Source organism: Chitinophaga sp. MM2321 (assembly GCF_964033635.1).
Taxonomy (GTDB): domain Bacteria; phylum Bacteroidota; class Bacteroidia; order Chitinophagales; family Chitinophagaceae; genus Chitinophaga.
This window is the reverse complement of the sequence record NZ_OZ035533.1, coordinates 1,326,440-1,384,110: the sequence shown is the minus strand read 5'-3', so window position 1 is coordinate 1,384,110 and position 57,671 is coordinate 1,326,440. Positions and strand designations below refer to the sequence as shown.

Below are 57,671 nucleotides of genomic sequence, written 5' to 3'. Positions count from 1 at the left end.
TAGAGGAAGATATACAGGATATTCAATGGATTAAACCGGAAAATGCGGATAAGTACCTGAAGTACTCTTATGAGAACATCCGGGAAGTATTCAAAGCGGAAAATATTTTGTGACCGGTTACCGTTTCGCCAGGATGGCTACTGTGAGCCTGCTTACGCAAACCAGGCGGTGCTGGTCGTCTGTAATACGGATATCCCACACATGGCTGGTAGCACCAATGTGAAGCGGCTTTGCACAGGCATGTACATAGCCGTTTTTTACACCACGAACGTGGTTGGCATTGATCTCCATTCCTACACAGATCTGTTTTTCAGCATCAATAACCAGTCCTGATGCCATACTACCCACTGTTTCCGCCAGGGCAACAGAAGCGCCACCATGTAATAACCCGTACGGCTGTACGGTTCTGTGATCAACCGGCATCATCATCTTCAGGTAATCAGGCCCAATTTCGGTAAACTCCATTCCCAGGTGTGTAGCCATGGTGGGGCCACCAATTTCATTCAACTGATCGAGGGAAATATTCAATGAGTGCCAGATCGCTTTCATATTAACGGTTTAAAATATTATAGCTTGTGCTTTTTGATGCCTTCCAGCACTGCTTCCGGCAGGAAGGGCTTTACATCTCCCCCATACTTATATATATCCCTTACCAATGTAGAGGCAATACTGGAATACTGGGGTATACATGTCAGGAAAATGGTTTCTATCTCCGGGGCAATGGTGCGGTTCACATCTGCGATAGCCTTTTCATATTCGAAATCGCTCACATAGCGGATACCGCGAAGGATAAAACGGGCATCTATCTTCTTACAAAAATCAATGGTCAATCCCTGGTAAGCACTTACTTCTACCCGTGGATCGTTTTTATAAACCTCCCTGATCCATGCTGTCCGCTCTTCAAGTGTGAACATCGGCGTTTTGCTGCTGTTGGTACCGATACCTATCACGATGCGGTCAAACAGATCCAGTCCACGGCCAATTACATCGGTATGGCCCAGGGTAATGGGATCGAAGGTTCCCGGAAATAAACAGATCCTCATGGAAGTTTATTGGTTTAGTAATTTATTGATCAGCGTTTCAATTCTTCCCTGTTAATAAAGATAGTGAATACTGTGCCGCCATAACTCCGTTCCGAACGGAAATAAGATGCTTCCCTGAAATCGTGCTGCCGTGTATGTTCCAGCACCAGCCATCCTTCGGGGTTTAGCAGTTGTTGTGTGAAAATAATGCCGGGCAACTGATGCAGCGTATCCATTCCGTATGGCGGGTCTGCAAAGATAAAATCAAATTTCTCCGTACACTGTTGCAGGTATTTAAAGACGTCCATCTTCACGATTTTCAGGGTGCTGATGTCCAGCAACTTCGCTGTTTTGCTGATAAATTCCGCCATAGCAGGATCTTTTTCAACAATGGTCAGGTTTGTAGCCCCCCTGGAAGCCAGTTCGTAGGTGATACTGCCGGTGCCGCCAAAAATATCCAGTGCTTTTAATGATGGTATGTCCAGGTTGTTCTCAATAATATTAAACAATCCCCCTTTTGCAATATCTGTAGTTGGCCTGGTATTAGGCATTTTTGCAGGTGGTTGAATCTTTCTGCCCCCACTCTCTCCTCCGATTATACGCATAACGCTAACGCATACAAATTGTGAAAATAATAACCCGGTATTTCCTGCATCTTGGTAATATAGCTGAAACCCGGTAGTCTTTGTATCCATTCCAGCTGCGGAATAAATTTATACATTTCCTGGTATACCCCGGAATCTGTACCGATGGCGCCGCCCAGTTTTACCTTTACGCGTTGCTCGTCCAGCCCCAGTTGCCGCAAGGTATTCACCAGCAGGTATACCATATCAAGTCCGCCTTCATATTCATGTTGCTGCTGAATCAACAATTTACCCCCCTTGTATACGGTGATGGTAACGCTGTGTTTTTGTACTTCCAGGAAAGCAATTCCTTCTTCGCTGTTGAAATCAAAATCCAGTGGATATGATTGCAGCAAAGCCGAGTTGGCATGAATGGCCAGGTCAGTCGAAAACTCTTTCCGTAAAAATCCCAGCAGGTCTTTGTCTACGCTGTAAATGTTCACCATCGGCAATGCAGGGATCAGATCAGACAGCACTGCTTCCTGGATCTTTTCAGGCTGTACCACGTGCAGGTAGTCCTTCTTCAGGGAAGGCAGGTAGTAGAGCTGCGGCACCAATACACCGGTGCCGGTATCAAATGCCAGCAGGATAGATTTAAAGGCGGTAAACAGCAGCTTGTCCATATCAAACACCTCTTCAATCATTTCCAGGTCGGCTATAGCCAGCTTCTGTGCCTGAAAATGATACGACTTCAATGCCAGAAATTTTTTGGCAACCGGTTCATACACTACATAACTGAAGGTACCGCTTCCTACCAGCACCAATAAATGGCAGGCTGTCAGATCCGTCTCCAGTAAGGTTTCATCATCTACTGTAAACGCGGGATGGATGTTGTAAGCCACAGGCAATGTTTAACATTTCAAATGAATTACAATAATAACCTTTTTAGTTTATTGGTAAGGCTGTTTTGTTGTTTTATATAAGGCAGATGATAAACATATAACTATATCTTTGTTTTTTATGACCAACAGATAAGCACTTCATGCAACTGGAAGCAACAAACCGGCAGATCTTTAAATTAGCTGCACCTATATGCCTGGCACTGATCATACCCCAGTTCAACCATATGACCAACACCGCTTTCCTGGGGCGTTTGGGCGAACTGGAACTCGCAGCCAATGGCATCGCCGGCATCTATTACCTGGTCATGTACATGATTGCCTACGGATTGAATAACGGCTTACAGGTACTGATAGCCAGGCGCGCAGGGCAACAACAGCTTGCCGGCATCGGACAGCTTTTTTCCAACGGCCTGCAGGTAGGTATCGTTTTTACGCTGTTGGGGATCCTGCTTACCCTCCTGGTAGCTCCCTGGTTCTTTTCCAAAAGTTTACATAACCACGAGATTTATGAAGCGGCTGTTTCGTTTATCCGTATCCGTATATGGGGGCTGCCTTTCCTTATGATACTGAGCATGACCAATGCATTTTATATTGGGAGCGGTCATTCCAAAGTACTGGCGATCACCTCTCTCTGCCAGGAAGTGGTTAACATCTTTTTTGATTACACCCTTATCTTCGGCAAACTGGGATTTGCGCCCATGGGGCTCAACGGCGCCGCTGTAGCCTCTATCATCGCAGAGGTAACCGGTTGCTCGGTAGCTTTCAGCATTCTCTTTATCAACCGTTATCACCTCAAATACAGTCTTTTTAGTTTCTGGCGCCCAAGTTGGGATGTAATCAAAAACATACTGAATGTATCGGCGCCACTGATTATACAGTTCTTATTCAGTATCGGTAGCTGGTTTGTCTTCTTTATTTTTATAGAACACCTGGGAGAGCGCCCGCTGGCTATATCCAATATGTTGCGGAGCATCTTCGGTTTCTTTGGCATCTTCACCTGGGCGCTGGCAGCGGCTTGCAATACCATGGTCAGTAATCTCATCGGACAGGGGCGGCAGGACCAGGTTTTTACTATCATTAAAAAGATTTCGCTGATCAGTGTTGCCTGCGCTACGTTTGTATGTGTGCTGGTAAACATCTTTCCTTACACCTTATTACATATCTACACCAGCGATGCTACATTAATCGAAGCGGCAATTCCATCCATCCGTGTTATTACACTGAGCACCATCCTGATGGCTATTGCAGCTGTTGTACTGAGTGGTGTAACAGGTACGGGCAATACACGCATGAACCTACTTACGGAATGCACGGCGGTGGTGGGATATTTGATTTATTGTGATGTAGTGGTAGAGCGGATGCGCAGTCCCCTTCACCTGGCGTGGGGAGCCGATTTTATTTACTGGATCCTCATTTTTAGTATGAGCGCCCTGTATCTGAGAAGCGGGAAATGGAAAGGAAAGGTTATCTAGTTCATCATTCTAGTTACTGCAAATCGTCCAGCATCTTTTTACAATCTGCTTTGATACTGGCGTCGTCCTGGTAAATATTACGGAGTGTCAGTGCTTTTTTGAGTACTTCAATTGCTTTCTCCTGTTGGTCGTTTTCTTTGTAGGACCTGGCCAGTTCATAATAGTTGAGGATAAAGCCAGGGTCGAGCTGCCGGCATTTTTCGTAGTTGTTGATGGCTTCTTGCAGGGAGCCTTCGGGGAGGCCACCGAAAAGCATTTTGGCAGCACCGCGTTCAAAGGCATTGAGGTTGGCTACTTCAAAGTTCCATTTCCCCAGTACATGGTATGCCTGTGCTAAAGCGGGATTGAATTTAATAGCCAGTTCCGCATACTTCTTCACTTCTTTGGATGCAGCTACTTTATCCTTTGCGCCGGATATCAGTGCCATACGGCCCATCGCTACTGCCATGGCATTGTTGGCATCCGCGTTATTGGGATCTACCTTTAATGCTTGTTGGGCATAGCTTTTAGCCTGATTAAAATAATTTGTTTTATCGTCTTTGCTTTTCTGCCGGTTGCCGATGCGGGAACAGAGCTGGCTGGCCTGTGTTAAAGCCCTGATATCGTCGGGTTGTATTTTCAGGATTTCCTTATCTTTTTCAAAGGCATCCGGTTCTTTCATCTGCAATTCCAGTTGCTTCGCCTGTTCCACCATTTCGTCCACACTTTGTGCCTTTGCAATAAAGACAGCAAACACCAGGAAAGTAACTGCCATGATCCGTTTAAACATAGGAATGGTTTTTACAGCGTGAGAATTTGTTGATTAACTTATAGATATAAATCTACGAAAATTACAAATTAAAAACACCCCCTGCCATTCAAAATTGCTTTGACATCAATATTCTTTCTCCAGCGACACCATTGAATTGCGGATGCTGGCGCCCATTGGCGGATTCATTTTGCGGAGGGTAACAGTGCTTTGCTGTATAGCGGGATACCTTTCTTTCAGAAGGTCTGACAATGCATATACCACTTCTTCCAGCAGCGGCTTAGGTACGGCCATCACTGCTTTTGCAATTTCATAAAGTCCCTGATAATTAACAGTTTCCGAAAGATCATCCACCGGCACGGTGCCGGGTATACGAACAGCAATGTCCAGGATAAAATCATTACCGATAATGGTTTCTTCCGGGAAATAACCGTGATAAGCATGAAAGGAAGCCTGTTCCAGGGCAATAGTCAGCATAAAGTATTTTCGGATTTACGAATTTTGAGATTTTGGAATTTTGTTTGAGGAAATAAAATATTCAAATAGTTAAATCTCAAAATTCCAAAATCCCAAAATAATTATTGTTGGTGCTCTTTTGCCGAAAGATATCTTTCCGCATCCAGGGCGGCCATACAACCGCTACCGGCGGCAGTTACAGCCTGGCGGTATATTTTATCCTGTACATCACCGCAGGCAAATACACCTTCGATGCTGGTACGGCTGGTACCAGGTACGGTGACGATATACTCCTGCTCATCGAGGGTAAGATAATCTTTGAAGATGCCGGAATTAGGTTGGTGACCGATAGCCACAAAGAATGCGCTGACAGGAACATCTTTCTTTTCCTGGGTTTTATTATTGTAGATTCTTACGCCTTCTACTTTTTTATCGCCGAGTACTTCATCTGTTTCCGAGTTCCAGTAAACGATGATGTTGGAAGTTTTCAATACACGGTCCTGCATTACTTTGGAAGCACGCATTTCATGTTTACGCACCAGCATATGTACGGTGCTGCACATTTTAGACAGGTACAGAGCTTCTTCGGCAGCGGTATCACCGGCGCCTACGATAGCTACTTCTTTACCACGGAAGAAAAATCCGTCACAAACGGCGCAGGCAGAAACGCCGCTACCATTGAGGCGTTGTTCGGAAGGAATGCCTAACCATTTGGCAGAAGCACCTGTAGCAATGATGATAGCGTCGGCGGTAATTTCTTTTTCTTCATCAATGGTCACTTTATAAGGTTGTTTGCTAAAATCTACGGAACTGGCCATACCATAGCGGATATCAGCACCCATGCGGGTAGCTTGTTTTTCAAAGTCTACCATCATTTCAGGGCCCTGGATACCTTCGGGGTAGCCGGGATAATTTTCTACTTCTGTAGTGATGGTGAGTTGTCCGCCGGGTTGGATGCCCTGGTATAATACTGGTTTAAGGTTGGCTCTGGCAGCATATATAGCAGCGGTATAACCGGCAGGGCCGGAACCGATGATCAGTAAATGTACATGTTCTTGTTGCTTGTTTTCCATACTTGTTAGCTCTATAATTATTTGCTGATAATAATTGTTCTGTAGGTTACAGCATATCCACCCCAGTAGCCCAGTGCTCCGGGAACATTCCCCAATATCTTTATGGGAGATGCGAAAGGATTGCCATTACTGTTATAAGCAAAATCGATGGTACGCCAGAAATCATAGGTGGCTTTATCAATATTACTAAACTTCAGCGTAACCGTGTCTCCTCTGTTAAAATAGCCGACAGACTCCAGGTCAATTGGTTTGTTTCTGTCTACGCCGGCGTCTACAGGAATTTCAAATGTTGTGCCGTTCACTATCTGGTCATCTACAACGGAGTTCAGACCGGGTAAAAACAGCTCACTATTTCGCCTGGTCAGGTAGCGGGCGTAGTTGCCTGGTTCCGGCGAATCCGTTATCCGCACCCATAAGCGGGCTTTATTGGTATCGCTTTTCACCTTCACCCGTTGCGCCCACATAGAATCCAGTTTGAGTGCCACCAACGGAATGGTTGTCATACTTTCATATGACTTATTGTCAGCATTGATATTCAGTTTATACTTTAGTCCTGCTTTTCCCCTGAAGGCGTTGGCCATTTGTGAGGTGTCTGGCAGATAAACATACAGTTTTGCGCCGTTGATATTGATCACCTGTTCTTTGAGTGCCATTGTTCTGTTGCCGTCGGATACGGAGACGGTGGCACCGTGTACAAATGAGTTGAGTAATACAGCAGGATCTATTTTCGAAAAATAATCAAGGCTGTGGCTGAGTACCACAAAGGGAAACGCGTCGTTTTCAAACTGTCCTTCCACAACGAGTTGCGGCTCCTGCTGTTGCAGGTTGACGCTGATATCTTTTTCGCAGGCGGAAAAGAAGATCACAATAATCAGTATGAAAGGAAAGCTTCGCATGGCCCTGCAAAAATACGGGGTGTTTATTAAATAAGAACACCGGCAATGTATTACAAAGCCGGTGTTTTAAAGAGGATATATAGATTTCCGTATTATTTGATAGCAGGATTCCGGGACCTAAAGACCAGTATCGCGGATCAAAACCGGAAATTAATTACCCGAGATAGGATTTCAATGCGCCACTATAGCGGGCTTTCTGAAGCCTTTTGATAGCGCGTTCCTTGATTTGCCTGATTCTTTCTTTGGTCAGATCGTATTTCTGCCCAATTTGTTCGATTGTTGCTCCATTTTCACCATCCAGACCAAAATAAGCATTCACTATTTCTGCTTCGCGAGGGCTGAGTGATTTCAACACCCGGCGTATTTCTTCACGAAGTGAATCTCTCATAACATCATCGTCGGTAATATCTCCACCTTCGAGCAAATCCCCCATAGCAACGTCTTCTGCTTCGTGCACGGGTGCATCCAGAGACATGTGGCGGGTATTGCTTTGGAAAATATTGTTTATTTCCGATTCAGACATCTCCAGGATTTCTGCGAGTTCCTCGGTAGAAGGTTCACGCTCGTTTTCCTGTTCAAATGCCATGTAAGCTTTGTTAGCTTTATTATAAGTGCCAATTTTGTTTTGCGGAAGACGAACAAGACGACCCTGTTCAGCTAACGCCTGCAAAATGGACTGGCGAATCCACCATACAGCATAAGAAATAAATTTGAAACCTTTAGTTTCATCGAAACGTTGTGCCGCCTTGATCAAGCCAAGATTACCCTCGTTAATAAGGTCACTGAGGCTGAGCCCCTGGTGCTGATACTGCTTCGCAACTGAAACAACGAAACGTAAGTTTCCTGTAGTCAATCTTTCAAGAGCCTTCTGATCGCCCATTTTAATGCGTTGCGCCAAAACGGTCTCTTCCTCAGGTGTTAACAAAGGGATCTTCGAGATTTCCTGCAGGTACTTTTCTACCGCCTGCGAATCACGATTGGTGATCTGGGTGGCAATTTTAAGTTGCCTCATATGAAAAATTGTATTGGTTTATAAATTAAATAACAGCGAAAGAATTATTTTGTTTGCAATTTGAAAATTAATTAACTTACAAAGTTTCCCGCGCTTTTATTCTTTTGTTTAAAATAGCCTGCAAAGATCGTGCTAACCAATCATTCTACCAAATCCTTCTTCATTTGTCAGGTTCTAACAAAGTACAGTATTATAACGAAATTTTATAGTGCCTTAGTCCCTGTTAGGACATGCTTTATGCAAATTTTAACAATTGATAAATAATCATTATTAAATTAGCATCTTAACTAATTTATCATCAAAGCCATTGCAAATTTTTCAATAATATGATTGACTTTCGTAGCGACACTTTTACTCGTCCCGGTCCTGGAATGCTACAGGCCATGTTGCAGGCGGAAACCGGAGACGATGTATTCGGTGAAGATCCCAGCATCAATAAATTGGAAGCCATGATGGCAGCATACTTTGGCAAAGAGGCAGCCCTTTACTGCCCTTCCGGCACAATGAGTAACCAGGTTGCCATTAAAGTACATACGATACCAGGGGATGAAGTGGTTTGCAGTAATCTTGCACATGTATATATTTATGAAGGTGGCGGCATTGCTTTTAATTCCGGCGCACAGGTACACGCCATCCATGGCGACAGGGGCATGATCAACGCTGCACAGGTAACCGCAGCCATCAACCCCGATGATGTACACAAAGCACGCACCAGCCTCGTATGCCTTGAAAATACTTCCAACCGCGGTGGCGGATGCTGTTACAACTGGGACGAAATACTCCTGATCCAGGCAGTATGCCGTGAACACGGACTGGCACTACATCTCGACGGCGCCCGCCTGTTCAACGCACTGGTAGCCACCGGACAAGATCCCAAAACATACGGACAGGTATTTGACAGTATTTCTGTGTGTCTTAATAAAGGAATGGGCTGTCCCATGGGTTCCGTACTGATGGGCAGTAAATCATTTATAAAATCCGCCAGGGGTATCCGCAAAAAGTTCGGCGGCGGATTAAGGCAAGCCGGCTACATGGCTGCCACCGGTATCTATGCCATGGAAAATAATATCCAGCGCCTCGAAGAAGATCACCTGCACGCCAAACAAATAGCACAGGCACTGCTGGAAAAAAGCTTCACCGGCCATATGCTGCCGGTAGAAACAAACATCCTCATCTTTGAAGTAACCGGCAACTGGACACCCAAACTGCTCACTGACTATCTCAAAAAAGAAGACATCCTCGTTACCGCCATCTCCCCAACACAAGTCCGGATGGTAACCCATCTCGATATCACACCGGAAATGGTAGAAAAAACATGTGAGGTCATTGCGGCAATGGGATAAATATTTTGGGATTTTTTGATTTACTTATTTAAATAAGTAAATCAAAAAATCCCAAAATATTATCTAGTCCGCCAGGTTATAATACTTCCTTACGGCTTCGTAATCGTTATAATCTACAGGAGGTGCAGCCTGACGGGCAGCAGGGGTTCCTGCTATGATCACATATTTATATTGATAGTCAGGAATAACTGCATCAGACACATTAACAAAAGTAGCCGCAGCATCTGTTTTCACAAACATATAATAGATCCGCAGCTTCCCTGCTTCATAATTATATTTGAAACTGGTAAGATACCCTGTTGTAAACTGTCCGATATCAAATGGCAGCGATGCCCAAACGGTGCTCGTTGTACCCAGACTTACCGGCGTTTTTAAATATACCAGCACCGTACCGTTGTTAAAGATATCCGCGGTTATTCCCGGAATATTCCTGGTGGCAGCCCTTGCGTTAATTCCTAGTGCACCACCTCCCCCGGTAGAAATCGTCCAGTAATCAGCTACATAATCCGTATTCACCAGTGTAAAAGTACCTGATACTACATTCGCATTACCCGGAGGGCCTTGTGGACCGGCCGGACCTTGCGGACCACGCAGATTCAGCGCAACACCCCATCCGGATGCCGTTTTGGGGCCATAAAAATCATAATTGGTTTTATTCAGGTAATAATCACCCACTTTGCCGGTACCGGCTGCCGGAACGGTAGCACCACTCAGGATAGTAGCACCCGCTGCACCGGTTGCACCCGTGGCGCCATTGGTACCGTTAGTGCCATTAGTACCATTAGTCCCATTAGCGCCTTTCAAAGACACCGGTGTTCCCCAGCCAGCTGTTACTTTAGGCCCGTAAAGATCACTGTTCGTTTTATTCAGATAGAAATCGCCCACTTTGCCGAGATTTGCAGCCGGTGCGCCAGCCCCGCTTAATATCACACTGCCATTAGCGCCGGCGGGTCCAACAGGCCCCTGTACACCGGCAGCCCCTTGGGCTCCCTGTGCACCAGCAGGTCCCGGATCACCTTTTTTGGCACAACCGGAAATTATAAATAGAAATGGAAGAAACACAATGATGGCTTGTTTCAATGGATGCATACGCACTTTGGGATAGACTCTTCTCATGGTATTTGGTAGTTAATGAATAATTTTCAAATGCTATTTGAGGCAAAATATAGTAAGTACTACCGGAAGGGCTTTCCATGGAATGATATCTGGCAGCAAATAATTATTATCTGGTATTTTTTGCCGGATAACTGTTTATCCAGCTTTACAGCAACTATTCTTGTCCTTTAAATTTCCATCTATGCCTAATCTCCGTTATTTTTGCAGACTTATATTATTATGAATAGCATGGAACTTTCGAAAAACTACCTACCTGCAACGGTTGAAGAAAAATGGTACAAGCATTGGATGGACAATGGTTATTTCCGTTCTGAACCGGATGGCCGCCCACCTTTTACAGTGGTTATTCCCCCGCCAAATGTTACCGGTGTATTACATCTGGGCCATACGCTCAATGAAACTGTTCAGGACATATTGGTGCGCCGCGCCCGCATGAGCGGATTCAACGCCTGCTGGGTACCGGGCTCCGATCACGCCTCCATTGCTACTGAAGCGAAAGTGGTAGATATGCTGAAAAGGGAAAAAGGTATTGAGAAATCATCCCTCTCCCGTGAAGAGTTCCTGAAATATGCTTTTGAATGGAAAGATAAATATGGTGGCATTATCTATCACCAGATCAAAAAACTCGGCTGCTCCTGCGATTGGGACCGGGTTACCTTCACCATGGATGACCACTATTACCAGGCTGTCATCAAAGTATTTATCGATCTGTATAATAAAGGACTGATTTATCGCGGCGCCCGCATGATCAACTGGGACCCCAAGGCTAAAACAGCCCTGAGCGATGAGGAAGTGGAATACAAAGACCTGCAGGGTAAACTGTATCATGTAAAGTATGCGGTTACTGACAGTGAAGGCAAAGCTACCGGTGAGTTCATCACCATTGCCACCCAACGCCCCGAAACGATCATGGGCGATACTGCCATCTGCGTAAATCCTGAAGATGAAAGATATGCGCACCTGAAAGGACACTATGCCATCGTACCACTGGTAAACCGCCGCGTACCGGTCATATTTGATACCTATGTAGATAAGGAGTTTGGTACCGGCGCCCTGAAAGTAACACCGGCGCATGATATCAATGACTACAACCTGGGGCTGAAACATAACCTGGAAATAGTAGACACGCTCAACGATGATGGTACGCTCAGTGCCGCCGCCATTATATTTGTGGGTGAAGACCGCTTTACCGCACGTAAGAAAGTAATAGCTGCCCTGGCAGCTGCAGATCTGCTGGTAAAAGAGCAGGAATATACTACCCGCCTGGGTTACAGTCAACGTAACCCCGACACTGTGGTAGAACCGCGCATCTCTACCCAATGGTTCGTGAAGATGGCCGACATGGCGAAACCCGCACTGGACGCAGTGATGGAAGGTGATGTAAAAATACATCCCGGCGACCGCTTCCTGGCCACCTACAAATACTGGATGGAGAATGTAAAGGACTGGTGTATCTCCCGTCAACTTTGGTGGGGACAACAAATACCTGCATGGTATACCCCTGACGGCTCCTTTGAAGTAGCTGCCACCGCTGCTGAAGCGGTACAGCAGTTTGCAAAAAGGAACATTATCATTACTACGGCCGAACTAATACAGGATGAAGATTGCCTGGACACCTGGTTTTCTTCCTGGCTGTGGCCCATGGAAGTGTTCAACGGCATCTCCAGTCCCGGCAATAAAGACATCAATTACTACTACCCTACCTCTGTACTCGTAACAGGACAGGATATCATTTTCTTCTGGGTGGCCCGCATGATCATGGCCGGCCTGGAATTTAAAGAAGTGAAACCTTTCAGCGACGTGTATTTCACCGGTATGGTGCGTGATAAACAAGGCCGCAAGATGAGCAAGCAGCTGGGCAATTCCCCCGATCTGCTGGAACTGATCCACAGCTTTGGCGCTGACGCCGTACGCTTTGGTATCATGATCTCCTCTCCTGCCGGCAACGATCTGTTATATGATGATGCCAGCTGTGAGCAGGGCCGTAACTTCTGTAATAAAATATGGAATGCCCTGAAACTGCTGAAGATGTGGGAACAGCGCCAGTCGGCAGATACAGCCGATGTTGCTGCAACAGATTTTGCAGTAAGATGGTTTGAAAGCAGGCTGCAGGAAGTACAGACAGAAGTAGCAGCATTACACAAAGACTTCCGCCTGAGTGAAGGGCTGAAAGCTATCTACAGCCTTATATGGGATGATTTCTGCAGCTGGTACCTGGAGTGGGTGAAACCTGGTTTTGAACAACCCATACCAGCAGCTGTATACCATAAAACAATCGGGTTCTTTGAACAACTGATGCAGCTGTTGCATCCGTATATGCCTTTTATTACAGAAGAAATATACCAGCAACTGAAAGTACGTACAGCTGATGATATCCTGATGATCAAGCAATTCAGCAGCCCGGCAGCACCGGTACATGCTACCCTGCTGGAAGGTACGCTGGCAAAGGAAGTGATCAGCAGCATCCGTGATGCACGCAACAAAAATCAGATCAAACCAAAAGATCCGATTGTACTGCATATAGAAACCAAACACGATAATGCTTTCAAACAAATTGAAGGCATGATTGCCAAACAGGTGAATGCAACAGCTGTAAACTATGTACAGGAGCCGGTTCCAGGCTGTATCACCCTGGTGATACAGAAAGATAAATTTTACCTGGGTACCGAAACCGTACTGGATACAGCGGCACAAAAAGAAAGCCTGTTAAAGGATCTTGCCTATCAGCAAGGCTTCCTGAAGTCGGTAGAAAATAAATTGGCCAACGAGCGTTTTGTACAAAATGCCAAACCGGAAGTAGTAGAAGCAGAACGACAGAAGAGGGCAGATGCAGAAGCAAAGATCCTCGTGATATCGGAAAGTTTAAAATCATTATAATTTTTTCAACCGCCCGGTCGTTACTATACCGGGCGGTTTTTTTCCCGGTAACTATCATGCAGAAACACCTGTTAATTTATCTTTTCTTTTTTGGGACAGCCATTTCGCCGGTATTGGCACAATCCGGCAAAAAGAGCACGCCACCGGTAAAAGCCCAGGCAACCGATAAAAGACCCATGAAGCTGCGCAGCAGCTGGGGCCTCTTTCTCAGCGATACCCTTCCTAAAAGCGAGGTGATCAAACTGCTGGATTCTACATTGGCAGTACGCGACGAAAAAAATATCACTTACCCGGTGATATCTTTTGCTTTCACCTATGAACAGCATCAGCCTTACCTGAATGACACCACCGGCCAACCAGGTGTCTATAAAGATTTTACCGGAGATAATTTTAAATCGCCCGGCCTCTCCCCCTTATGGAGTAACCGTTTGAAAGAAACCATACAAACAGGCGATATACTTTACTTTGATGAAATTATCATCCGGTATACCGGAGATAAGCTCTACAAAGCGCCCCCGCTCAAAATAGCAGTCAAATAATTTTAGTAGTTGAATAATTGCTGGATCGGAATGATAAAGTCTACCCGGTTTTGCGCATTATCTACCGGATCTCTGTCAAATAGATGGCTGAAACGCATGCCAAAGGTGAATGGCAACGTATTTCCTATCCTGGTATCGAAGAACAATTCCGTACCGGCGGAAGCATAGCGGTTATCCCTGTTTACCGTAAAGTCATGCGCTACACTATAATCATAAAACAGGTTGGCCCTGATACGACTGAAGTATAACAATTGTGCGAAGCCCCAGTCAGGATACGCCAGTGGTAAATGGTAGTTGGCAGCCAGCTTGTAAATACGGTTATAAAAAGGTGTATTATACCCTCTCGCATATACGAAATTGTCGGTGAAGCTGTAATTAAACAGCTTATCCTTTTCCTGGTAAGCCGCCTGTAATACCAGGCTATGGTTTGGCCACAGCCCCGGCAGGTACTGATCCAGTCTTCCGTAAAACTGTTCTGCATAAGGGTTCCCAAGGGAATGATTATACTGCAAGGCCAGGTACTGACCAAAATGCGTAAAGATGTGTTGCTTTGCTTTGATTCGCTGGTTGCTGAAAATGATCCTGTTGCTGAGGTATTGCAGGTCGTTGTTAACAAATTTAAAGTTCCCGTTCGGATACCGGTGCAGCAGATTATAATTAGTTCCAAATGTAAGCCCACGGCTATATAGCCCGGAAGACAAGTTCAATGGAATACTATAGCCGATATGCCATGCCAGCTCGTTCCAGTAAATACGTGCAGAGTCTTTGATCAGCGCATTCCTGTTTATCGTATAGTCCACACCGGTAGTGAGGTATGGAAACCAGCCACCGAATGTAAAAGACGCATTCAGGTCAGAACTTCCCTCATTGTTGTTGTACGTATAGCCGATACTGGTAGACGTTGTATTCAGAATATTTTCTCCGATAAGCGAGATGCCATAATCCGGGTCATTAAAGGAAGGCACCCAACTGTGGAAGTTAAACGGCCGGGTAAACTGTGCGTACTTCTTTACAGGCAGCGAATCCTGTGATACTTTGCCCAGGATGTTGCCGCCATCAGCTTCCTGTGGCTGCAACCATGCGCTGTGAGCCGGTTTATCAACAGTTACCTGCTGCCAGCCGATAGGATGCAGTGCTGCATGATACAGCTTATATCCTTTAATGGTAAACTCGCTGAAAACGAGGCTGTCACGCTGCGGGTCCACTGCCATGTGCAGGGCACTGTTGCCGCGGTCTGTTACCTCATAGGTTTTTCCGTCAGCTAACGTGATCGCATATACGTTATTAACATCTTTATAACCGGATGTAAAATAAACAGTGTCTCCACTCACAGCCGGTGTACCCAGCACGGTAAAGCTGAAAGGTGTGAGGGTGGCCGTTTCACCGGTTGTCAGGGATTGTTTGATCATTGCCATCTCACCCTGTTGGTTGCGGACGGCGCTGATAATAAACTGATCGTCCGCAGTAAAGCGCGGATAGGTATAATACCAGTTCTCCGGGTTGGGTAATACTTTTTCTATCTTCCCGGTTGCGGTGTTGATCAGTTGCAGACTATACTGCAAATCCGGTGTGGTAGCCGCTACGATCACCTGTTGCCCGTTGCTGCTGATATCAGGAGAAAAGAATTTTCCCCGTGGCGACACTGTTTTCGTAGTGCCGGTAGCGTTATCAAAAACGCGGATGACGGAAAAATCTTTCCAGCTCCAGCGCACATCAAAGCGTGCTGCCGCCCATACTACGCGGCCATTTTTATAGCTGAAGAAGTCGTCGTAAACAATGCCGGGTCTGACCAGCAATTCTTCCCGGCCGTTTGCATGCAACCGGAAAATACCGGGTACTTTATTATAGGCATCTTTCAACACAATCCATTCATTTTCACCGGCGGCGTATACATATTTATAGTTGGTCACGGGTCTGGCAACAGCCGTCAAAGGCACTGCCGGCGTGGTATCCGACCGGGATGCGTATTTATTCCACAACGGCTGGTATTCCTGCAACATGGCCTGATAAAAGGCGGTTACATTTTTACCCGTTCTTTTTTTCAGGCTTTGGGAGAAAGGATAAAAAATGCCGCGGTAACGGACTGCATCGCTGGTTACATCTTTCCAGAAATCATTGCCAAAATGTGTGCGGCCATAAGTAGTCATCAGGTAGCCCAGCGGATAATGATCCGGGATAAAATCAATGTAGGAACCGTTCCGGATTTTCATATAGCCGTACTGTTTACCTGCCAGTGATAGTCCGCGGAAGCCATCAAAAAATGCCGGGAGCCTGCCCCTGCCCTGCGGACTGAAGATCGTTTCGTTTATAACGGCATCTCCTTCCCAGAACCAGTTAGGTACTGCAATGTTGGTGACGGCTGCCTGTCCCAGCTCTCCACCGAGATAGGAAAACACTTTTGACACGCCCTGCCGGAAGTTCATGTTCTGCAATACATGGCGGTATTCATGCAGCGATAATTGCTCTATCCAGTTAAGCGAGCCAAGATCGTAGGAAGAAGGAGAAGGAGTAAGATAAAATTCCGACCGGAAAGGGCCTAACTGTACGTAGCCATTGGATTGCATGGTTTGATTCTGCAATACAATGTTTACTTTTTTTTCAAGATTACCAATAGAAGCGCGGGTATAACGATTCAGGTATCCTACAATATTAGCCACCCGCTCACCCTGTAAGGTCATCCCTTTGGGGAAGATCACCCGAACGGTATCTGTGTTTATCTGTTGCCATTTCAGCGAAGGCGGGTTTCCACCAAATTGCTGTGCTGACAAGAAAAAAGGTGACAACAGGAGGAACCCGAGAAGAAAACGCATAAAAAGGATTACGGATTACAAATTGCGAATCGAAGTGTATAGCAACGAAAATATAGTTCTTTCTTTATATAATCATATTTAAAATCTCCCTCACAACACCGTCATCCGTCATGTCTACATCAGCATTCACTCAGGCTGATAGGGATATTCACTGCCAGTCCGCCATCGGAGGTTTCCTTGTATTTTGAATTCATATCCAGAGCTGTTTCCCACATCGTTTTCACCACAGCATCCAATGAAACTTTTGCCAGTTCCGGATTGCTTTGCAATGCCAGCTGCGAGGCCGTGATAGCCTTGATGGCACCCATTGTATTCCTTTCTATGCAGGGGATCTGTACCAGTCCGCCTATAGGATCGCAGGTAAGACCCAGGTGATGTTCCATGGCTATTTCTGCTGCCATGAGTACCTGGCGTTGTGAGCCACCCAGGCATTCTGTCAAGGCGGCAGCAGCCATCGCGGAAGACACTCCTATTTCAGCCTGACAGCCGCCCATGGCGGCAGAGATAGTGGAACGTTTTTTGAAAATGCTGCCTATTTCTGAAGCCGTCAGGAGGAATTGCAGGATCTTGTCTTCCTCAAATCCATCGCAGAAAGCAATGAAGTATTGTAATACGGCGGGTATTACGCCGGCAGCACCGTTAGTTGGTGCAGTCACTACACGTCCGAAGGAGGCGTTTTCTTCATTAACGGCCAGCGCAAAACAGCTGACCCAGTCCAGCGTATAGGAGAAGTGTTGACCACCTTCACGGATGGCATTGATCCAGGAAGTATAGTCAGTATAGGCACGGCCTTTCAGTAATTTTTTATTGAGTGCAGCAGCGCGGCGCGCTACTTTTAATCCGCCGGGAAGCTCGCCGGTGGTATGGCATCCACGAAAAGTGCATTCCTGCATAACGCGCCAGATATCCAGCACCCCGCTGCGGGTTTCCGCTTCCGTGCGCCAGGCCTGTTCATTTTCCATAACCAGTTCAGAAATACTGTAGCCGGTTTTAATACACCATTGCAGGAGTTGCCTGGCTGTATCAATAGGAAATGGCAGGTCTACATCTGATGCGCCGCCGTTTATCTCACCTTCCTGCACCACAAAGCCGCCACCAATAGAATAGTAGGTAGATGCGCGTGTATCGCCATCGGCAAAGGTGACCAGGAAAACGAGTGCATTGGGATGGAAAGGCAAAGATTCTTCAAAGAGAAAGTCAATATCTTCTACCGGATCAAAATCGATCTCATATTTCCCTCCCAGCAACATTTTACGTGTGCGGCGGAGGGTATCTATTTTAGGGGTAATCTGATTTACATCAAAGGTAACGGGGTCGTCGCCGCAAAGCCCCAGCTGTACGGCAATATCAGTACCGTGACCATGGCCTGTTTTGGCAAGTGAACCGTATAAAAGCACCTGCACTTTCGTAACGGTTTCCAGTTTTCCGGCAGTTTCCAATCCCTGTAAAAAACGCAGGGCTGCCCGCCAGGGGCCTAAAGTGTGAGAACTCGAAGGGCCAACGCCAATCTTAAAGATATCGAATACGGAAATACATTCGTGTGCCACTACCTGATTGATTTGCCTGTAAAATTAGGCCATTAATCATTTAGTCATTTAATTATTTAGAGATTTGATTATTTAGTCTCAGAACAAGATCTCTCCTGAAACTAAATAATCAAATCTCTAAATAATTAAATGACTAAATAAAGCTATTTATTGATAAAGTCTATCAGCTTAATATCAAATACAAGCGGCGTATTAGGGGCTATAGCTCCTTGTCCGTACTGCTGGTAGGCGAAATAAGATGGCAGGTAAAGCTGGATATGACCGCCTTTACCAATCAGGGGAATCCCGATCTGCCAGCCGGTTACTAATCTGTTCAGATCAAAATTAGCTGATTTGCTGGAGTCAAATCCGCTCCCGTCCAGCCGGGTTCCCAGGTAAGCGATGGTAATATTGCTGGTACGTGTAGGTTTCAGGTTAACATCTCCACTATCTATGATCCTGTAAAAAATACTGTTTGCTTCGTGGGTAGCGGTGATATTGTTAGCAGTAAGGTAGGTGCTAATTTTTGCGCTATCTAAAAGAAACTGGGCATATTCATCAAAAGCGGGTGCAGAATCCTTCTTTGAACAGGCGGCAAGAAAAATCAGAAATAATCCTCCCAACAAAAATACTCTCTTCATACGGTTACTGTTACGGTTACTATTTTGTTTGATAATATAATGATGATGAAAATAAACAATCCTATTTAATATCTACCAGTTCCACTTCTGAAATCAGGATGGCATCGGGAGGCACCACGTTAGGGACGCCGATAGATCCGAATGCCAGGGCAGGCGGAATATACAACCTTATTTTACCTCCTTTGGAAATTTTTTGCAGCCCAATCTGCCAGCCGGGTATATGGTTTTTTAGTTGGCGGTTATTGAAGTTGGTCACATCGAAAGAGGTGGCCACTATGGCACCAGTGGTAAGCTGATAGGAATACTTTACATATACAACAGAAGTAGGTTTAGGGAAGTGAATGCTGTCTCCCGGGGTCAGGATCCTGTAGTAAACACCCGATGGATCACGTTCTGCCACTTCATTATGTGCGAAGAGATAGGCCTGGATACTTGTTTCTGACTTCACGCTTTCCATGGCATCGGCTCCAAGGGGCATATCATTGCTTTTGGAACAGGCGAAGCAGCATATAAGCAGGCAGGCAGCAGTTATTTTAAAAATCATGTTCATCTGCAATATTTTATGGTCGGTCACGGCTGTACCGTTTATTTAACGGAGGGTGGCCTGTAAAGTTACAGTTGTACAGATATTTCTGTATAAAAAAACTCCTGACAGGCATAAGCCTGCAGGAGTTTTCTATGATAATAATATAGATGACTAGTAATCCATACCCATACCGTGACCACCACCACCTGGCATAGCAGGAGCAGATTTAGGTTCTGGTCTGTCAGCGATCACACATTCGGTAGTCAGCAGCATACCAGCGATGGATGCAGCGTTTTCGAGTGCAATACGGCTTACTTTAGTTGGATCGATAACACCGGCAGCGAGTAATTTTTCGTATACTTCTGTGCGAGCGTTAAAACCGTAATCGGCTTTACCTTCTTTCACTTTCTGTACTACGATAGAACCTTCGATACCTGCGTTAGCAGTGATCTGGCGCAGTGGCTCTTCCAGGGCGCGTCTAACGATCACGATACCAGTTTGTTCGTCTTCGTTATCACCTTTCAGTTTTTCCAGGGATTCGATAGCGCGGATGTAAGCAACACCACCACCAGGAACGATACCTTCTTCAACGGCAGCGCGGGTAGCGTGTAAAGCATCGTCTACGCGATCTTTCTTCTCTTTCATTTCAACCTCAGTGGCAGCACCTACGTACAGTACAGCTACACCACCGCTTAATTTAGCCAGGCGTTCCTGTAATTTTTCGCGATCGTAATCGGAAGTAGTTACTTCGATCTGCGCTTTGATTTGTCCGATACGGGACTTGATATCTTTTTTCTCACCTTTACCATCAACAACGGTGGTATTATCTTTATCGATTGTGATGGATTCTGCTCTACCGAGGTAAGTCAGGTCAGCATTTTCCAGTTTGTAACCTTGTTCTTCGCTGATAACGATACCACCTGTGAGGGTAGCGATATCCTGCAGCATATCTTTTCTTCTGTCGCCAAAGCCAGGAGCTTTAACAGCAGCTACTTTCAGGGTACCACGGAGTTTGTTTACCACCAGGGTAGCCAGTGCTTCACCTTCCAGATCTTCGGAGATGATTACCAGCGGAGCGCCTTGCTGGGCAACTTTTTCCAGGATGTGCAGGATGTCCTTCATGGTGCTGATCTTTTTATCGTAGATCAGGATGTAAGGATTCTGCAGTTCAGCCTGCATTTTTTCGCTGTTGGTGATGAAGTAAGGAGACAGGTAACCACGGTCAAACTGCATACCTTCTACTACTTCTACAGTAGTATCAGTACCTTTAGCTTCTTCTACAGTGATAACACCATCTTTGGTAACTTTCTTCATCGCTTCAGCGATCAGTTTACCGATTTCAGCGTCATTGTTAGCAGAGATAGAAGCAACCTGTTCGATCTTCTTGTTATCGTTACCAACTTTTTCAGACTGTTTTTTCAGGTTTTCAACAATTACTCTAACGGCTTTGTCGATACCACGTTTCAGATCCATCGGGTTTGCACCGGCGGCCACGTTTTTCAGTCCTTCGCCAATGATCACCTGTGCCAGAACAGTAGCAGTGGTAGTACCATCACCTGCCAGGTCAGCAGTTTTGGAAGCTACTTCTTTCACCATCTGAGCGCCCATGTTTTCGATAGCGTCTTCCAGTTCGATTTCTTTTGCAACGGTAACGCCATCTTTAGTGATACTAGGAGCGCCGAATTTCTTTTCAATAACAACGTTACGACCTTTAGGTCCTAAGGTTACTTTAACAGCATCTGCCAGGGTGTCAACACCCTTTTTCATTTTGTTACGGGCATCTATGCTGAAGAATATTTGTTTTGCCATGATAGTTTGAAAAATTTAAATGTTCGTCAATTGAGTATTATCCCAACCGGATATTTTTGATTAAAATAAATGTGTTATCCTGTATTGCGTTGTGCTTAAACGATCGCCAGGATATCAGATTCCCGCATGATCAGGAAATCTTCTCCATCGATAGGCAGTTCCTGACCGGAGTATTTACCGTACAGTACGGTATCGCCTACTTTAACCGTGATGGGCTCATCTTTTTTACCAGGACCGGCGGCCACTACGGTGCCCTTAACAGGTTTTTCTTTTGCAGTATCCGGAATAATGATACCGCCAGCTGTTTTCTCTTCTGCTGCTGCAGGTTTCACGATTACCCTGTCAGCTAAAGGTTTAATACTTAATTTCTTAGCCATAGTAGTTTTTATTTAAGACGTAGTTGATTTTATGTTTGCTCCTTCCCGTCCACGAGAATTATGCCAATGGCCTTTTCTAGCCAAATTTGCAGATTGCAAATGCAATGTATGCTTTTGTAACTGACAAATTATGACAAGCAACAGGAAAAAATGACAGGAAATCATTTTTTGATTTAGATATTTAGATATTTTACTATTTGTTTTTGGCGGCAATCAGTTGTTACCGAAGTCATGATAAATACAAAAGTGGGTAGGGCATCGCGTCAAAATATCAAAATAACCAAATCATCAAATCTCAAAATTTTTGTCTAGTTTTGCGCCCTTATACCAGTTCTTTTTTATACGATGATCAGTAGAAGAAATATCCGGGTGAAAGTGATGCAAACACTTTATGCCCTGGAAACGATGGAGCAAAGCAATATTAAGCCAGGCACGGCCACCAGACTTTTAAATGAAAAGCTGGACCAAACCTGCCAGATCTTTACTTACTTACTTTATTCAGTAGTACAGGTGGCGCAATATGCAGAAATTGACGCCCAGGCCCGCGCATCCAAACACTTACCTTCCGCTGCGGACCTACAGGTGAATACGAAAATTGCAGGCAATGAGTTCATCTACCAGATTAAAAGCGATAAAGGCTTCCAGGTAAATCTTGAACAGTGGAAAATGCGCCCGCTGGCAGACAACGACCTGGTAAGAAAGCTTTACAACATGCTGACAGCTACAGAAGTCTATAAGACATATATAGCCGATGAAAGCCGCTCTAAATCCGGAGAAAAAGAATTACTGGAATTTATCTATAAAGAAATACTGGCAAAAAATGAGCTGTTCCTCCAGCATATGGAAGATGCTTTCCTTCACTGGAACGATGATGAAGAAATGATGGCGATCCTGGTCGGTAATTATTTCAACAAACCTCATCTCTTCAATTTCCTGCAACTGATCAGCAAAGAAAAGCTGGATTACGCCAGGGAACTGCTGCTGACAGTTATTGATAAAAAGGAATATTGCCTGGAACTCATCACGCCCAAACTGCAGAACTGGGATCCGGAACGTATTGCGGCGGTAGATATGTTACTGATGGAAATGGGGGTTTGCGAATTTCTCTACTTCCCTACCATCCCTACCAAAGTAACCATCAATGAATATATAGACCTGGCAAAAGCTTACAGCACGCCACAAAGCGGTCAATTCATCAATGGTATCCTGGATAACATCCTGAAAGACCTGGAGAAAGAAGCATTGATACAGAAACAGGAACGTCCAAAAAAATAAAGAAAAAAATTATTTTTACGACAAAATAGCTTGTCACGCATGAAAACTCTGTTATGTCTCCTTACCTGTGGTACCCTTTTCTTCGCAGCCTGCAATAACCAGGCAGCCACGGAAAAGGTTTCTTCAGCCAGTCAGCCGGCTCCCGGCGCCAATAGTGATCCCGGTCAAAAACCCGTGATGACTTTTGAAGAAAAGGTGCATAACTTTGGTGAAATTGCGCAAGGCGAAAAAGTGGAGTATTCTTTTAAATTCACCAACACCGGTACAAAAGAACTGCTCATTGAAGATGCCGTTTCCAGCTGTGGATGCACCGTACCGGAATGGCCCAAAGCACCGCTCAAACCCGGAGAATCCGGCTATATGAAGGTGATCTTTGACAGTCATGGTAAATCGGGCTATACCGAAAAAGAAATCTCCATCAAAACAAATGATGGCGGTGGCTATATCATAGGCCCGAAAATACAATGCAATATCATTACTAAATAAGATTCAATTATTAAACAAACGCTTAAATCAAGTATAGATGAACATGCTGAACATTTTATTGATGGGACCTTCTGGTGGTCAAGGGAGTAACCCAACCGTCTCCATCCTGTTTTTTGGTGGTATGATCGTGGTAATGTGGCTCTTTATGATCCGCCCACAGACTAAAAAAGCTAAATTACAGAAGCAATTTATCGATAACCTGAAAGAAGGTGATAAAATTGTTACCATCGCTGGTATTCACGGTAAAGTGAAAAAAATGAATGATAACAATACTGTTCTGATGGAAGTTAGCCCAGGCACAAACTTCACCATCGAACGTTCTTCTATCAGCATGGAATACACTACTGCACAACAGAAAGCAGCTGAAACCAAATAAATGATTTTAAAGTTTATAAAAAAGATCCCGGGCCTTGCAGTCCGGGATTTTTTTATATATTTTGAACCGGTTACCTTCATCCAGATCGTAATTTTATTTAAATCAGGTCATGATGTTAAAGATTGGAATCACAGGCGGTATCGGCTCCGGAAAAACCACAGTCAGCAAAGTATTTGAATTATTGGGGATCCCCGTATATTATGCAGATGACAGGGCCAAGGATATCCTGGTAAGAGATGCTGCACTGGCGGCTGAAGTAAAAAAACATTTCGGCGCGGAGGTATATGACAGCCAGGGTACTTTAAACCGTAAGTACCTGGGAAATATCGTTTTCAACGACAAGGATAAACTGGCTTTGCTTAACTCCCTGGTACATCCGGCTACGATCCGTGATTCCGATGCCTGGGCCAGTCAGCAAACCACCCCCTATGTACTCAAAGAAGCCGCCCTCCTCTTTGAAACCGAATCTTTCCATCATCTCGACAAAGTAATCGGTGTATATGCACCGCAACCCCTGCGGGTACACCGGGTAATGAAACGTGACAACATATCACGTAATGACGTACTGGCACGCATTTATAAGCAAATAGACGAAAAAATAAAAATGCGTTTATGCGACTACGTTATTCAGAATGATGAGCAGGAAATGGTGATCCCGCAAGTCCTCGCACTCCACGAAAAGCTACTGCAACTTGCAGCCGGCACCTGAATATCTACTCCCCCGCCGGGTTACCTCCCGGATAGCAGCCAGCCTTTTCCGCACCGTTTTGCCTAACTTTGGTGAAACTTAAGGATTATGGATACTGGCGTCATTGCTCCTGTACAACTTACCGCCAACGCCGTTGCTGAACTAACAAAGCTCTTACAGGGCACTACGGAAGCGCCCTACCTGCGGGTAGGCGTTAAAGGAGGCGGTTGCGCAGGCGTAGCCTACATGCTGGGCTTTGATGCACGCATGGAAGACGATGACCTGTTCGAGGTTTCCGGCATACCGGTCATTATGAAAAAAGCACATGGCATATACCTCATGGGAATGGAAATAGACTACCAGGAAACACCCGATGCGCGCGGGTTTGTATTCAACAACCGGGGATGATTGAACTGATTATCAAAAAAATATTATAGAAATAAAAAACCTCCCGGATAATCCGGGAGGTTTTTTTTATCAAACATTATTTCAGTTATCTCACTTATTTGGTAGCCGGAGTTGTTTTCTGCGGTGTAACTGCTACTGCATCGCTTTCATTAGACAGCTGGTTCTTTTTGTCAAAGTCAACCAGTACCGGTGCTGCCACAAAGATAGAGGAGTAAGTACCTGTAACCACACCTATCAGCATTGCGAAGGCGAAACCACGGGTTACTTCACCACCAAAGATAAACAGTACCAGGATGGTCAGGAATACGGTGAGCGACGTCATAATAGTACGGCTCAAAGTATCATTGATCGCTTTATTGATAACAGTATCCCTGTCTCTGCCATGCGCACCTGTGCGGAAGTTTTCACGGATCCTGTCAAATACGATTACCGTATCGTTCATGGAGAACCCGATCACCGTCAGGATAGCCGCAATGAAATGCTGGTCAATTTCCAGTGTAAACGGTACAAAAGATTTGCACCAGGAGAACACAGCCAACACCACCATTACGTCATGCAACAGGGAGAAGATAGTACCGATAGAATACTGCCATTTGTTGAAACGCAACAGGATGTACAGGAAGATCACCACGAGCGACAGGATAGTTGCTTTCACAGCACCTGCGCGTAAGTCATCGGAAATAGTCGGTGATACCGTTTGTGATCCAATGATGTAGCGGGAAACAAATACTTCCGGTGTTACGGATGCATCATAATATTTCTTCAGACCATTGTACAGTTTATCCGTTACTTCTTTATCCACTTCCAGGTTCTGCTCTTCGATCTTATAAGAAGTCGTGATGTTAAGCTGGTTGGTAGTACCGATCGTTTTCACGAAGGGTTCTGCATCAAATTCTTTCTTCAGTGTTGCTCTTACATCGTCGGTATTCATCGGATGCTCAAAGCGTACCGTGAAACTACGGCCTCCGGAGAAGTCGATACCATGATCAAAACCATGAATGAAAGAAGAAGCACCGGCCACCATTACAAAGAAGGAAATGATGTACGCATATTTACGTCTGCCTACGAAGTCAAAAGAAGCGTGTTTGAATATTCTACGGGAGATAGGTGTAAAATATTCAAAGTGTCTTTTTCTTTTGGTCATCCAGTCAGTTACCATACGTGAAACCAGGATACCACAGAACAGGGACAGGAACAAACCTATGATCTGTGTGGTAGCAAAGCCCAGTACAGGACCTAAACCGAAGTAGAACAGGATGAATGCCGTCAGCAAGGAGGTAACGTGACCATCCAGTACAGGTGCATAAGAGCGTCTGTAACCTTGCGAAATGGCATCCGGGTATGATTTACCGTGTGTAAGTTCGTCTTTGATCCTCTCGAAGATGATTACGTTTGTATCTACCGCCATACCGATGGTCAATACCAGACCGGCAATACCGGCCATTGTTAACGTAGCGCCCATCGAAGCCAGGATACCGAAGGTAAACAGCAGGTTCAGGATCAGTGCGATATTCGCCACCCAGCCGGCAGAGTTGTAGTAAACCAGCATGAGTACGAAGATGATCACGAAAGAGATCATGAATGATTTGGCACCGGCAGCGATAGATTCAGCACCGAGGGTAGGTCCAACGATCTGCTCCTGTACGATTTGTGCAGGTGCAGGCATTTTACCTGATTTCAGGATGTTTGCGAGATCGGTTGCTTCTTCAATGGTAAAGCTACCACTGATAGAAGAACGGCCACCGGCAATTTCGCCCTGAATAGAAGGTGCAGAATAAACGATGTTATCCAGTACTACTGCCACAAAGTTTAAGGTAGATGGATCTTTTGGATTGGTCGGAGCCAGTTCACCGGTGAGTTTTTTCCACTCATGGGCACCCACGTTATCCATGGTCATGCTGATTTCCGGCTGGTTGTTCTGATCCATATCCTGACGTGCATCCACGATCCTGTCGCCCGCTACACGGGGTGAAGGATTAGCAGGATTCACTTTCAGCACATATACAGCTAAAGGACCGTATTTATCTTCTTTATTTTCCGGACCGAATGCAAATACCGCATCTTTAGGCAGAATGCTTTGTACAGCGGGTAAGTGCAGGTAACGGTTGAAAGTAGCGGTATCTTTTGGTAAGATCCTGCCGATGGAAGAGCTGGGGTACAGGGTACCTGATTGCGGATCCATGTTAGGGAATAATACCATGAACAGCGGGTTTTGACGTTGCTGTTCTTTGATCTGGAATTCCTGCGAACTGGCGCCGGTATCGGTTTTTACACCTTTGCCGCTGTCTTTCGCCAGGTAATCACTCAGGCTGCCTGTTTTGCTGGTATCCGCAGGAGCGGCAGTAGCAGCTACAGCAGGTTTAGCTGTATCAACAGGAGTGGGTGCATTACCAAGAGAGTTCCTGATTGCCTCGTTCATCGGGTTCAGTACATTCTGGAAAAACTCGGGGCTATTTTTGTAAACTTCCCTGAATTCCAGGTTGGCAGTAGCCTGTAAGTATTTACGTACACGTTCTGCATTGTCAACGCCGGCGAGTTCAACAGAAATAAGTCCTTTGTTTTCATCCAGGCTGATGTTGGGTTGTGCCACACCAAACTTATCGATACGTTTTTGCAGTACGATGTAAGTGTTTTTGATGGCAGCACGGGATTCTTTACGAATCATGTCCAGCACCTGCTGATTGGAGGAATTGAAAGTGATGTCTTTCTGATACGCATTTGCGAAGATGGTTGCCAGTTTACCCTGGGGGGCCACTTCCGCATATGTTTGCCCGAACAAAGTAACAAAATCAGCCTGGTTTACTTTTTTGCGTTCGTTTGCCAGTTCCAGTGCTTTGTTGAAAGCAGGGTCTTTAGATTGACCGGATAAAGCCTTGATAACATCGTTAACGCTTACTTCCAGTACTACGTTCATGCCACCTACGAGGTCAAGTCCAAGATTCAACTCTTTTTCTTTAGCCTTGTTGTAGGTTACATACCATGGAAACCCTGCAATCTGTTTGTTGCTGGTACTATCCACGATCCCTTGTCTTCTTTGTTTAACGAATTCTGTCAACGTGTCAGCGTAAAAAGCCTGGAGTTCTTTGTTACCAGGATATTTTTGCTCTGCGGTAGGGAATTGTTTGGCCACATCGGTCTTGGCCTGCTGCTCTATCTTCTTCTCATAGTTCCGCACCAAAAACGTGAAGGACAATTGGTACAAAGAGATAAGGATCAGTGCGATGGCAAAAAATCTTACCAGTCCTTTTAGTTGCATGTTGTTTGTTTCGTGTTTGTAATAAAAAAATTTTAAGAGTTGCAAAGATAGAATTTAAATTGATATATTAAAGTCCTTGTTAAAAGAGGTGCAAAATCAATGTATGGTTGACTTAGCGGGACTATCGGCATCTATCTTTTCTAAATTTGCGATCCTGGTTTATTCCTGTTTCTAATATTATTTCTTTGCTTTACACTCAGTAATACCGACAAATATATGCAAACCCAACATTATCCGGTAACAGATAATTTTCTGACGGCTTTGCTAAAAAGTCACAAAGCCCGGCTGGGCAAGGTATTCAGCGATCCGGCCGGCTACCGTTTACAAATTATTTATACCCGTATAGACCGGGATGCCCGGCAACAGCCGCATTTTACTGATTTTCACTTTGGTGTAAATCCGGATAATTATTTTTATCCGGCCTCCACGGTAAAGCTTCCGGGCGCCCTTTTGGCACTGGAAAAGCTGCATGATCTGCAATTGGCCGGGGTACACCGCAATACTACGATGCTGACCAGCCCCCTGCCGGGTATCAACCCGGGTGTACTGCACGATTATTCAGCGGCCGGCAAACTACCATCTATCTCTCATTATATCAAAAAAATATTCCTCGTCAGCGATAATGATGCTTTTAACCGCCTCTATGAATTTATCGGACAGGAAACTTTTAACCAACGCCTCTGGGAGATGGGATACACGTCTGCACAGATCCGGCACCGGGTAGGTATCCCCCTGCACATGGAGGCTAATATGCATACCAATGCCGTCCGGTTTAAAGAAGGGAACCACCTGCTCTATGAACAGCCCGCAGCCATCAGCAGCCTGCAGTTTGCACCGCGGCATGACCTGGTGGGGAGTATACACTACAATCACCTGGGAGAGCTGGAACATACGCCCATGAACTTCTCCCACCGGAATAAGCTCCCCCTCACCGATCTGCATGATATGCTGAAAAGCATAATTTTTCCGGCCGCTGTAACAAAAGATCACGGTTTCCGTTTAACAGATAATGATTACAACTTTTTGTACCATTGTATGTCGCAATACCCGGGAGAATCAATAGATCCGGTATATGATACCACTCAGTTTTTCCAGGCGTATGCGAAATTTTTACTTTTCGGTGGACAAAAAACACATCAGGTACCGGATCACATCCGGGTTTTTAATAAAACAGGGTGGGCTTACGGATTTTTAACGGACACGGCTTATGTAACAGATTTTGCCAGTAATACAGAGTTCTTACTTTCAGCCAGCATATTTGTGAACAAAGATGGAATTCTGGGAGATGACCATCAGGCTTTTGAAGAAACTGGGAAACCCTTTCTGAAGGCCCTCGGCGAAGTTATTTATGAAGAAGAAAGGAAGCGTGAAAAGTTATACCCGGCCGATCTGACCCGTTTCAAACTGGATTATAAACAACAATTTTTATAATATAACACTTTATTAAAAACTGAGAGCAAAATGCTAACAAAGAAAAATCGTGTATGGGCAATAGCAGCCCTTTTTGGTGGAGTAATCGGATTTTCAGCCTGTCTGAAAGATAAAACAACCACACCGCAACGTATGACCTACCTCGCGGCCATCATCAATGGTGCCACAGAGCCGGCCGGCGTAAATATTTATAACAACAATGTGGTCATGAACAGTGATCTGTACAAAACAGGACAGTCAGCTCCCTTTACAGACTATCCCGGCCTGCACACCTACTCATTCAGGAATGCACAAGGTCTTGGACTGGATTCAGTTTCAGGTCAGTACGACTCCCTGAATTACTACACCATGATCACCTACAATGATGGAGGTGCTTTCAGGGTATCTTCCAGGAAAGAAGATTTCTCTTCCCTGAGCAATTCCAAAGTAAACTATCGCTTCCTGAACCTCAGCCCCAACTCAGGCCCGATAGATCTCTATATAGATAGCAAGAAAATAGACAGTAACAGGGTTTTCGGCGTAAATGCAGCCTGGAACAGTGTTGATCCTTACAACAACAGTGTTACATATGTAGCGAAGTTTGCCGGTACTGATTCCACCATTGCAGTGGGTACAGCGCGCTCTTCCTCCTCTTCTACCAGTGTAGCATTCCTCGGCGGACGTGTATACACCATCTACTTATCGGGCATGAAAGACAGCACCGGCGATAAAAAGCTGAAACTGTACTACCTGTCCCACACCTCTTCAGAATAAGCAAAATGCAAATAAATTACAGGAGGTTCCGGGGCTACCCCGGGACCTTTTTTGTTTATACCTGTTACATACAGTAATACCGATGCATAAATGCTACTTTTTTTATGTAGGTTTGTTCCCGTTAATTTAACGTTTAAAAATCCGGTCAATTCAATTTAAATCATGAGTCAATTAGCAGAAAGGCTGTCATGGATTTCCGAGCCACAAACAATTAAAATGTCTAAACTGGGCCGTGAGCTGAAAGCGCAGGGTATAGATGTTATAGATATGAGCATTGGAGAACCCGATTTCGACACGCCGGTGCATATACGGGAGGCAGCCAAAAAGGCAATAGACGACGGGTATACTCACTATACACCGGTGGCTGGCTATGCAGATGTACGGCAGGCCGTAGTTCACAAACTGAAAAGAGATAACGGTCTTGACTATACGCCAGCGCAGATCGTTGTATCTACAGGCGCCAAGCAATCCCTGGCAAATGTGATTATGAGCGTTGTAAATCCGGGCGACGAGGTAATCATCCCTACTCCTTACTGGGTAACGTATTCCGAACTGGTGCGACTCTGTGAGGGTAATGTGGTATTTGTCCGTGGCAATATCGAAAGTAATTACAAGATCACGCCTGCACAACTGGAAGCGGCTATTACGCCCAAAACCAAGCTGTTCATGTTCTCTTCCCCCTGCAATCCCAGCGGGACGGTATATTCCAAAGCGGAACTGGAAGGACTGGCAGCAGTGTTTGCCAAACATCCGCATGTGTACATTATCTCTGATGAGATCTATGAATACATCAATTATGATGGCAAGCATGAAAGTATTGCACAGTTTGGCGATCTGATCAAACGTACCATCGTTATCAACGGACTTAGCAAAGGCTTTGCTATGACCGGCTGGCGCCTTGGTTACATGGCCGCTCCCCTGGAAATAGCCCAGGCCTGCGACAAGATCCAGAGTCAGCTTACTTCAGCTACCTGCTCTATCACACAACGTGCAGCCATTGCCGCGCTTATGGGCGATTTAACTTCTGCCACCGAAATGGTAGCGGAGTTCAAAAAACGCCGCGCTTTTGTTTACGAAGCACTGAAAGCGATCCCTGGTCTGAAACTGAATAATCCTGAAGGTGCATTCTACATGTTCCCGGATATCAGCGCCTTCCTCAATAAATCATTTGAAGATACCCACATCAAAGATGCGGATGATCTTTGTATGTATCTCCTTCATAAAGCCCATGTATCACTGGTTACCGGTACTGCATTCGGAGAGCCCGACTGTATCCGCTTGTCTTATGCTACCAGCATGGAGAACCTGAAGAATGGCACAGAAAGAATAAAAACCTGGCTGGGCAAACTGGCTTAGGCTGACAATACATTGCACATGACAAATGGCGAACTCGTAAGAGATTTCGCCATTTGTTGTGCGTAATACGCAAATATAAATGCGGCAGCCTTGCCTACATATAAATATTATATATATATTTGCGATTCAAAACCTTTCAGATAAGATGAATTCCCAACAGCTTTTGTACCTGGCTCTCACGATTGGCGCTATTGCAGTCGTATATATGACTGTTCGTGATCTGATTAAAAAGAAACCTGCCACAGGCGGGGCTGAAAGGCCAACCACTGTGAATCCGGCCATTTTGCCGCTGCAATTGCAGGCATATGAAAGGATAGCTTTGTATGTAGACCGCATCACTCCCCAAAGCCTGATAGGCCGCATTTATCAGCCGGGGCTTACCGCAGTGGACATGCAGATCTCGATGGTGCAAACGATCAAATCAGAGTATGAGCACAATGTAACGCAGCAGATCTATGTGAGCAGTATGGCATGGGAAGCCGTGAAAACGCTGAAAGAACAAACCATTTCCGTTATCAACCAGGTAGCGGTGCAGTTACCTCCGGACGCACCTGCCATGGAACTGAACCGGCAGATACTGGAAGTATTTTTACAGGCCGGTGAGTCGCCCGCAGAACTGACCTCCCAGATCATCAACGCCGAAGCCAAAAGACTCATGCATTAATTACCTGGCGTTGATCACTTCATTCAACAGATAACCTTTTCCGTTAAACAACATATACAGTGGTTTTGCTTTATACCAGGGCACACCCGCTTCTTTGGCGTGTGCCTGCATATGAAGGTGCGGTTCTGTGCTGAAACCTGAATTACCTACACAACCGAGCGCCTGCCCGGTTTTCACTTCCTGTCCTTCTGTAACTATTACGCTACCCATTTTCAGGTGAGCAGCAAAGAAGTAGCAGGTAGCGCCTTCCAGCAATACCTGGTTGGTGTTTTTCGGGCCCCGGTCCATAGCCGGTGGGATGTTATCAGGGTTGTTGCTGTACGCCCTTCTGACCACGCCGTCGCAGGGGGCATATACGGTATCATTAAAGATCTCATAGTCTTCCAGCTTTCTTGAAAAGATCCTGTTGGCGCGCCCTCCCCATTTATTGAGCTTTACAATATCCATCGCATAAATGGCGCCACGCAACGTGAAATGAAACACATTGGTAGGCAATCCTTTCCCGCCCTGCAATACAAAGTACCGGCCCGATTTAAGCGGAAACGCCAGGGCCACCGTAGCCGGTTTGCCGGTGGTTCCGGTAAAATAAAGGATAGATGCTATCGTAAACACACCTGTAAAAAACAGGTAGACACCTTGTTTCCAGCGTGTCGGTAACGGTTGGCCCGTGCGCTTTTCGCGGACCAGCACCGAGGCACTGAAGAGTACGAGACAACCTCCAAAAAAATATTTTGAATAGAGGGAGAGATAAATCCAGGTGCCAAACAAATAAAGGAACACACCTAATGAAAGACCGGGCAACAGATACATGAAAGCTTGTGCCAGCGGGCGGCTACCAGCCTTCCAGAGCAGATATAAACTATATACGGCCAATGCCAGCGTAATACATAATAAAGAATAGATGATCATAGTACGATGCCAGTCTTTACTGCAAATTATCAATATTTTTCACAGCGGCGAAGTACCGTAATAATTATGTAACATTGCAACGATAGTATTAAGACACATGGAAAAGATCATTCAAACCGATTCTGGTATCACTATAGCCCCGCTGTATACACAGCCGGTACCTATGGAGGAACAGCCCGGCGCCTTCCCTTATACCCGTGGCATACATGCCTCCATGTACCGCGATAAACTGTGGACGATGCGGCAATATGCCGGGTTCAGCACTGCAGAAGAATCCAACAAACGTTACCACTACCTGCTGAGCCAGGGCGTGATGGGCCTTAGCGTGGCATTTGATCTGCCTACACAAATCGGGTACGACTCTGATCATGCTATGTCAGAAGGTGAAGTAGGAAAAGTGGGCGTTGCCATTGATTCACTGGATGATATGGAAATCCTGTTCAAAGGCATTTCGCTGGAAAAGATCTCTACTTCTATGACCATCAATGCCACCGGATTTATACTGCTGGCATTTTATATAGCCCTCGCCAAAAAGCAGGGCGCCGATCTGAAAAAGATCTCCGGTACCATTCAGAATGATATCCTCAAAGAATACGCGGCAAGAGGTACTTTCATCTATCCGCCGAAACCTTCCATGCGGCTGATCACCGACATTTTTGATTATTGCAGCAAAGAAGTACCGAAATGGAATACCATCTCCATTTCCGGTTACCATATACGCGAGGCCGGCGCTAATGCAGTGCAGGAGCTGGCCTTCACACTCTCTAACGGTAAGGCCTATCTGAAAGCAGCACTGGAAAAAGGACTGGACATCAACGTATTTGCCAAACGCCTCTCCTTCTTTTTCAATGCACATAATCACCTGTTTGAAGAAGTCGCTAAATTCCGGGCAGCCAGGCGGATGTGGGCACAAATCACCACAGAGCTGGGCGCCACGGATGCCAAAGCACAGATGCTGCGTTTTCATACGCAAACAGGTGGCAGTACCCTCACCGCACAACAACCACATAACAATATTGTACGGGTTGCTATTCAAACACTGGCAGCTACTTTAGGCGGCACGCAATCCCTGCATACCAACGGCTTCGATGAGGCGTTGTCGTTACCCACTGAAGAGGCGGCACGTATAGCGTTGCGTACCCAACAGATTGTAGGCTATGAAAGCGGTGTTGCAGACACCGTTGATCCCCTCGCCGGCTCCTTTTATGTGGAAGCCCTCACCAACGAAGTAGAAAGCAAAGCCTGGGAACTGATCCATAAAATTGATGCCATGGGTGGCGCTGTAAGCGCCATTGAGCAAGGTTTTATACAGGATGAAATTGCCCGCAGCGCCTACAAATACCAACAGGATGTAGAAAGCAACGAGAAGATCATTGTAGGGGTGAATAAATTTGTTTCGGAAAATAATCATCCACCGGATGTATTCCGTATAGATGACAGCATCCGGCAACTGCAATCCGACAAGTTAAAAGCAATACGCGCACGCCGCAACAATGCCACTGTACAGGACATCCTGCAACGCATTGAAGCAGCGGCCCAATCTACTGAAAACCTGATGCCACTGGTAGTGGAAGCCGTTGAAAACGACTGCACACTCGGTGAAATTGCAGATGCACTGCGGCATGTATGGGGAGAATATAAGTAATTCGTAATTATGCCTATTTTTGGGATTCTAAAATAAAAAAGCACTTGATCTACTATAATGCCTGTCCGCTTTGTGGCTCATCACAAATACATGAAGCACTTACTGCCAAAGACTATACGGTATCCAAAGAAACGTTCGCTATATTTCATTGTGGCGGCTGCGGCGGTCGCTTTACACAACAGACGCCTGACAACGAAAATATAGGCCGCTATTATCAGTCGCAGGAATACATCTCTCATTCTGAAACCAAAAAAGGACTGATTAATCGTTTATACCACAGCGTTAGAAAGATCACGCTCCGTTCCAAACAGAACTGGGTACGCTCTGCTGCCGGTATTAAACAGGGCAGCTTACTGGATATTGGTTGTGGAACCGGGGCCTTTCTTCACTACATGCAAACAGGCGGCTGGACAGTCACCGGTCTTGAACCGGATGAAAACGCACGTAGCAAGGCCAAAGAGATCTATAACATCGAACCCCTGCCAATAGATCAGCTGTTTACACTACCCGCCCATCAATACGATGCCATCACCATGTGGCATGTACTGGAACATGTACACGAACTGCACTCCTATCTCGATCATATCCGCACACTCCTGAAACCCGGTGGCTCCCTGCTGATAGCAGTTCCCAACTACACCTCTTCAGATGCCGCACATTATGGTGAATACTGGGCCGCCTACGATGTGCCCCGTCACCTCTATCATTTTTCACCAGCGGCTATGGAAAAATTATTAACATATCATCAGATCCAGCTGGTCAAAAAACACCCGATGGTGTTTGATGGCTTTTACGTCAGCTTACTCAGTGAAAAATATAAAACCGGTAAAAGCCGGCTACTGGCAGGCTTCTTCAACGGGTTCCGCTCCTATCGCAAAGGATTAAAACAGGTAGACGACTGTAGCTCTATCGTGTATGAGTGTAAGGTGTAAATAAAAAACCTCCGGATTTGCTTACGGGGAATAAGCAAACCCGGAGGCCGTCTTCATTATCTTAGTTGACAAGTTTCATCTCATCAATCAGTCGGGTACAACCTGCGTATTTATCTACAATAAAAAGTACATACCTGATATCTACCATAATATTACGGCAGATGGCAGGATCGTAATTGATATCACTCATGGTACCTTCCCAGGTACGGTCAAAGTTAAGTCCCACCAGGTGGCCATAAGCATTCAGTGCAGGGCTGCCGGAATTACCGCCTGTAGTGTGATTGGAGGCGATAAAGCAAACCGGCATCCTGCCGTTTACACCATAACGGCCATAATCTTTCTTCTTGTACAAATCAATCAGTTTCGCCGGCACATCAAACTCGTAATCACCCGGAATATATTTTTCCATCACCCCATCGAGGTAAGTATAAAAGTCATAATGGATAGCATCGCGTGGACTGTACCCATCCACTTTGCCGTAGGTCACCCGCAGGGTGCTGTTGGCATCCGGATAGAAACGTTTTTTGTTGCCCATAACATCCATCTGCGCCTGCATATACGTGCGTTGCAGGTTGTTGATATTGCTCTGCAGGTCGCTCAGCGGTTTGCTGATGTTGTCTACAAAACCTTTGCGCATGGCTATTACAAGGCGGGTAGCCGGATCTTTCCACATCTGTGCCACAACGGTATTATAAGGTTGCTGCACAAATGCTTTCAGTTTATCCATTGACGTTAGTCCGGAAGATGCATATAGTTTATCTGCCAGTATGCGGCTGTCGTTATTGCTTTCCGCGCGGATCTGCGCAAATTCATTACCGGTAAATTCTTTGGGAACACCGGTGGCATAGATTTCCAGCAGGCTGGCACAGATATCATGATCCAGGCGGGCGTTGTAGTTCTGATAAAACGGTTGCATGGATTCCAGGAATTGCTGCCGCAGGGATTCATACTGCCCCTCTCCTTTTTCATGCACATCATTGAGGAAGTTGATCAGGCGGTCGCCTGCAGCAAACAGCTCTACATTTCTTACCAATTCACTGTAATAATCGCGCGCTGCTGCGTAGGGCTGAATCTGGCGGTATTGGGCATTCAGCGAATCGAGTACGCCACTGTATTGTTGCTTCCAGGTAGGATTAGTCAGCAACAGTTTCTGGTATTCAGCTTCGTACTGTAATTTCTTACCAATGCCATTGGATTGTTTGATGCCCTGCATTTCGCCCATCCACTTTTTCCAGTAGTTAGCAGTAGAAGCATATTTGGTAGCATATTGAATTTTAATCTGCTCATCTTTACGCATGTAGCCATCCATGATTTTAAGGGCAACATCGCGCATGTCTACCTTGGCGGCATCCAATACCTGTACGGTTTGTTTTACGCCCTCAGAAGGCAGGTATTCCGTGGTACGGCCAGGGAAGCCCAGCACCATGGTAAAGTCATCCGGCTTTACGCCTTTCAGGGAGATGGGTAAAAAATATTTAGGTTGCAGCGGTACATTATCCTTGTCATAAGTTGCAGGGCGACCATCTTTGCCGGCATAGATGCGGAACATAGAGAAATCGCCGGTATGGCGCGGCCATACCCAGTTGTCGGTATCCGAGCCAAACTTACCGATAGAAGAAGGCGGTGCGCCTACCAGCCGTACATCTTTATAAGTTTCTGTCACAAACAAAAAATACTGGTTGCCTTCAAAAAATGGCTTTATCATTATTTCCTGCCAGGCTTCTTTTTTGGCGGTTTGTTTGATGTCATTCAAACGTTTATCTATGGCCGATTGGCGCTCACGTTCACTCATACCGGGTTTTACATCCAGCAAAGCGGATTTCGTCACATCGTCTATACGTACAATAAAAGTAGCTGTCAGGCTGGGGTTTGGCAGTTCTTCCGCCGCAGTTTTTGCCCAGAAGCCATTTTCCAGGTAATTATTTTGCAGCGAAGAATGCTTCTGAATAGCATCATAGCCACAGTGATGGTTGGTGAGCAATAATCCCTGGGAGGAAATCACTTCTGCGGTACAAAAGCCGCCAAAGCTCACGATAGCGTCTTTCAGGCTTCCTTTGTTGATGTTATAGATATCTGAGGCGTTAATTTTCATCCCCATTCCTTTCATTTCTTTCTCATTCAGGTTGGAGAGCAGCTGGGGCAGCCACATCCCCTCCGTAGCATAAGTGCGCTGTACCAGTGTCAGGAGTACGAGCAGCAGCAATGGCTTCACGATTCGTTGCAACATATCTGATATTCTTTTTATAAAACAGGCAATTTACTACAATTAATGGAGGGGGGAAAGGATAAGCCCCTGTTTCTGATCATTCATCGATACAAAGCAGCTATTTACAGAGATGCCACGGATTATCCCGGAAGAATGGCGCAAATTCATGTATCTGTTAATATCTGTGAGCATGTTCCGGTTAAAATTTGCGGTTATATTCGCCCATATCGTGGGGTGGCTGATATGCCTGGGTCTACCCCTGCTTTTTCTCAACGGGCAAACGGGTAGTAACAAAACCACTGCGTTATTACTTTCACCAGATTACCTGGTGTTTGTGCTTACCTACATCTCCTTATTTTATTTCCATACCAATTTTCTCTTCCCACAATTATATTACCGCAAACAGTATGCACTGTACTTTTTAACGGTAGCTGTATTACTATTGATGATCCTTGTTATGCAGCCATTTGATCACCTGTTTTCAACGTTGTCACACCCTGAACACATCGGGTATGTGCGGAATATCAACCCGATGCCACCGCCACGCATACACGTGGATATTGTCAGCATCTTTCTTTTCCTGCTCACCATCGCATTGGGTATTGCTATTGAAACCACGCACCAGTCGCGGCAAACAGAGAAAAGGGCCCTGTATGCGGAAACATGGAAAACGCAGGCGGAATTATCTTTCTTAAAAGCACAGATCAATCCTCACTTTCTTTTTAATACCCTTAATAATATTTATTCGCTGGCCATGTCCAAACATGAATATACCGCAGACAGCATCATGAAGTTGTCGAATATGCTGCGGTATGTAACGGCAGATACCCGCGATGATTATGTGTTATTACAGCGTGAAATTGATTGTATCCATGACTACATAGACCTGCAGAAATTAAGACTGAGTACCAAAACAAAGGTCCGGTTTTCCGTAACAGGCAACCCGGGATTTAAATGTATTGCGCCGTTGGTGTTACTACCCTTCCTGGAAAATGCATTCAAGTATGGGGTGAGTAACCAGGAGGCGTCGGATATTATCATTGCCCTGAATACCTCTCCGCATAAAATCAGTTTTTATTGCAGTAATAAACTGTTTACCATCCCGCAGGAAACCAGTCCTACCGGCATTGGCATTACGAATACCCGTCAGCGGCTGGATCACCTGTACCCGGATAAATACGAGTTGCTGATTAAAGAAGATAATGGCGTATACGCTATTTCCTTACAGTTACAGGTGTAGTTTTAGGGAGATAAAAAAAGAAGAAGGCAAAGCTGCGAGGTATTTTTAAAATACCGGCTGCTTTGCCTTCCATATATTTTAGCGTGAAATCTTCTACAGGTGAATCGCTTCGCCGTAAGCTACTTCAATCGCATCTTTTACAGACTCGCTCATGGTTGGATGTGGGTGGATAGAATCCAGCACTTCCTGGTAAGTAGTTTCCAGTTTGCGGGCTACTACTGTTTCAGCGATGATCTCTGTTACGTTAGCGCCAATCATGTGGGTACCTAGCCATTCGCCGTATTTGGCGTCAAAGATCACTTTTACGAAGCCTTCTGTTGCGCCGGCGGCAGAAGCCTTACCGGAGGCAGAGAAGGGGAATTTACCCACTTTAACTTCGTATCCTGCTTCTTTCGCAGCTTTCTCTGTATAACCAACAGAAGCAATTTCAGGTGCACAGTAAGTACAACCCGGAATGTTCATATAGTCGATTGGTTCAGGTTTGTGTGCGTATTTCTTTTCGTTGTAACCGATGGCTTCCACACAGATAATCGCTTCTTTGGAAGCAACGTGTGCCAGCGCCTGACCGGGTACCATATCGCCGATAGCGTAAACGCCCGGGATGTTGGTCTGGTAGTATTTATCCACCAGTACGCGGCCTTTATCGGTTTTGATACCCAGTGTTTCCAGGCCGATATTTTCGATGTTGGCAGAAATACCTACTGCACTCAGTACCACGTCTGCTTCCAGGGTAACTTCGCCGGTTTGTGTTTTAACTTTCGCTTTCACACCATTACCGCTGGCTTCTACCGCTTCAACAGAAGCATTGGTCATGATTTCAATGCCTTTCTTCTTGTATATTTTTTCCAGTTCTTTGGAGATATCTTCATCTTCTACCGGAACGATACGTGGCAGGAACTCAACGATCGTTACTTTAGTACCGAGGGTAGCATAGAAGTAAGCAAACTCCACACCGATAGCGCCGGAACCAACCACGATCATGGATTTAGGCTGCTGAGGCAGTACCATGGCTTCGCGGTAACCGATTACGTTCTTACCATCTATTTTAAGGTTTGGCAATTCACGTGCGCGGGCACCTGTAGCCAGAATGATGTGTTTAGCTTCATGTACAGCAGCTTTACCGTCTTTATCAGTAACTTCTACCTGGCCTTTGGCTTTTACTTTACCATTGCCCATTAATACATCAATCTTATTCTTCTTCATCAGGAACTGTACGCCCCTGCTCATTTTATCAGCAACACCGCGACTGCGTTTAATCACCGCTTCAAAATCCACTTTTGCATCTGCAACTGTGATCCCATAATCTTTAGAATGCTGCGTATATTCAAATATCTGTGCAGTTTTTAATAAAGCTTTGGTAGGGATACAACCCCAGTTTAAACAGATACCACCCAGGCTCTCTCTCTCCACTACTGCGGTCTTGAATCCCAGCTGTGCAGCACGGATAGCAGCCACATATCCACCGGGGCCACTACCAATTACGATTACGTCGTATGCCATATTGTTTAATTTTAAATGAAACTTGCCAAAGGTAAACAATAATTAGATTTATTGATTTTGGAATTTTGGAATTTAGTTATTTGAAATACAGCGAAGATCTTCACTGTATTTCAAATAACTAAACTCCAAAATCAATAAATTCGAAAATTCCCACATCAAAAGCTCCTATCTGAGATCCACTACTTCTACGCCAGGGTATTTCTTGGCGTCAAAGGAGAAAGTAGCGTCTGTTACATTTGCGTTGGGGGTGAAGTTGGTGATTTCGTAGGTATAATGGTTGCCATTTTTCTCAAACACTTTCATCCTGGCGATGCTCTGGCCTTTTTTATCTACGGAAACAATCACTTTAAAGATATTCTTGGACTTATCTGTTGGCGTTAATTCTATATTCTGCAGCACTTTACCTTTTTCTTTGCTTTCGCCTTCCATGCGGTACAGGTAGTCCTTATCGTAGAAATTGGTGAAGAGTTTGGCAGGTGTCATAGCGCCGCTGCTCTGGTCTACATTATTGATGGTCACTTCATTCACATCTTTGGCGTATGTCCAGGAAGTTTTGTTATCGCTGATGATTTCCTGGCCTGGCAGTGTTACTTTATATTTAGCGCCTTTCAGGTAAACCGTTCCCTTTTTGGAATCACTTACACTGTTATTGGCACCTTCTATTTTAAGTACAAAATTGGCAACTACGGTCTTTAATGATTTGAATTTATTACTAACACCATCCAGGATTGTTTTTGCTTTAGCATCGCTGGCTCCTTGGGTTTGGGCCATGCCGCTGAAAATGATTCCACTCAACAACATTCCTGTTAATACAAATTTCTTCATTGTAGATTTTTTTGATTTACTAACCTGCACTGGACAAATGCCATGCCGGTATGATTAAGCCGGTATTTACCGGATTGCAAAACTCGTATATTTTGTTAAAATGTCTGTCAAATACTAACATATTATAACAAATCATTAAGAATTTCAAATAAATCTGCTTCTGTCTTAACAAGCACATCCCTTGCTTTACTACCCATATTGGGGCCTACTATGCCTGCAGCTTCCAGCTGGTCCATCAGTCGGCCTGCACGATTATAGCCCAATTTCATGCGGCGTTGCAACAAAGAAGTAGATCCCTGCTGGGTTTGCACGATTACCTGGGCAGCATCATTGAATAAAGGGTCCCTGTCTGCCAAAGTCAGTTCCTTACCTTCGGTATCCTTGTCATCCACGTATTCCGGTAGCAGGAAAGCCTCGGGATAACCTTTCTGGTTACCGATGAATTCTGCCACATTCTCCACTTCCGGCGTATCCACGAAGGCACATTGCAGGCGTACCAGTTCACCGTTAAAAGACACCAGCATATCCCCCTGACCGATCAGCTGCTCGGCGCCGCCGATATCCAGGATGGTACGGGAATCTATTTTGGAAGACACCTTAAAGGCTACACGGGCCGGGAAGTTGGCCTTGATAGTACCTGTGATAATGTTTACAGACGGGCGCTGCGTAGCAATGATCAGGTGAATGCCCACGGCACGGGCCAGCTGGGCCAAACGGGCTATCGGCATTTCCACTTCTTTACCCGCCGTCATGATCAAATCGGCAAATTCATCTACCACCAGCACAATGAAAGGCAGGTAACGGTGGCCCTTTTCGGGGTTCAGGCGACGCTGTGTAAACTTCCCGTTGTACTCCTTGATATTACGGGTACCGGCTTCTTTCAGCAGGTCGTAACGCAGATCCATCTCGATACACAAGGCATTGAGGGTGTGGATCACCTTTTTAGTATCGGTGATAATGGCATCGTCTTCTCCGGGTAATTTGGCCAGGAAATGCTTTTCGATGAGCTTATAGAGTGATAATTCCACTTTTTTGGGATCCACTAATACAAACTTCAGCTGCGATGGATGCTTTTTATAAAGCAGCGATACCAGCAATGTATTGATACCAACGGATTTACCCTGACCTGTAGCACCCGCCATAAGCAGGTGGGGCATTTTCGCCAGATCCGCAATGAAGTTTTCATTGTCGATCTTTTTACCAATTGCAATCGGCAGGTCCATGGTACTGGTCTGGAATTTTTCCGAGGCCAGCATATTTTTGAGAGATACAATGCTCTTTTTCACATTGGGCACTTCTATCCCGATAGTACCTTTACCAGGTATGGGCGCGATGATACGGATACCCAGGGCCGACAAGCTCAGGGCAATATCATCTTCCAGATTTTTAATACGGGAGATGCGCACCCCGGCAGCAGGTACAATTTCATACAAAGTAACCGTAGGGCCAACGGTGGCACTGATCTTCTGTATGGAAATGTCGTAGTTCTTCAGGGTATCAATGATCTGATTTTTGTTCTTTTCCAGTTCGGCAGTGTCCTGCACGATCACGCGGTCGGCATTATGGTTTGCCAGGAGATCGAGCCCGGGGAATTTGTAGTCCCGCAGATCCAGCGATGGATCGTAAGGATCTACCGGCCCTACCGGTCTTACCGGCACAATTTCTTCCACTTCCTCTTCTTCATCCTTGAAAGTAGGCTTGATCTCAAAAGCTACTTCTCCCGGTGCTGTTTTCTTTTTAGCAACCGGCGCCTCTTCCGGTATTTCTTCAATGTATAACAAAGGTCCGGGATCTTCTTCTTCCTCTTCTTCTTCATCCGGCGCTGTTTCTTCCGGTTCCGCTGCCATGGCAGGCGGCATATAAGGTGCATGGGAAGGGATCACGGTAATATCGTCTTTCTCTACCAGGTGCATGGGTGGTAATTCTTCTCCATCCTCTTCCTCCTCCATTGGTGGAATTACCATCACCCCGTTATCTTCTTTCAGGCCGTTTTTACGGTCAGCATCCCCGGTAGCAGCAGCTGTTGCTGATGTAGCGGCGGCGGCAAATGCAGGAGATGCAGCCGGAACAGGCGCGGGTTGTCTGACAGGTTTCACTTTTTTCTCCGGCCACTTGAAATCGAAATTAAATTTCCAGATCAGCCAGGAAAGACCCGCTACCAGCAGTAACAGGGCCGTACCGGTTTTGCCCACGAAACCGGAAGTCCATTTATCCAGGGCGTTACCCAGTGCACCGCCCCAGGGGAAATCGGCACTACCGGCCACAAAGGCCATGGTCATGCTGATAAAGAGTAATCCGAAAATGATATACTTTATGTTACGCCAGATGCGGAAAACCCGGCGTCCGACGATAAAATTAATACCGATAATAAAAAAGAAATAACAGAACAGGTAGGCTGCGATACCTACACCATTAAAAAAGAAATTATGCGAAACATAGGCGCCCAGGCGACCCAGCAGGTTATCTACTTTCACATCGCCAATGAGTAATTCTTTGGTAGAATAGCGGAATACTTTATCCTGGTCATCCTCCCAGGTAACTAAATAAGAGGTGAATGCAATAAAGCAGTAAACAGACAGCAAAAGAAAGAACACGCCCATCACTTTATGGGTACGTTCATCTTTTACGAGCTCTTTTACTTTTACCTCAGGCTCCTTATCTTTCCTCAGCACATCAGGATTAGGGGTGGCGCCTTTTGGTTTTTTGCTTTCCGGTTTTTCGGTTTTCAGTTTATTCTTGGACATAATATAGCTTCAAAATTGGGGCTACCGGGCCATTGGCGGCAACTGTAAAATCCAGTGCGCAATAAATTCCGGTACCCTGGGATCAATGGTTTGTTCCAGTTCGCCGTACTCCGCCACTGTGCATGTTTTACACTGCTGGAACAAATGATTCAGCCCATCAAACTTACGGATTGTTACGTGCATATTCCCATTTTCCCGCAATGCGCGTTCGATGGCGTTTAAGTTGGTGGTGGCATCCACCTGCATGTCTCTCGATCCGCTGATGGCCATGAACGGACATTTGATCTGCTTCAGGTATTCCAGCGGCTTGTATTGCAACACGGAAGACAGTTCACGGTTGAGATTCACATTATTCACAAAATCCTCTTCGGATACTTCATTCTTAATATCGTCAGGAGAAGTACGGTATATTTCTCTCAATGCTTCTACGGCCTTTGCTTTGGCCACGGTAATATTGGTATCGCTGGCGAGTGCATCCCAGTAAGGCTTCAGGTGGTGTAACCGGTCCGAAACAACACTATCGGGTTCACCGGCCATTTTGGCATCTATAATGAGTCGCTGGTCTACCAGCTCCCTGCCGGTTAATCCCATCCCTGCCATTGAAACTACAAAAGCGACCGACTTATTGTTTGCCGCCGCGATCTGCGCTACAATAGCACCTTCGCTGTGGCCCAATAACCCGATACTGTATGGATCTACGTCTTTTCTTGTTTTGAGATAAGCTACAGCAGCTTTAGTGTCCGCAGCAAAATCATATACATCTGCATCCCCGTAGTAGCCGGTAGAAGCGCCTACACCACGGTCGTCATACCGCAGCGAAGCAACACCGTTGCGGGCCAGGTAATCTGCCAGCACGAGGAATGTTTTATGCGAAGCCATTTCTTCATTGCGATCCTGCGGACCGGAGCCACTGATCATCACTACTACCGGGTACCTGCCCATTGTTGCCGGACGGGTAAACGTAGCCGCGAGGGTAACACTATCTTTCTGATTATCAAACGTAACGTCTTCGGTATAGTAAGGGTAAGGTGGAACCGGCTCCTGTGGCCGTTTAAACAGGTCTTCTTTCCTGGTCTCTTTCCGTGACAGGTTAAAATCGCTGCGTTGTCCGTTCCAGGTAAATACGCCCTTGAATAGTTTTGCTGCGGGGTCCCATACACCTGCGTAAGCAAACCGGATCCCATCGATCCGCAACAACAGGGTGTCCTTACGATATACAACGTTGTCAAAGCTAATCGCGTCTTCGGTCTGGTCGGGGCTTAACATCTCCCCTTTATATCCTTCTCCGTCTTTCTCCAGCACAATGGTCAGGCGCTGTTTTTCGCCGTAATAAGATTTAGCTACACCATACCATTTGCCGGCAATCTCTTTATTATCCTGTGCCAACGCCATGGTGCAGATACCAACACTTATCAACAGCGCCCAAAAACATTTATGCATACGAATTTCCGCTTTATACTTTAATTTTTAAAACTCCCAGGAGCAGGCAAATCCAGCCGGCAATGAAAAATACGCCACCGATAGGTGTGATGATCCCAACGCCTCTTAAACCTACGTTGCCGGTCATCTTCAACATCGTTAATAAATACAGTGATCCGGAGAACAGGATGATACCTGTAATGAAGCATCGTCCGGCCCATTGCAGCTGATTGCCCGGCACATGAGCAAAGAGGATGCCGGTAACTAATAATGCAAATACATGATAGAACTGATAAGTAACGCCTGTCTGAAAAGTAGATACGGTTTCCGCAGGCACCAGCTCCTTCAGTTTATGTGCGCCAAATGCGCCCAAAACCACTGCCAATGCGCCTAGTACCGCTGCCCATACTAAAAAACTTTTATGCATGTTCAATATTTTTTGTAAAGGTATCCAATGAAATATTATCGGATGAAATTATGTGCTTTGATTGCTGATAAAAAGGTTGGCGTTCCGCCAGTTTCTTCTCTACAAAACTGAGCAGGTCTTCATCTTCCAGGTCCTGGATAAGCGGGCGTTTGTATTTTTTGCGTTGCAGCCTTTCCACCATGGCCTCCAGGGAAGGATTGATCCATACCGTAATACCCCGCTCATTCATGAAGTCCATATTATCCTGAAAACAGGGCGTACCACCGCCACAGGAGATCAGGAAATTTTCCTGCCGGGATAATTCCCGGAGCAGCATACTTTCCTTTTCCCGGAAATAATCTTCTCCTTTGGTAGCAAAGATATCGCTGATAGCCATTTCCTCTGCCGACACAATTACTTCATCCAGGTCATAGTAGGGTAACTGCCAATGATCGGCCAGCTGCTTGCCCCAATAGGATTTACCGGCTCCCATAAAGCCCAGCAAAAATATTTTCATAAATAACGCAACAGTTAGTAATAAATTCTTTCCTCACGCAGGATGCGTCCATGCCAGGCACAGATCGTTTTCCATTATATATTGCAAATATAACCGGGTATTTGAATCCTGCTTCATAAAATCGGCGGTAATAAAACCAGCCTGCTGATAAACGAAGGGCTGCAAGCGCATATTCTCTTTAAAATCAACGCTTCCCAGTCCATACCATTTAAACATCGCTTCTTTGGCGCTCCAGCAAATGGTTTTATGCGGCAGCGAATGTAGCGGGTCAATAAATGACCGCTCCGCCGGCGACAGAAACTTGTGCGACACCCGTTCTATTTTATCCTGCACCAATTCAATATCTATACCCACCGCAGCTTTTGTGCTTACTATAGCCCCTACATAATCCCCGCAATGAGAGATGGAAAAGTGGTAGCTGTCGCAGGTAAGTACAGGTTTGCGGGAATTGGTAACGGTGATCTCATGCATAGGGAAAGCGGGAAACAAAGTTACCAGCAGGTACCTGCCTGCAAAATGCTGTAGTCGTTTATGCAGGTGGTGAATGTCCCGGCTGATGGTTACACGTGCCCGGAAAAAGTCCTCCTGTTCTTCTATCTTCCACACTCCCAGCCTCGTTTCCGGATCAATTTGTATGGTACGTATTAATGGCATATCTTGCCAAATTAAAGCAAAAAAGCTGAAAGCAACATGCTAAAAAGCTGAAAACAGCTGACTAAAACGCTCTTAAACCTAACAAACTAACCACTCAACATGATTCTGTCAGACAAACGGATACTGGAGGAAATTGAAAAAGGCACCATCGTGATTGCGCCTTACGACCGGAAGTATCTGGGCACCAATTCGTACGATGTACACCTGGGCAAGTACCTCGCCACGTACAAAGATCGTGTGCTGGATGCGCGCAAACACAATGAGATAGAACATTTCGAAATCCCTGAAGACGGTTTCGCATTACAACCGGGCACGCTTTATCTCGGTGTAACGGAAGAATACACAGAAACACATGCACATGTACCCTTCCTGGAAGGTAAGTCAAGCACCGGCCGCCTGGGCATAGACATTCACGCTACCGCCGGTAAAGGCGACGTAGGGTTCTGCAACACCTGGACACTGGAAATCTCCTGCGCCCAACCCGTACGCATATACGCTGGTATGCCGATCGGACAGCTGATCTATTTTATGGTAGAAGGTGAAGTGGAAATACTATACAACAAAAAAGGAAATGCTAAATACAACGGCCGTACGATAAAGCCTGTAGAGAGTATGATGTGGCGCAACGAATTCTAACGCGTACAACAACCATTACAACAACTTCTGTTATGAGAAAACTACTCCTTTGTGCCGTAGCGGCAGCTGCTATAACCGCGTGTAACAACGGTAAAAGCAGCAGCGGCGGGACAGACAGTATACTGAACACTGCATTCAGTAACTATGAGCAACAGTTCATCGATCATCTCTGGAAAGAAAACCCTGATTGGGCTACCAACGTAGGCTATCACAAATATGATACGGTACTCATTGTACCCGACAGCGCCGCCACCCAGACAAGACTGGCATTTATACAGCAACACCTGGACTCGCTGCAATCATTTGACCCGGCCAAACTCAGTGATACCTACAAGATCGATTTCCAGCTGATAGAAAACTATCTCAAAGGAGCGCAATGGAGTATTCATGACCTGAAAAGCAACGAGTGGGATCCCTCCTCTTTTAACGTAAGCAATACTTTTGCATTTATACTAAATGAAAACTATGAGCCGCTGGAATCCAGGCTACGCAGCTTATACAGCAGGTTACAAAACGTACCTGCCTACTACGAAGCAGCCAAAGCGCAGATAAAAGACCCGGTACCGGAACTTACCTCGCTGGCTATAGATCAGAACAACGGCGGCTTGTCTATTTTCGAAAAAGACTTTGCCGACTCCCTGCAAAAAACCAGCTTCTCCGCAGCAGAAAAAACGGCCATGACAGCCCGTGCACAAACAGCTGCCAAAGCCATCAAAGGCTACGCCGACTGGTTGAAGACGCTGAAACCCGCCAACCCGCGCAGCTTCCGCTTAGGCAAACAACTGTACGATCAGAAATTTAATTATGATATCCAGTCAACATTTACGGCGGCACAGATCTATGATTCTGCCATAGCGCGTAAAGCGTATGTACATGGCGAAATGACAAAGATCAGCCGGGAGTTGTGGCCCACCTATTTCGGAAAAACGCCCATGCCCGCTGATTCGCTGGAGCTGATAGGCAGGATGATCGATACTCTGTCTGTTAACCACGTAAAACCCGAAGCATTCCAGGCAACGATTGAAAAGCAGTTACCCACACTGATTGCCTTCATCAAAGAAAAGGACCTGTTGTACATAGACCCTTCCAAGCCGCTGATAGTGCGCAAAGAGCCGGCCTACATGGCTGGTGTGGCAGGCGCCTCCATCAGTGCACCCGGCCCCTATGATAAAGGTGGTAATACCTACTACAATGTAGGCACCCTGGAAGGCTGGCCAAAAGATAAAGCAGAAAGTTATCTCCGTGAATACAACGACTACATCCTTCAGATCCTGAACATTCATGAAGCGATTCCAGGTCACTATACGCAGCTGGTATATTCCAACCAGTCGCCCAGCCTGATCAAATCACTCATGAGCAATGGCGCTATGATTGAAGGATGGGCGGTATATACCGAACAGATGATGCTGGAAAATGGTTATGGTAATAATGAACCGGAGATGTGGCTCATGTGGTACAAATGGAACCTGCGCACGGTATGTAATACCATCCTGGACTATAGCGTACATGTAAAAAATATGAGCCAGGAAGATGCTATTCATTTACTGACGAAAGAAGCTTTCCAGCAACAGGCAGAGGCAGCAGGCAAATGGAAAAGAGTGAGTGTGAGTAGTGTACAGTTAACCAGCTATTTCACCGGTTACAAAGAGATCATTGACCTGCGCGAAGCGTACAAACAGCAGATGGGTAAGGATTACAGCCTGAAAGCATTCAACGGGAAATTCCTCAGCTATGGCAGTGCGCCTGTGAAATATATCAGGCAGCTGATGCTTAAATAAGTAAAATATTTGCTGATGTACGATGCCGCAATTTAAATGGCTGCGTCGTACATCAGCAATTTCTAATTATCTACCTCATAGTATTTAGCATCTATATCTACGGCGAGATTGGTAGCGGTGGAATGACCGTTTACATCCAGCAGCAGCGCCCCGTTTTTATCCCAAAAGCCTTGTACTTCTGTTTTAAAGATCACATTACCTTCTGAGAAGAAAATGGCGTCCAGTTCCTGGGCCATATCCATTACAGCGGCACGGAGATCCCCGTTAAAAGCTGGTGCTGCAAGTACCACTATTTCCGTATTGACAGTGGCAATTTTTTCGAGCAGGCGTTCTTTCAGTGTCTCGTTTTCCGCTGTTACCTGGTGTACGAAACGGTACATCTTATGCAGATTAGCGATAATAGGCTCGTCACTTTGTTCCAGCTGGTAGCCGGGTATGGCGCGTTGCCGGAAAGTGATGGTGAGCGTATTGCCTTTCCGCAATAGCTTTTTCCCTGAAACAGTGGTAATACGATCCCAATTGCCATCCTGTCCTGTTACTTGTATAGCTGATGTTCCGAAGTGGGCACGCATGCATGCCAGCACCTTTCCCATATCTACCTCATGAGTATAGAGGGTACAATTTTCCATGCTGTTTTTTTCGAGGGGCTAAAGGTAACCCAAAGCTGCTGAAAATTAGTTTTGAATCTTCATTTTTCCGTAAATTGGTAGTAGCAGTCACCCGATCCACCTGATTTATTTACGCATAAACAGTATATCATGAAACGGAAATACCTGTTTGCCACCATTACCGGTTTAGTGATCATCGCCGGAAGCTGTGTGCCGCCCAGACGCCCGCCCAGACCGCCCCGGCCGCCGAGACCTCATCATCACATATCGGCTGAACTACTTTTTAGTGCCTTTACGGTGTTGAAGCAGGTGTAAGATCTTGTTCAGTTTTGCCGGATCATTGATATATGGCGACAGATCGAACAATTCTACTTTTCTGAACTGAACGGGGTGACTTTCACTCTGCAAAGAAATAGATCCTTCTGCCAGCAACTTACCATCCTGTTTTACAGCAGGATCAGCATGCAGTACGTTTCCGCCACCAATCTGTGGCTTTTCGTATACAATTACCGTATCTCCTTCCACAATATGTTTTATTACAGAGTCGCGTAATACCAGTGCTTCTACGCGTACCCACTGATCACCATGGTATGTTTTGGAAGTAGAGGTGATACAATGATCCGTGATCAGTTTTCCATTCATCACTACGTTGGTACCAGGTGTACACAGGTTACCGGTGCTGCGCGGATCTTTGCCATTGCCACCCAGGAGCTGCTCTTCCAGGGAGATGGGGAAATCCTGGTTCTTCGTCATGGTAGCTGCCCGCTGACCATGCAACATTACGCCACTGTTGCGGTACGCCCATCCGGGGCCACCTTTTACCTGTTCGCCGATAAAGCGGTATTCTACTACGACCAGGTAAGCAGAAAAATTCTTTTTATAGAAGATGTGGCCGTATTGTTCGTTGAACTGGTCGTATTTGTCGTAATTGACTGTCAGCAATCCATTTTGCACGCTGAAAGTATTGCCGAAGTTATCATTCAGATCATGTCCCGTTATCTTGATGTCCCAATCGTGCAGGTCTTTGCCGTTAAAGAGTTGTAGCCATTTATTGGGGGCAATTTCCTTTTGTGCTGAACTCTGCAAACCCGCCAGCAATAATAACACGGTCAATACTCTTTTCATATGTTCTGTTGTTTGACCGGTTAAGATAGTTTATCAGGAAGATATATGCAAGATGAGATTACTTTCTCCGGTAAACTTATCATGAAATTTATATTTACCGGCATATATTTCGTGGTCTTCCCGGTTACAAATAGTGTGTAATAAAATACGCACCGTATCCATCACACCACAAGGCTAAAATCCGATTGTTAATATATAAAATATTAACAGTTAGCGATTTATGTTTTTTCCGAAAAAAGTGCAGGATTTTAGCTGTTCATTCCCCAAACTGTATATATGAATACCTTAACAGAACATGGTAATCAAGAACATCCTATGGCCGGAGCGATTTACGAGCGTTCCAACATAATAAACGTCACTCCGGAGGGTAGAATAGTATCCATTTTTACAGGTGCATGGCTGTTGGGCAGTGCCATCAGCAAAGTAGATAAGCGACCTGTTGCCAGCCTTTTAAAACTTATTGGTGCGGGGTACCTGTTGTATCGTGGCATCTCAGGGAATTGCCTGATCAACGGATTTACCGGGAAAAGAAGACCGGACAGGCATTCGGCTGCCATCAACATCAGAACTTCTATGATCATTGATAATCCAAGGGAGGAAGTTTTTTATTTCTGGCGGCAACTGAATAACCTGCCGGTATTTATGAAACATTTACAGTCGGTAGAGGAGCTGGACCCCTTTAATTCACATTGGGTTGTAAAAGGGCCAGGTGGCATCGGTACGCTGGAATGGGATGCGGAGATAGTGAAAGAAATACCGGGAGAAATGATCGGCTGGCGTTCATTACCCGGATCTTCTATTGCTACAGCGGGCAGGGTTACTTTCAGGGATACACCGAACGGGGATACTGAAATAGATGTAATGATCACTTACCGTCCGCCTGCAGGCTATGTAGGCACCGGACTTGCCTGGTTACTGAATCCTGCGTTTGAAAATATGATCATCCGGGATATCAAGCGTTTTAAGAATTATATGGAAACAGGAGAGATTATCAGTTAAAAGAATAAAACTGGTATTACATAGTTGTGGGTAGACATGAACGAAAACCTTCGCGCATATCTACCCACAACTATGTAATACCGGTTTCTTATTATGACAATGCTTCTCTTTTAAACCTGTTATACGTTCCCTGGCTTTTATTGATCAGTTTAAGCACACGTTCACGCACATCCTCCTGCAAACCGTCTATTTCGTGTTCAAACACGCCCTTTAATTCAGACAGGTCCTCACTCCCACGTCCTACCAGTCCATTAAGCTTATCCTTCCAGCCGTCTGCAGTGTCTTTGATCTTTTTGCGGGTATGATCACCACTATCCGGAGCTGTTAACATGCCGATTACAATTCCTGTGGTTAATCCGGCTATTGCACCTGCTAAAAATTTGGTAGTAGACATAATCTGTAAATTTTTTATGGTTTAACAAAAAAATCTGTACGCGGTTCATTGCGCCGTGTTACCAGAATTTTCAAATATCAGGCCAGACGGCCACCATAAATGTTAAGATTAATGAAAAGAGAGAAGAAATTATAGAGAAAGAAACTATCCGGAACAATCTCAGAATTGACATTGTTCCGGCGTGGATGTGACAAGCGTGTTAGATGATGGAATTCATAAAGTCAAACGGAGCAGTAAAATAGTCAAGTTCTTCTATTTTTCAAAACTTTTTGAAAGAGATGAAAAAATAAAAAAATTTAAAAAGTCCGGATATACACCTAATGTTCCCTACCAGTAAGGATTCAGACCGATTTCATGCTTATTTCCCACCCAGGCTAATTCCGGCTTTTCTTTGTCGGAAAGCGCAACAAAACGCAAGATGCCCCGGAGGGCATCATATCGGTAGCCGGGGTTTTAACCCCGGATGGTGGTGGATGATAATGGTAGTCCGGTCCCGTTACGGGGACCGATCCTATTAGGAATCCATTTTATTTTGCGATCAATAGGTTGTTGGTCAAACGTTCAAAGTCGGCTTTAAACCGTTCGTAGTGTCCACCGGTGCCGGGTCCGGAGAAGCCGGTGTGTACTTCGCTTACATTTCCTTTCCTATCAATAAAGATGGTAGTGGGGAAACCTTTGATACCGGTAAGCTGTGGCAGTGATTTCTCTGCTTTTTGCGGATCTGAAGGGGTAACGCCCGTGATAAGCACCGGATATTGCACATCGAAGCGACTGAGGAAGCCGGTGAGGCTTTTCTTAGACTTTTCGAAATCTGTGGTACGTTCGTAAGCCAGCCCGATTACTTCTACGCCACGATCCCTGTTCTTTTTGTACCATTCGCTCAGGAAGTCCGTTTCGTCCATACAGTTAGGACACCAGGAGCCCATGAGGGTGATGATGACTACTTTATCCTTGAAGCGGTCGTCTTTGATACTTACTTTATTGCCATCCATGTCGGGGAAGGTAAAGTCCAGCTGCTGCTGACCGGGCTTCATGGTAGCCAGTGTTCTTTCATCGGGTAGTTTAGCCGAATCATTTTTCACCGCTGTCCAGTTTTCCGTGTGGTCGCCGATGCCGGCATAGAACTTACCGTTGGTGATGCTGTCTTTGTTTACGAGGGCGGTAAAGAGATAGGCATGTGAGCCATCGAAAGTAGACATGCGCAGGGTATCACCGTCCACGATGCCGTCCAGGAAACGGTAATCGCCTGTGGTGGTGAGGAAGGTGCCGTGTACAATATCCCCGGTTTGTTTAAATTCACCTATCGCTTCCATAGGCGCTTTATCACCTCCGGAGGCGAAGCGTGCTACCCAACGGCCGGTTACATTTTGCACTGAAGGGGTGCTTAACACAAAACGGTCTGCTGTATTGGCTTTCGCGGTAAATGGTATCGATACATCTTTGTCGGCCAGGTGCCTGATCCATTGTCCTTCTACTGCTTCGCCGGTGGTGAATTTTGCTTTAAACTCGGAATCAAAGAAAGGCATTTTAATGAAGAGGGAATCTCCTGCCACCTTCACATCATCTACCAGTAATTTATCTGTTGCATTGATTACATACAGTACTTTTTTGCCGAGGGAGTCTTTTACTTCAAAGTTAAACACGATGTCAGCCCCATCTGCGCGATGCAACTTTGCCTGCCATACGCCGTTTACCAGTTCTTTTTTTGTGTTACCCGTGTTGCAGGCAGCCATGCCAAGCCCTACGAGGCAACAAATCCATAATTTCTTCATAAACATATATATTAAAAAAAGTGATGGATAAAAAGTACGCGTGTACTATTTCGTCCCATTATAGTTCCTTTCGCCAAAGAGCAGGCTGCCGATACGCACCATGGTACTCCCCTCTTCCAGGGCCAGGGTATAATCCGCGCTCATACCGATTGACAATTCCTTAAAATAGTCTGATGTATTAAAATAGGTAGATTTAACAGACCCAAACAACTGGTGAAGCTGGTGAAACTCCTGCCGGATCTGTGTTTCGTTGGTGGTATTGGTGGCCATCCCCATCATACCGGCGATGTGTACCTGTGAAAAATCTGCCGGGTTAGCCATGTATGTGTCCAACAATTGCTGTAGCTCCTGCTGGTCCATACCAAATTTGGTTTCTTCTGCTGCAATATGTACCTGCAACAAACAATGGATACTGCGCCCGTGCTTTGCTGCCTGCTTATTGATTTCCGCCAACAGCTTTACACTATCCACCGCATGAATGGTATGTACAAAAGGCGCTATATATTTTACTTTATTGGATTGCAGATGGCCAATAAAATGCCATTCAATATCTGCCGGTAATACGGCCTGCTTATCTGCCAGTTCCTGTACGTAGTTTTCTCCGAAGATCCTTTGCCCGGCTGCATAAAACGCTGTTATATCTTCAACAGGTTTTGTTTTTGAAACAGCCACCAGTTTCGCGTGATATGGTAATAATTTGGTCAGGACCTCCTTATAAGAGGTAATGTTTATTGACATGGCGCAAAAATAAAGAAATATGCGGAGGTAGCCTCCGCATATTCATTATCCCAGTATTGCGCGGCTGATGACGATCCGTTGTACTTCGGAAGTCCCTTCATAGATCTGCGTGATCTTGGCGTCGCGCATGAGGCGTTCTACATGGTATTCTTTTACGTAGCCGTAGCCGCCGTGTACCTGTACTGCTTCGGTGGCTACCCACATGGCGGTTTCAGAGGCAAATACTTTAGCCATAGAGCCACTCAGGGTGTAGTCAATCTGCTGATCCTTTTCCCAGGCGGCTTTCAGGCATAGGAGCCGGGAAGCTTCTATGCGGGTAGCCATGTCGGCCAGTTTGAACTGGATGGCCTGGTGCTGGGCAATTTCTTTGCCGAAGGCCTTTCTTTCCTTCGAGTATTTCAGGGCCAGCTCGTAGGCGCCGCTGGCAATACCCAATGCCTGGGATGCGATGCCGATACGGCCACCGGCCAGTGTTTTCATGGCGAATTTAAAACCGAAACCATCTTCTCCAATCCGGTTCTCTTTGGGCACTTTCACGTCCTGGAACATGATGCTGTGCGTATCGCTGCCACGGATGCCCAGCTTATTTTCCTTGGCGCCCACGGTAATACCGGGACTGTTCTTTTCCACAATCAGGGCGTTAATACCTTTGCTGCCCTTTTCGGGATGGGTTTGGGTGATCACCAGGTAGATACTGGCAGAGTTACCGTTGGTGATCCAGTTTTTGGTACCGTTTACCAGGTAATGATCTCCTTTATCTTCTGAGAGGGTGCGCTGGGAAGTGGCGTCAGAACCGGCTTCCGGCTCGCTTAACAGGAAAGCGCCCAGTACTTCTCCTGTTGCCAGTGGTACGAGGTACTTTTGTTTCTGCTCTTCCGTACCGTAAGTTTCAAGGCCCCAGCATACCAATGAATTATTCACACTCATGACAACGGAGGCAGAAGCATCTATTTTTGATATTTCTTCCATTGCCAGCACATAAGAAATAGTATCCAGGCCGGCTCCCCCGTATTTGGGGTCTACCATCATGCCCAGGAAACCGAGTTCACCAAGTTTCTTTATCTGTTCTGTCGGGAATTTCTGGTGCTCATCCCGTTCTATCACACCCGGCAACAGTTCCGTTATGGCGAAATCACGTGCAGCCTTTTGTATCATCAGGTGCTCTTCCGTAAGTTGATAGTCCATGGTTTTTGTTGTTTTATTTAACTGTGACAGATCCAAATTATTTATAAATAAGCACCTAAAAAAATACCCGGCTTAAAATTCAACGTTGTCAACCATAACCCGGCAATTATTGAACAAATCGCTATAATAACGCTACTGTATTGGATTTGCTCTATACATTATATAATATTTTTTCATCATTATGGGTGCAGCTGCTTTGGGTGTTCTCCCAAAATCCTGTAGCTTGCTATACAGGAAGCAGATTCAGTATTTATGAAGAATATTAAAATTATTGAAGTCAAATCGGAGATAGGTGCAGGCACCCGTGGCGCGAGCCTCGGTGTAGACGCTATCAAAATTGCGGCGCTGGATTTCATGAGCAACTTTTTCGTGCATTTCCCCACCGAATCCATTGAAACAGAGAATAAATTATTGTTTGAGCCCATTGAATCACCCTACGCCAAAAGGATCAAGGGCACCCTCAATATGTATGAGCGCATCAGCAAGAGTGTATATGAAACCGTGAAAAACAACTGGTTTCCCGTATTGCTGTCGGGCGACCACAGTACCGCCGGTGCTACGATTGCGGGTTTGAAGATGGCGCACCCCAAAGCCAAACTGGGTGTAATATGGATAGATGCCCACGCGGATCTGCATACCCCTTACACTACTCCTTCCGGTAATATGCATGGTATGCCGCTGGCTACGGCTATTGCAGAAGATAACATGGATTGCAAAGTACATGAGCTGGATGCGAATACCGCCAAAATGTGGAATGAATTAAAACATATCGGCAAAATAGCCCCCAAGGTACTTCCGGAAGATATTGTGTTCATCTCCCTGAGAGATTATGAGAAAGAAGAAGAGCATCTGATCAAACATTACGGCATGAAGGTGATCACCACCAGTGAAGTACGCCGTAAAGGGCCGGAGAATATTTCGCGTTCCGTGTTCCGCTATCTCAGTGACTGTGAGTATATCTATGTTTCTTTTGATGTGGACAGCCTGGACGCCTCTATCTCAAAAGGTACGGGAACGCCCGTCAGCAATGGGTTGCGG

53 protein-coding genes (2 of these 53 running past the window's edge) are annotated in these 57,671 nt (G+C 45.7%); 21 read left to right on the top strand and 32 right to left on the bottom strand.

Annotated elements, in window-relative coordinates; genetic code table 11:
- A protein-coding gene (locus tag ABQ275_RS05245) for an NUDIX hydrolase (protein ID WP_349317222.1) crosses the window boundary here: on the top strand, positions 1-113 show its final stretch. 514 nt of this gene lie to the left of the window's left edge; the window shows 113 of its 627 coding nt (coding positions 515-627); its start codon lies beyond the left edge, outside the window; the stop codon is at positions 111-113.
- A 4-nt stretch (positions 114-117) separates the two neighbouring features.
- On the opposite strand, the gene ABQ275_RS05240 is transcribed toward ABQ275_RS05245, so the two are convergent.
- The 4 genes from ABQ275_RS05240 to ABQ275_RS05225 are packed head-to-tail and all read right to left on the bottom strand — an operon-like array spanning position 118 to position 2,487.
- Positions 118-549: a hotdog fold thioesterase gene (locus tag ABQ275_RS05240; protein WP_349317221.1), complete on the bottom strand. Its 432-nt coding sequence runs from the start codon at positions 547-549 to the stop codon at positions 118-120.
- Between the two features lie 17 nt (positions 550-566).
- Positions 567-1,043, bottom strand: coding sequence for a pantetheine-phosphate adenylyltransferase (coaD, locus tag ABQ275_RS05235; RefSeq protein WP_349317220.1), 477 nt, complete (start codon positions 1,041-1,043; stop codon positions 567-569).
- Positions 1,044-1,072: 29 nt separating this feature from the next.
- On the bottom strand, positions 1,073-1,627 hold the full coding sequence (locus ABQ275_RS05230) for an RsmD family RNA methyltransferase (protein ID WP_349317219.1): 555 nt from the start codon (positions 1,625-1,627) through the stop codon (positions 1,073-1,075).
- Positions 1,618-2,487 carry a DUF3822 family protein gene (locus ABQ275_RS05225; RefSeq protein WP_349317218.1) on the bottom strand — a complete coding sequence of 290 codons (870 nt, stop codon included), beginning with the start codon at positions 2,485-2,487 and terminating at the stop codon, positions 1,618-1,620. The genes ABQ275_RS05230 and ABQ275_RS05225 overlap by 10 nt, the downstream gene beginning before the upstream one ends.
- A 140-nt stretch (positions 2,488-2,627) precedes the next feature.
- Between ABQ275_RS05225 and ABQ275_RS05220 the strand changes: the two genes are divergently transcribed.
- Positions 2,628-3,959, top strand: a complete 1,332-nt coding sequence (locus tag ABQ275_RS05220) for an MATE family efflux transporter (RefSeq protein WP_349317217.1) — start codon at positions 2,628-2,630, stop codon at positions 3,957-3,959.
- A gap of 13 nt (positions 3,960-3,972) precedes the next feature.
- Here ABQ275_RS05220 and ABQ275_RS05215 read toward each other — a convergent pair whose 3' ends face one another.
- The 5 genes from ABQ275_RS05215 to ABQ275_RS05195 all read right to left on the bottom strand — a co-directional run bounded on the left by ABQ275_RS05215 (position 3,973) and on the right by ABQ275_RS05195 (position 8,144).
- Positions 3,973-4,728, bottom strand: a complete 756-nt coding sequence (locus ABQ275_RS05215; RefSeq protein ID WP_349317216.1) for a hypothetical protein — start codon at positions 4,726-4,728, stop codon at positions 3,973-3,975.
- Positions 4,729-4,833: 105 nt separating this feature from the next.
- Positions 4,834-5,184, bottom strand: coding sequence for a dihydroneopterin aldolase (locus ABQ275_RS05210; protein ID WP_349317215.1), 351 nt, complete (start codon positions 5,182-5,184; stop codon positions 4,834-4,836).
- 101 nt (positions 5,185-5,285) lie between these two features.
- Positions 5,286-6,236 carry a thioredoxin-disulfide reductase gene (gene trxB / locus ABQ275_RS05205; protein ID WP_349317214.1) on the bottom strand — a complete coding sequence of 317 codons (951 nt, stop codon included), beginning with the start codon at positions 6,234-6,236 and terminating at the stop codon, positions 5,286-5,288.
- 17 nt (positions 6,237-6,253) lie between these two features.
- On the bottom strand, positions 6,254-7,132 hold the full coding sequence (locus tag ABQ275_RS05200) for a DUF4249 domain-containing protein (protein WP_349317213.1): 879 nt from the start codon (positions 7,130-7,132) through the stop codon (positions 6,254-6,256).
- A 154-nt stretch (positions 7,133-7,286) separates the two neighbouring features.
- Complete coding sequence (locus tag ABQ275_RS05195) at positions 7,287-8,144, bottom strand: RNA polymerase sigma factor RpoD/SigA (protein ID WP_012793808.1); 858 nt, start codon at positions 8,142-8,144, stop codon at positions 7,287-7,289.
- A gap of 326 nt (positions 8,145-8,470) precedes the next feature.
- On the opposite strand from ABQ275_RS05195, the gene ABQ275_RS05190 reads away from it, so the two are divergent.
- Positions 8,471-9,487 carry a GntG family PLP-dependent aldolase gene (locus ABQ275_RS05190; RefSeq protein ID WP_349317212.1) on the top strand — a complete coding sequence of 339 codons (1,017 nt, stop codon included), beginning with the start codon at positions 8,471-8,473 and terminating at the stop codon, positions 9,485-9,487.
- A gap of 63 nt (positions 9,488-9,550) precedes the next feature.
- On the opposite strand, the gene ABQ275_RS05185 is transcribed toward ABQ275_RS05190, so the two are convergent.
- A complete protein-coding gene (locus tag ABQ275_RS05185; RefSeq protein ID WP_349317211.1) occupies positions 9,551-10,603 on the bottom strand; it encodes a hypothetical protein in 1,053 nt (350 codons plus the stop codon).
- 228 nt (positions 10,604-10,831) lie between these two features.
- Here ABQ275_RS05185 and ABQ275_RS05180 point away from each other — a divergent pair, with 228 nt between their 5' ends.
- Positions 10,832-13,480 (top strand): valine--tRNA ligase, encoded by a 2,649-nt coding sequence (locus tag ABQ275_RS05180; RefSeq protein WP_349317210.1) that lies wholly within the window; start codon positions 10,832-10,834, stop codon positions 13,478-13,480.
- 56 nt (positions 13,481-13,536) lie between these two features.
- Positions 13,537-14,019 carry a hypothetical protein gene (locus tag ABQ275_RS05175; RefSeq protein WP_349317209.1) on the top strand — a complete coding sequence of 161 codons (483 nt, stop codon included), beginning with the start codon at positions 13,537-13,539 and terminating at the stop codon, positions 14,017-14,019.
- Positions 14,020-14,021: 2 nt separating this feature from the next.
- Here the strand turns inward: ABQ275_RS05175 and ABQ275_RS05170 are convergent, their stop codons facing one another.
- From ABQ275_RS05170 to ABQ275_RS05145, 6 genes are all read right to left on the bottom strand, one after another.
- Positions 14,022-16,829 carry a hypothetical protein gene (locus ABQ275_RS05170; protein ID WP_349317208.1) on the bottom strand — a complete coding sequence of 936 codons (2,808 nt, stop codon included), beginning with the start codon at positions 16,827-16,829 and terminating at the stop codon, positions 14,022-14,024.
- 119 nt (positions 16,830-16,948) lie between these two features.
- Positions 16,949-18,376: an L-serine ammonia-lyase gene (locus ABQ275_RS05165; protein WP_349317207.1), complete on the bottom strand. Its 1,428-nt coding sequence runs from the start codon at positions 18,374-18,376 to the stop codon at positions 16,949-16,951.
- A gap of 143 nt (positions 18,377-18,519) precedes the next feature.
- Positions 18,520-18,996 (bottom strand): FKBP-type peptidyl-prolyl cis-trans isomerase, encoded by a 477-nt coding sequence (locus tag ABQ275_RS05160; protein ID WP_349317206.1) that lies wholly within the window; start codon positions 18,994-18,996, stop codon positions 18,520-18,522.
- Between the two features lie 61 nt (positions 18,997-19,057).
- Positions 19,058-19,546 carry an FKBP-type peptidyl-prolyl cis-trans isomerase gene (locus tag ABQ275_RS05155; protein WP_349317205.1) on the bottom strand — a complete coding sequence of 163 codons (489 nt, stop codon included), beginning with the start codon at positions 19,544-19,546 and terminating at the stop codon, positions 19,058-19,060.
- A 147-nt stretch (positions 19,547-19,693) separates the two neighbouring features.
- The gene (gene groL / locus ABQ275_RS05150; protein ID WP_349317204.1) at positions 19,694-21,331 is read right to left on the bottom strand and encodes a chaperonin GroEL; all 1,638 of its coding nucleotides are present in this window, start codon (positions 21,329-21,331) and stop codon (positions 19,694-19,696) included.
- A gap of 95 nt (positions 21,332-21,426) precedes the next feature.
- Positions 21,427-21,708, bottom strand: a complete 282-nt coding sequence (locus tag ABQ275_RS05145; protein ID WP_349317203.1) for a co-chaperone GroES — start codon at positions 21,706-21,708, stop codon at positions 21,427-21,429.
- A 345-nt stretch (positions 21,709-22,053) separates the two neighbouring features.
- Here ABQ275_RS05145 and nusB point away from each other — a divergent pair, with 345 nt between their 5' ends.
- The 5 genes from nusB to ABQ275_RS05120 all read left to right on the top strand — a co-directional run bounded on the left by nusB (position 22,054) and on the right by ABQ275_RS05120 (position 24,941).
- Complete coding sequence (nusB, locus tag ABQ275_RS05140; protein ID WP_349317202.1) at positions 22,054-22,983, top strand: transcription antitermination factor NusB; 930 nt, start codon at positions 22,054-22,056, stop codon at positions 22,981-22,983.
- 39 nt (positions 22,984-23,022) lie between these two features.
- Positions 23,023-23,469: a DUF1573 domain-containing protein gene (locus ABQ275_RS05135; RefSeq protein ID WP_349317201.1), complete on the top strand. Its 447-nt coding sequence runs from the start codon at positions 23,023-23,025 to the stop codon at positions 23,467-23,469.
- A gap of 37 nt (positions 23,470-23,506) precedes the next feature.
- Complete coding sequence (yajC, locus tag ABQ275_RS05130; protein ID WP_349317200.1) at positions 23,507-23,845, top strand: preprotein translocase subunit YajC; 339 nt, start codon at positions 23,507-23,509, stop codon at positions 23,843-23,845.
- A 109-nt stretch (positions 23,846-23,954) separates the two neighbouring features.
- Entirely contained in the window at positions 23,955-24,554 is a 600-nt protein-coding gene (coaE, locus tag ABQ275_RS05125) for a dephospho-CoA kinase (protein WP_349317199.1), read from the top strand.
- An 87-nt stretch (positions 24,555-24,641) separates the two neighbouring features.
- On the top strand, positions 24,642-24,941 hold the full coding sequence (locus ABQ275_RS05120) for an iron-sulfur cluster assembly accessory protein (RefSeq protein ID WP_349317198.1): 300 nt from the start codon (positions 24,642-24,644) through the stop codon (positions 24,939-24,941).
- 94 nt (positions 24,942-25,035) lie between these two features.
- On the opposite strand, the gene secDF is transcribed toward ABQ275_RS05120, so the two are convergent.
- Positions 25,036-28,197 carry a protein translocase subunit SecDF gene (secDF, locus tag ABQ275_RS05115; protein WP_349317197.1) on the bottom strand — a complete coding sequence of 1,054 codons (3,162 nt, stop codon included), beginning with the start codon at positions 28,195-28,197 and terminating at the stop codon, positions 25,036-25,038.
- A 216-nt stretch (positions 28,198-28,413) separates the two neighbouring features.
- Between secDF and ABQ275_RS05110 the strand changes: the two genes are divergently transcribed.
- From ABQ275_RS05110 to ABQ275_RS05095, 4 genes are all read left to right on the top strand, one after another.
- On the top strand, positions 28,414-29,628 hold the full coding sequence (locus tag ABQ275_RS05110; protein ID WP_349317196.1) for a serine hydrolase: 1,215 nt from the start codon (positions 28,414-28,416) through the stop codon (positions 29,626-29,628).
- 30 nt (positions 29,629-29,658) lie between these two features.
- Positions 29,659-30,381 (top strand): DUF4397 domain-containing protein, encoded by a 723-nt coding sequence (locus ABQ275_RS05105; protein ID WP_349317195.1) that lies wholly within the window; start codon positions 29,659-29,661, stop codon positions 30,379-30,381.
- A 162-nt stretch (positions 30,382-30,543) separates the two neighbouring features.
- Entirely contained in the window at positions 30,544-31,737 is a 1,194-nt protein-coding gene (locus ABQ275_RS05100; RefSeq protein ID WP_349317194.1) for a pyridoxal phosphate-dependent aminotransferase, read from the top strand.
- A gap of 145 nt (positions 31,738-31,882) precedes the next feature.
- Positions 31,883-32,401: a hypothetical protein gene (locus ABQ275_RS05095; RefSeq protein WP_349317193.1), complete on the top strand. Its 519-nt coding sequence runs from the start codon at positions 31,883-31,885 to the stop codon at positions 32,399-32,401.
- Here ABQ275_RS05095 and ABQ275_RS05090 read toward each other — a convergent pair whose 3' ends face one another.
- Positions 32,402-33,310: a M23 family metallopeptidase gene (locus ABQ275_RS05090; RefSeq protein WP_349317192.1), complete on the bottom strand. Its 909-nt coding sequence runs from the start codon at positions 33,308-33,310 to the stop codon at positions 32,402-32,404.
- Positions 33,311-33,407: 97 nt separating this feature from the next.
- On the opposite strand from ABQ275_RS05090, the gene ABQ275_RS05085 reads away from it, so the two are divergent.
- Positions 33,408-34,955 carry a methylmalonyl-CoA mutase family protein gene (locus tag ABQ275_RS05085; protein WP_349317191.1) on the top strand — a complete coding sequence of 516 codons (1,548 nt, stop codon included), beginning with the start codon at positions 33,408-33,410 and terminating at the stop codon, positions 34,953-34,955.
- A gap of 44 nt (positions 34,956-34,999) precedes the next feature.
- Positions 35,000-35,887 carry a class I SAM-dependent methyltransferase gene (locus tag ABQ275_RS05080; protein WP_349317190.1) on the top strand — a complete coding sequence of 296 codons (888 nt, stop codon included), beginning with the start codon at positions 35,000-35,002 and terminating at the stop codon, positions 35,885-35,887.
- A 61-nt stretch (positions 35,888-35,948) separates the two neighbouring features.
- On the opposite strand, the gene ABQ275_RS05075 is transcribed toward ABQ275_RS05080, so the two are convergent.
- Positions 35,949-38,114: a S46 family peptidase gene (locus ABQ275_RS05075; protein ID WP_349317189.1), complete on the bottom strand. Its 2,166-nt coding sequence runs from the start codon at positions 38,112-38,114 to the stop codon at positions 35,949-35,951.
- A gap of 109 nt (positions 38,115-38,223) precedes the next feature.
- On the opposite strand from ABQ275_RS05075, the gene ABQ275_RS05070 reads away from it, so the two are divergent.
- A complete protein-coding gene (locus tag ABQ275_RS05070) occupies positions 38,224-39,333 on the top strand; it encodes a sensor histidine kinase (protein WP_349317188.1) in 1,110 nt (369 codons plus the stop codon).
- A 93-nt stretch (positions 39,334-39,426) separates the two neighbouring features.
- Here the strand turns inward: ABQ275_RS05070 and lpdA are convergent, their stop codons facing one another.
- The 7 genes from lpdA to ABQ275_RS05035 form a co-directional block, all read right to left on the bottom strand.
- Positions 39,427-40,833, bottom strand: coding sequence for a dihydrolipoyl dehydrogenase (gene lpdA, locus ABQ275_RS05065; RefSeq protein WP_349317187.1), 1,407 nt, complete (start codon positions 40,831-40,833; stop codon positions 39,427-39,429).
- A gap of 165 nt (positions 40,834-40,998) precedes the next feature.
- Positions 40,999-41,658 carry an outer membrane lipoprotein carrier protein LolA gene (locus tag ABQ275_RS05060; RefSeq protein WP_349317186.1) on the bottom strand — a complete coding sequence of 220 codons (660 nt, stop codon included), beginning with the start codon at positions 41,656-41,658 and terminating at the stop codon, positions 40,999-41,001.
- A 122-nt stretch (positions 41,659-41,780) separates the two neighbouring features.
- The gene (locus ABQ275_RS05055) at positions 41,781-44,402 is read right to left on the bottom strand and encodes a DNA translocase FtsK 4TM domain-containing protein (protein WP_349317185.1); all 2,622 of its coding nucleotides are present in this window, start codon (positions 44,400-44,402) and stop codon (positions 41,781-41,783) included.
- Positions 44,403-44,423: 21 nt separating this feature from the next.
- Complete coding sequence (locus tag ABQ275_RS05050; protein ID WP_349317184.1) at positions 44,424-45,842, bottom strand: alpha/beta fold hydrolase; 1,419 nt, start codon at positions 45,840-45,842, stop codon at positions 44,424-44,426.
- Positions 45,843-45,855: 13 nt separating this feature from the next.
- A complete protein-coding gene (locus ABQ275_RS05045) occupies positions 45,856-46,248 on the bottom strand; it encodes a DUF423 domain-containing protein (RefSeq protein ID WP_349317183.1) in 393 nt (130 codons plus the stop codon).
- Entirely contained in the window at positions 46,241-46,744 is a 504-nt protein-coding gene (locus ABQ275_RS05040; RefSeq protein ID WP_349317182.1) for a shikimate kinase, read from the bottom strand. The genes ABQ275_RS05045 and ABQ275_RS05040 overlap by 8 nt, the downstream gene beginning before the upstream one ends.
- A gap of 33 nt (positions 46,745-46,777) precedes the next feature.
- Complete coding sequence (locus ABQ275_RS05035; RefSeq protein WP_349317181.1) at positions 46,778-47,398, bottom strand: 4'-phosphopantetheinyl transferase superfamily protein; 621 nt, start codon at positions 47,396-47,398, stop codon at positions 46,778-46,780.
- A gap of 99 nt (positions 47,399-47,497) precedes the next feature.
- On the opposite strand from ABQ275_RS05035, the gene dcd reads away from it, so the two are divergent.
- Entirely contained in the window at positions 47,498-48,034 is a 537-nt protein-coding gene (gene dcd / locus ABQ275_RS05030) for a dCTP deaminase (RefSeq protein ID WP_349317180.1), read from the top strand.
- Positions 48,035-48,066: 32 nt separating this feature from the next.
- Positions 48,067-49,812, top strand: a complete 1,746-nt coding sequence (locus tag ABQ275_RS05025) for a DUF885 domain-containing protein (RefSeq protein WP_349317179.1) — start codon at positions 48,067-48,069, stop codon at positions 49,810-49,812.
- A 62-nt stretch (positions 49,813-49,874) separates the two neighbouring features.
- Here the strand turns inward: ABQ275_RS05025 and ABQ275_RS05020 are convergent, their stop codons facing one another.
- Together ABQ275_RS05020 and ABQ275_RS05015 are read right to left on the bottom strand one after the other, a co-directional pair.
- Complete coding sequence (locus ABQ275_RS05020) at positions 49,875-50,441, bottom strand: hypothetical protein (RefSeq protein ID WP_349317178.1); 567 nt, start codon at positions 50,439-50,441, stop codon at positions 49,875-49,877.
- Positions 50,442-50,696: 255 nt separating this feature from the next.
- Positions 50,697-51,545, bottom strand: coding sequence for a DUF1080 domain-containing protein (locus ABQ275_RS05015; protein ID WP_349317177.1), 849 nt, complete (start codon positions 51,543-51,545; stop codon positions 50,697-50,699).
- A gap of 276 nt (positions 51,546-51,821) precedes the next feature.
- Here ABQ275_RS05015 and ABQ275_RS05010 point away from each other — a divergent pair, with 276 nt between their 5' ends.
- The gene (locus ABQ275_RS05010) at positions 51,822-52,544 is read left to right on the top strand and encodes an SRPBCC family protein (RefSeq protein ID WP_349317176.1); all 723 of its coding nucleotides are present in this window, start codon (positions 51,822-51,824) and stop codon (positions 52,542-52,544) included.
- A gap of 91 nt (positions 52,545-52,635) precedes the next feature.
- On the opposite strand, the gene ABQ275_RS05005 is transcribed toward ABQ275_RS05010, so the two are convergent.
- The 4 genes from ABQ275_RS05005 to ABQ275_RS04990 form a co-directional block, all read right to left on the bottom strand.
- Entirely contained in the window at positions 52,636-52,938 is a 303-nt protein-coding gene (locus ABQ275_RS05005) for a YtxH domain-containing protein (protein WP_349317175.1), read from the bottom strand.
- Between the two features lie 527 nt (positions 52,939-53,465).
- Entirely contained in the window at positions 53,466-54,710 is a 1,245-nt protein-coding gene (locus tag ABQ275_RS05000; protein ID WP_349317174.1) for a TlpA disulfide reductase family protein, read from the bottom strand.
- A gap of 45 nt (positions 54,711-54,755) precedes the next feature.
- Positions 54,756-55,448 carry a YggS family pyridoxal phosphate-dependent enzyme gene (locus tag ABQ275_RS04995; protein ID WP_349317173.1) on the bottom strand — a complete coding sequence of 231 codons (693 nt, stop codon included), beginning with the start codon at positions 55,446-55,448 and terminating at the stop codon, positions 54,756-54,758.
- Positions 55,449-55,493: 45 nt separating this feature from the next.
- Positions 55,494-56,633, bottom strand: coding sequence for an acyl-CoA dehydrogenase (locus ABQ275_RS04990; RefSeq protein WP_349317172.1), 1,140 nt, complete (start codon positions 56,631-56,633; stop codon positions 55,494-55,496).
- A 252-nt stretch (positions 56,634-56,885) separates the two neighbouring features.
- Between ABQ275_RS04990 and ABQ275_RS04985 the strand changes: the two genes are divergently transcribed.
- Positions 56,886-57,671, top strand: partial view of an arginase gene (locus ABQ275_RS04985; RefSeq protein WP_349317171.1) — the 5' portion only. 162 nt of this gene lie beyond the right edge of the window; the window shows 786 of its 948 coding nt (coding positions 1-786); its start codon is at positions 56,886-56,888; its stop codon lies beyond the right edge, outside the window.

Coding starts and splice junctions, on each gene's coding strand:
- ABQ275_RS05055 (WP_349317185.1), bottom strand. CDS start 44,402: ATGTCCAAGAATAAACTGAAAACCGAAAAACCGGAAAGCAAAAAACCA.
- ABQ275_RS05160 (WP_349317206.1), bottom strand. CDS start 18,996: ATGAAGAGAGTATTTTTGTTGGGAGGATTATTTCTGATTTTTCTTGCC.
- trxB (WP_349317214.1), bottom strand. CDS start 6,236: ATGGAAAACAAGCAACAAGAACATGTACATTTACTGATCATCGGTTCC.
- ABQ275_RS05005 (WP_349317175.1), bottom strand. CDS start 52,938: ATGTCTACTACCAAATTTTTAGCAGGTGCAATAGCCGGATTAACCACA.
- ABQ275_RS05075 (WP_349317189.1), bottom strand. CDS start 38,114: ATGTTGCAACGAATCGTGAAGCCATTGCTGCTGCTCGTACTCCTGACA.
- coaD (WP_349317220.1), bottom strand. CDS start 1,043: ATGAGGATCTGTTTATTTCCGGGAACCTTCGATCCCATTACCCTGGGC.
- ABQ275_RS04990 (WP_349317172.1), bottom strand. CDS start 56,633: ATGGACTATCAACTTACGGAAGAGCACCTGATGATACAAAAGGCTGCA.
- ABQ275_RS05145 (WP_349317203.1), bottom strand. CDS start 21,708: ATGGCTAAGAAATTAAGTATTAAACCTTTAGCTGACAGGGTAATCGTG.
- ABQ275_RS05195 (WP_012793808.1), bottom strand. CDS start 8,144: ATGAGGCAACTTAAAATTGCCACCCAGATCACCAATCGTGATTCGCAG.
- ABQ275_RS05015 (WP_349317177.1), bottom strand. CDS start 51,545: ATGAAAAGAGTATTGACCGTGTTATTATTGCTGGCGGGTTTGCAGAGT.
- ABQ275_RS05135 (WP_349317201.1), top strand. CDS start 23,023: ATGAAAACTCTGTTATGTCTCCTTACCTGTGGTACCCTTTTCTTCGCA.
- ABQ275_RS05020 (WP_349317178.1), bottom strand. CDS start 50,441: ATGGAAAATTGTACCCTCTATACTCATGAGGTAGATATGGGAAAGGTG.
- ABQ275_RS05025 (WP_349317179.1), top strand. CDS start 48,067: ATGAGAAAACTACTCCTTTGTGCCGTAGCGGCAGCTGCTATAACCGCG.
- ABQ275_RS05200 (WP_349317213.1), bottom strand. CDS start 7,132: ATGCGAAGCTTTCCTTTCATACTGATTATTGTGATCTTCTTTTCCGCC.
- ABQ275_RS05070 (WP_349317188.1), top strand. CDS start 38,224: ATGCCACGGATTATCCCGGAAGAATGGCGCAAATTCATGTATCTGTTA.
- ABQ275_RS05095 (WP_349317193.1), top strand. CDS start 31,883: ATGAATTCCCAACAGCTTTTGTACCTGGCTCTCACGATTGGCGCTATT.
- ABQ275_RS05010 (WP_349317176.1), top strand. CDS start 51,822: ATGAATACCTTAACAGAACATGGTAATCAAGAACATCCTATGGCCGGA.
- ABQ275_RS05215 (WP_349317216.1), bottom strand. CDS start 4,728: ATGTTTAAACGGATCATGGCAGTTACTTTCCTGGTGTTTGCTGTCTTT.
- secDF (WP_349317197.1), bottom strand. CDS start 28,197: ATGCAACTAAAAGGACTGGTAAGATTTTTTGCCATCGCACTGATCCTT.
- ABQ275_RS05240 (WP_349317221.1), bottom strand. CDS start 549: ATGAAAGCGATCTGGCACTCATTGAATATTTCCCTCGATCAGTTGAAT.
- ABQ275_RS05040 (WP_349317182.1), bottom strand. CDS start 46,744: ATGAAAATATTTTTGCTGGGCTTTATGGGAGCCGGTAAATCCTATTGG.
- ABQ275_RS05100 (WP_349317194.1), top strand. CDS start 30,544: ATGAGTCAATTAGCAGAAAGGCTGTCATGGATTTCCGAGCCACAAACA.
- ABQ275_RS05035 (WP_349317181.1), bottom strand. CDS start 47,398: ATGCCATTAATACGTACCATACAAATTGATCCGGAAACGAGGCTGGGA.
- ABQ275_RS05105 (WP_349317195.1), top strand. CDS start 29,659: ATGCTAACAAAGAAAAATCGTGTATGGGCAATAGCAGCCCTTTTTGGT.
- yajC (WP_349317200.1), top strand. CDS start 23,507: ATGAACATGCTGAACATTTTATTGATGGGACCTTCTGGTGGTCAAGGG.
- dcd (WP_349317180.1), top strand. CDS start 47,498: ATGATTCTGTCAGACAAACGGATACTGGAGGAAATTGAAAAAGGCACC.
- ABQ275_RS05220 (WP_349317217.1), top strand. CDS start 2,628: ATGCAACTGGAAGCAACAAACCGGCAGATCTTTAAATTAGCTGCACCT.
- ABQ275_RS05090 (WP_349317192.1), bottom strand. CDS start 33,310: ATGATCATCTATTCTTTATTATGTATTACGCTGGCATTGGCCGTATAT.
- lpdA (WP_349317187.1), bottom strand. CDS start 40,833: ATGGCATACGACGTAATCGTAATTGGTAGTGGCCCCGGTGGATATGTG.
- ABQ275_RS05000 (WP_349317174.1), bottom strand. CDS start 54,710: ATGAAGAAATTATGGATTTGTTGCCTCGTAGGGCTTGGCATGGCTGCC.
- ABQ275_RS05180 (WP_349317210.1), top strand. CDS start 10,832: ATGGAACTTTCGAAAAACTACCTACCTGCAACGGTTGAAGAAAAATGG.
- ABQ275_RS05155 (WP_349317205.1), bottom strand. CDS start 19,546: ATGAACATGATTTTTAAAATAACTGCTGCCTGCCTGCTTATATGCTGC.
- ABQ275_RS05120 (WP_349317198.1), top strand. CDS start 24,642: ATGGATACTGGCGTCATTGCTCCTGTACAACTTACCGCCAACGCCGTT.
- ABQ275_RS05170 (WP_349317208.1), bottom strand. CDS start 16,829: ATGCGTTTTCTTCTCGGGTTCCTCCTGTTGTCACCTTTTTTCTTGTCA.
- ABQ275_RS05230 (WP_349317219.1), bottom strand. CDS start 1,627: ATGCGTATAATCGGAGGAGAGAGTGGGGGCAGAAAGATTCAACCACCT.
- ABQ275_RS05060 (WP_349317186.1), bottom strand. CDS start 41,658: ATGAAGAAATTTGTATTAACAGGAATGTTGTTGAGTGGAATCATTTTC.
- ABQ275_RS05210 (WP_349317215.1), bottom strand. CDS start 5,184: ATGCTGACTATTGCCCTGGAACAGGCTTCCTTTCATGCTTATCACGGT.
- ABQ275_RS05190 (WP_349317212.1), top strand. CDS start 8,471: ATGATTGACTTTCGTAGCGACACTTTTACTCGTCCCGGTCCTGGAATG.
- ABQ275_RS05110 (WP_349317196.1), top strand. CDS start 28,414: ATGCAAACCCAACATTATCCGGTAACAGATAATTTTCTGACGGCTTTG.
- ABQ275_RS05175 (WP_349317209.1), top strand. CDS start 13,537: ATGCAGAAACACCTGTTAATTTATCTTTTCTTTTTTGGGACAGCCATT.
- ABQ275_RS05085 (WP_349317191.1), top strand. CDS start 33,408: ATGGAAAAGATCATTCAAACCGATTCTGGTATCACTATAGCCCCGCTG.
- ABQ275_RS05050 (WP_349317184.1), bottom strand. CDS start 45,842: ATGCATAAATGTTTTTGGGCGCTGTTGATAAGTGTTGGTATCTGCACC.
- nusB (WP_349317202.1), top strand. CDS start 22,054: ATGATCAGTAGAAGAAATATCCGGGTGAAAGTGATGCAAACACTTTAT.
- coaE (WP_349317199.1), top strand. CDS start 23,955: ATGATGTTAAAGATTGGAATCACAGGCGGTATCGGCTCCGGAAAAACC.
- groL (WP_349317204.1), bottom strand. CDS start 21,331: ATGGCAAAACAAATATTCTTCAGCATAGATGCCCGTAACAAAATGAAA.
- ABQ275_RS05185 (WP_349317211.1), bottom strand. CDS start 10,603: ATGAGAAGAGTCTATCCCAAAGTGCGTATGCATCCATTGAAACAAGCC.
- ABQ275_RS05045 (WP_349317183.1), bottom strand. CDS start 46,248: ATGCATAAAAGTTTTTTAGTATGGGCAGCGGTACTAGGCGCATTGGCA.
- ABQ275_RS04995 (WP_349317173.1), bottom strand. CDS start 55,448: ATGTCAATAAACATTACCTCTTATAAGGAGGTCCTGACCAAATTATTA.